This window comes from Paenarthrobacter aurescens (assembly GCF_025421775.1).
GTDB lineage: Bacteria > Actinomycetota > Actinomycetes > Actinomycetales > Micrococcaceae > Arthrobacter > Arthrobacter aurescens_B.
The window spans coordinates 1-57,327 of sequence record NZ_JAOEFX010000003.1 but is presented as its reverse complement, the minus strand read 5'-3'; the positions used below and the strand labels follow the sequence as shown (position 1 = coordinate 57,327).

51 protein-coding genes and 1 tRNA gene (1 of these 52 only partly in view) are annotated in these 57,327 nt (G+C 62.4%); 25 read left to right on the top strand and 27 right to left on the bottom strand.

Features of this window, described 5'->3' with window-relative positions; translation table 11 throughout:
* Both N7568_RS06490 and N7568_RS06485 read left to right on the top strand, forming a co-directional pair.
* Positions 1 to 375: the final stretch of a bifunctional 3'-5' exonuclease/DNA polymerase gene (locus N7568_RS06490; protein ID WP_261609080.1), read on the top strand. The gene continues 1,317 nt to the left of window position 1, outside the view; only the last 375 of its 1,692 coding nucleotides appear in the window; its start codon lies beyond the left edge, outside the window; the stop codon is at positions 373 to 375.
* 171 nt (positions 376 to 546) lie between these two features.
* On the top strand, positions 547 to 747 hold the full coding sequence (locus N7568_RS06485; RefSeq protein ID WP_261609079.1) for a YegP family protein: 201 nt from the start codon (positions 547 to 549) through the stop codon (positions 745 to 747).
* Positions 748 to 909: 162 nt separating this feature from the next.
* Here the strand turns inward: N7568_RS06485 and N7568_RS06480 are convergent, their stop codons facing one another.
* The gene (locus N7568_RS06480; protein WP_306422709.1) at positions 910 to 1,098 is read right to left on the bottom strand and encodes a recombinase family protein; all 189 of its coding nucleotides are present in this window, start codon (positions 1,096 to 1,098) and stop codon (positions 910 to 912) included.
* A gap of 905 nt (positions 1,099 to 2,003) precedes the next feature.
* On the opposite strand from N7568_RS06480, the gene N7568_RS06475 reads away from it, so the two are divergent.
* Positions 2,004 to 2,513: a hypothetical protein gene (locus N7568_RS06475; protein WP_261609078.1), complete on the top strand. Its 510-nt coding sequence runs from the start codon at positions 2,004 to 2,006 to the stop codon at positions 2,511 to 2,513.
* A gap of 345 nt (positions 2,514 to 2,858) precedes the next feature.
* Entirely contained in the window at positions 2,859 to 3,701 is an 843-nt protein-coding gene (locus tag N7568_RS06470) for a hypothetical protein (RefSeq protein ID WP_261609077.1), read from the top strand.
* Positions 3,702 to 3,796: 95 nt separating this feature from the next.
* Here the strand turns inward: N7568_RS06470 and N7568_RS06465 are convergent, their stop codons facing one another.
* The gene (locus tag N7568_RS06465; protein ID WP_253469449.1) at positions 3,797 to 4,402 is read right to left on the bottom strand and encodes a T6SS immunity protein Tdi1 domain-containing protein; all 606 of its coding nucleotides are present in this window, start codon (positions 4,400 to 4,402) and stop codon (positions 3,797 to 3,799) included.
* Between the two features lie 1,105 nt (positions 4,403 to 5,507).
* Here N7568_RS06465 and N7568_RS06460 point away from each other — a divergent pair.
* The 3 genes from N7568_RS06460 (at position 5,508) to N7568_RS06450 (ending at position 7,063) form a co-directional block, all read left to right on the top strand.
* On the top strand, positions 5,508 to 5,771 hold the full coding sequence (locus N7568_RS06460; protein WP_261609076.1) for a hypothetical protein: 264 nt from the start codon (positions 5,508 to 5,510) through the stop codon (positions 5,769 to 5,771).
* A gap of 193 nt (positions 5,772 to 5,964) precedes the next feature.
* Positions 5,965 to 6,519 (top strand): hypothetical protein, encoded by a 555-nt coding sequence (locus N7568_RS06455; RefSeq protein ID WP_261609075.1) that lies wholly within the window; start codon positions 5,965 to 5,967, stop codon positions 6,517 to 6,519.
* 163 nt (positions 6,520 to 6,682) lie between these two features.
* A complete protein-coding gene (locus tag N7568_RS06450) occupies positions 6,683 to 7,063 on the top strand; it encodes a hypothetical protein (protein ID WP_261609074.1) in 381 nt (126 codons plus the stop codon).
* A 930-nt stretch (positions 7,064 to 7,993) separates the two neighbouring features.
* Here the strand turns inward: N7568_RS06450 and N7568_RS06445 are convergent.
* From N7568_RS06445 to N7568_RS06430, 4 genes are all read right to left on the bottom strand, one after another.
* Positions 7,994 to 8,662 (bottom strand): hypothetical protein, encoded by a 669-nt coding sequence (locus N7568_RS06445; protein WP_261609073.1) that lies wholly within the window; start codon positions 8,660 to 8,662, stop codon positions 7,994 to 7,996.
* 227 nt (positions 8,663 to 8,889) lie between these two features.
* A complete protein-coding gene (locus N7568_RS06440) occupies positions 8,890 to 9,567 on the bottom strand; it encodes an NUDIX hydrolase (RefSeq protein ID WP_261609072.1) in 678 nt (225 codons plus the stop codon).
* Entirely contained in the window at positions 9,564 to 10,358 is a 795-nt protein-coding gene (gene nth, locus N7568_RS06435) for an endonuclease III (protein ID WP_261609071.1), read from the bottom strand. The genes N7568_RS06440 and nth overlap by 4 nt, the downstream gene beginning before the upstream one ends.
* 11 nt (positions 10,359 to 10,369) lie before the next feature.
* Positions 10,370 to 11,767: a hypothetical protein gene (locus N7568_RS06430; RefSeq protein WP_261609070.1), complete on the bottom strand. Its 1,398-nt coding sequence runs from the start codon at positions 11,765 to 11,767 to the stop codon at positions 10,370 to 10,372.
* 459 nt (positions 11,768 to 12,226) lie between these two features.
* Here N7568_RS06430 and acs point away from each other — a divergent pair, with 459 nt between their 5' ends.
* Together acs and N7568_RS06420 are read left to right on the top strand one after the other, a co-directional pair.
* Positions 12,227 to 14,272 (top strand): acetate--CoA ligase, encoded by a 2,046-nt coding sequence (acs, locus tag N7568_RS06425; RefSeq protein ID WP_261609503.1) that lies wholly within the window; start codon positions 12,227 to 12,229, stop codon positions 14,270 to 14,272.
* Between the two features lie 167 nt (positions 14,273 to 14,439).
* Entirely contained in the window at positions 14,440 to 15,228 is a 789-nt protein-coding gene (locus N7568_RS06420; protein ID WP_261609069.1) for a DeoR/GlpR family DNA-binding transcription regulator, read from the top strand.
* Positions 15,229 to 15,231: 3 nt separating this feature from the next.
* On the opposite strand, the gene N7568_RS06415 is transcribed toward N7568_RS06420, so the two are convergent.
* Genes N7568_RS06415 through N7568_RS06395 form a run of 5 tightly spaced genes read right to left on the bottom strand, consistent with a single transcriptional unit; the run spans position 15,232 to position 20,567 of the window.
* Complete coding sequence (locus tag N7568_RS06415; protein ID WP_261609068.1) at positions 15,232 to 16,431, bottom strand: glycerate kinase family protein; 1,200 nt, start codon at positions 16,429 to 16,431, stop codon at positions 15,232 to 15,234.
* A gap of 29 nt (positions 16,432 to 16,460) precedes the next feature.
* Complete coding sequence (locus N7568_RS06410; RefSeq protein WP_261609067.1) at positions 16,461 to 17,981, bottom strand: SLC13 family permease; 1,521 nt, start codon at positions 17,979 to 17,981, stop codon at positions 16,461 to 16,463.
* Positions 17,978 to 18,637, bottom strand: coding sequence for a response regulator transcription factor (locus N7568_RS06405; protein WP_261609066.1), 660 nt, complete (start codon positions 18,635 to 18,637; stop codon positions 17,978 to 17,980). The genes N7568_RS06410 and N7568_RS06405 overlap by 4 nt, the downstream gene beginning before the upstream one ends.
* Entirely contained in the window at positions 18,634 to 20,220 is a 1,587-nt protein-coding gene (locus N7568_RS06400; protein WP_261609065.1) for a sensor histidine kinase, read from the bottom strand. Before N7568_RS06400 ends, N7568_RS06405 begins: the two co-directional genes overlap by 4 nt.
* The gene (locus tag N7568_RS06395; protein ID WP_261609064.1) at positions 20,220 to 20,567 is read right to left on the bottom strand and encodes a hypothetical protein; all 348 of its coding nucleotides are present in this window, start codon (positions 20,565 to 20,567) and stop codon (positions 20,220 to 20,222) included. The genes N7568_RS06400 and N7568_RS06395 overlap by 1 nt, the downstream gene beginning before the upstream one ends.
* Positions 20,568 to 20,747: 180 nt before the next feature.
* Between N7568_RS06395 and N7568_RS06390 the strand changes: the two genes are divergently transcribed.
* Together N7568_RS06390 and N7568_RS06385 are read left to right on the top strand one after the other, a co-directional pair.
* Complete coding sequence (locus tag N7568_RS06390) at positions 20,748 to 21,518, top strand: ABC transporter ATP-binding protein (protein ID WP_261609063.1); 771 nt, start codon at positions 20,748 to 20,750, stop codon at positions 21,516 to 21,518.
* A gap of 7 nt (positions 21,519 to 21,525) precedes the next feature.
* Complete coding sequence (locus N7568_RS06385) at positions 21,526 to 22,881, top strand: FtsX-like permease family protein (RefSeq protein ID WP_439898971.1); 1,356 nt, start codon at positions 21,526 to 21,528, stop codon at positions 22,879 to 22,881.
* A 178-nt stretch (positions 22,882 to 23,059) separates the two neighbouring features.
* Here the strand turns inward: N7568_RS06385 and N7568_RS06380 are convergent, their stop codons facing one another.
* On the bottom strand, positions 23,060 to 24,079 hold the full coding sequence (locus N7568_RS06380; RefSeq protein WP_261609061.1) for a LacI family DNA-binding transcriptional regulator: 1,020 nt from the start codon (positions 24,077 to 24,079) through the stop codon (positions 23,060 to 23,062).
* Positions 24,080 to 24,093: 14 nt separating this feature from the next.
* Entirely contained in the window at positions 24,094 to 25,293 is a 1,200-nt protein-coding gene (locus tag N7568_RS06375) for a Gfo/Idh/MocA family protein (RefSeq protein WP_261609060.1), read from the bottom strand.
* A 212-nt stretch (positions 25,294 to 25,505) separates the two neighbouring features.
* Here N7568_RS06375 and N7568_RS06370 point away from each other — a divergent pair, with 212 nt between their 5' ends.
* From N7568_RS06370 to N7568_RS06355, 4 genes are all read left to right on the top strand, one after another.
* Positions 25,506 to 26,468: a carbohydrate ABC transporter permease gene (locus tag N7568_RS06370; protein ID WP_439898964.1), complete on the top strand. Its 963-nt coding sequence runs from the start codon at positions 25,506 to 25,508 to the stop codon at positions 26,466 to 26,468.
* Between the two features lie 26 nt (positions 26,469 to 26,494).
* A complete protein-coding gene (locus tag N7568_RS06365; protein WP_261609059.1) occupies positions 26,495 to 27,397 on the top strand; it encodes a carbohydrate ABC transporter permease in 903 nt (300 codons plus the stop codon).
* A 44-nt stretch (positions 27,398 to 27,441) separates the two neighbouring features.
* Positions 27,442 to 28,788 (top strand): ABC transporter substrate-binding protein, encoded by a 1,347-nt coding sequence (locus N7568_RS06360; RefSeq protein ID WP_261609058.1) that lies wholly within the window; start codon positions 27,442 to 27,444, stop codon positions 28,786 to 28,788.
* Positions 28,789 to 28,907: 119 nt separating this feature from the next.
* Positions 28,908 to 31,112 (top strand): alpha-galactosidase, encoded by a 2,205-nt coding sequence (locus N7568_RS06355; RefSeq protein ID WP_261609057.1) that lies wholly within the window; start codon positions 28,908 to 28,910, stop codon positions 31,110 to 31,112.
* 75 nt (positions 31,113 to 31,187) lie between these two features.
* Here N7568_RS06355 and aroQ read toward each other — a convergent pair whose 3' ends face one another.
* Complete coding sequence (gene aroQ / locus N7568_RS06350; protein WP_261609056.1) at positions 31,188 to 31,664, bottom strand: type II 3-dehydroquinate dehydratase; 477 nt, start codon at positions 31,662 to 31,664, stop codon at positions 31,188 to 31,190.
* A gap of 129 nt (positions 31,665 to 31,793) precedes the next feature.
* Positions 31,794 to 32,978, bottom strand: coding sequence for a MarP family serine protease (locus N7568_RS06345; RefSeq protein ID WP_261609055.1), 1,185 nt, complete (start codon positions 32,976 to 32,978; stop codon positions 31,794 to 31,796).
* Positions 32,979 to 33,212: 234 nt separating this feature from the next.
* Here N7568_RS06345 and N7568_RS06340 point away from each other — a divergent pair, with 234 nt between their 5' ends.
* Entirely contained in the window at positions 33,213 to 33,890 is a 678-nt protein-coding gene (locus N7568_RS06340; protein ID WP_011775987.1) for a Crp/Fnr family transcriptional regulator, read from the top strand.
* Positions 33,891 to 33,956: 66 nt separating this feature from the next.
* Here N7568_RS06340 and N7568_RS06335 read toward each other — a convergent pair whose 3' ends face one another.
* A complete protein-coding gene (locus tag N7568_RS06335) occupies positions 33,957 to 35,111 on the bottom strand; it encodes an epoxide hydrolase family protein (protein ID WP_261609054.1) in 1,155 nt (384 codons plus the stop codon).
* 63 nt (positions 35,112 to 35,174) lie between these two features.
* On the opposite strand from N7568_RS06335, the gene N7568_RS06330 reads away from it, so the two are divergent.
* Entirely contained in the window at positions 35,175 to 36,152 is a 978-nt protein-coding gene (locus N7568_RS06330) for a helix-turn-helix transcriptional regulator (RefSeq protein WP_261609053.1), read from the top strand.
* An 84-nt stretch (positions 36,153 to 36,236) separates the two neighbouring features.
* Here the strand turns inward: N7568_RS06330 and N7568_RS06325 are convergent, their stop codons facing one another.
* Genes N7568_RS06325 through N7568_RS06315 form a run of 3 tightly spaced genes read right to left on the bottom strand, consistent with a single transcriptional unit; the run spans position 36,237 to position 37,860 of the window.
* Positions 36,237 to 37,148, bottom strand: coding sequence for an NUDIX hydrolase (locus tag N7568_RS06325; protein ID WP_261609052.1), 912 nt, complete (start codon positions 37,146 to 37,148; stop codon positions 36,237 to 36,239).
* A 17-nt stretch (positions 37,149 to 37,165) separates the two neighbouring features.
* Positions 37,166 to 37,702 carry a RidA family protein gene (locus tag N7568_RS06320; protein ID WP_261609051.1) on the bottom strand — a complete coding sequence of 179 codons (537 nt, stop codon included), beginning with the start codon at positions 37,700 to 37,702 and terminating at the stop codon, positions 37,166 to 37,168.
* A 2-nt stretch (positions 37,703 to 37,704) separates the two neighbouring features.
* Positions 37,705 to 37,860, bottom strand: coding sequence for a DUF4177 domain-containing protein (locus N7568_RS06315; RefSeq protein ID WP_011775990.1), 156 nt, complete (start codon positions 37,858 to 37,860; stop codon positions 37,705 to 37,707).
* On the opposite strand from N7568_RS06315, the gene N7568_RS06310 reads away from it, so the two are divergent.
* The 5 genes from N7568_RS06310 to N7568_RS06290 all read left to right on the top strand — a co-directional run bounded on the left by N7568_RS06310 (position 37,859) and on the right by N7568_RS06290 (position 45,104).
* Entirely contained in the window at positions 37,859 to 40,198 is a 2,340-nt protein-coding gene (locus tag N7568_RS06310) for a transglycosylase domain-containing protein (RefSeq protein ID WP_261609050.1), read from the top strand. The genes N7568_RS06315 and N7568_RS06310 overlap by 2 nt on opposite strands.
* Positions 40,199 to 40,200: 2 nt before the next feature.
* Positions 40,201 to 41,148: a metallophosphoesterase gene (locus N7568_RS06305; RefSeq protein ID WP_261609049.1), complete on the top strand. Its 948-nt coding sequence runs from the start codon at positions 40,201 to 40,203 to the stop codon at positions 41,146 to 41,148.
* A 152-nt stretch (positions 41,149 to 41,300) separates the two neighbouring features.
* Complete coding sequence (locus N7568_RS06300; RefSeq protein WP_261609048.1) at positions 41,301 to 43,100, top strand: ABC transporter ATP-binding protein; 1,800 nt, start codon at positions 41,301 to 41,303, stop codon at positions 43,098 to 43,100.
* Positions 43,097 to 44,929 (top strand): ABC transporter ATP-binding protein, encoded by a 1,833-nt coding sequence (locus tag N7568_RS06295; protein ID WP_261609047.1) that lies wholly within the window; start codon positions 43,097 to 43,099, stop codon positions 44,927 to 44,929. Before N7568_RS06300 ends, N7568_RS06295 begins: the two co-directional genes overlap by 4 nt.
* Positions 44,930 to 45,027: 98 nt before the next feature.
* Positions 45,028 to 45,104, top strand: a tRNA-Pro gene (locus N7568_RS06290).
* Between the two features lie 212 nt (positions 45,105 to 45,316).
* On the opposite strand, the gene N7568_RS06285 is transcribed toward N7568_RS06290, so the two are convergent.
* Positions 45,317 to 45,553, bottom strand: a complete 237-nt coding sequence (locus N7568_RS06285; protein WP_261609046.1) for a hypothetical protein — start codon at positions 45,551 to 45,553, stop codon at positions 45,317 to 45,319.
* A 126-nt stretch (positions 45,554 to 45,679) separates the two neighbouring features.
* Between N7568_RS06285 and N7568_RS06280 the strand changes: the two genes are divergently transcribed.
* The gene (locus tag N7568_RS06280) at positions 45,680 to 46,945 is read left to right on the top strand and encodes a helix-turn-helix domain-containing protein (RefSeq protein ID WP_261609045.1); all 1,266 of its coding nucleotides are present in this window, start codon (positions 45,680 to 45,682) and stop codon (positions 46,943 to 46,945) included.
* Positions 46,946 to 47,003: 58 nt separating this feature from the next.
* Here the strand turns inward: N7568_RS06280 and N7568_RS06275 are convergent, their stop codons facing one another.
* Entirely contained in the window at positions 47,004 to 47,942 is a 939-nt protein-coding gene (locus tag N7568_RS06275) for a phosphoribosylaminoimidazolesuccinocarboxamide synthase (protein ID WP_261609044.1), read from the bottom strand.
* A gap of 2 nt (positions 47,943 to 47,944) precedes the next feature.
* Positions 47,945 to 49,303 (bottom strand): phosphoribosylamine--glycine ligase, encoded by a 1,359-nt coding sequence (gene purD / locus N7568_RS06270; RefSeq protein WP_261609043.1) that lies wholly within the window; start codon positions 49,301 to 49,303, stop codon positions 47,945 to 47,947.
* A 114-nt stretch (positions 49,304 to 49,417) separates the two neighbouring features.
* Between purD and N7568_RS06265 the strand changes: the two genes are divergently transcribed.
* Together N7568_RS06265 and N7568_RS06260 are read left to right on the top strand one after the other, a co-directional pair.
* On the top strand, positions 49,418 to 50,434 hold the full coding sequence (locus tag N7568_RS06265) for an asparaginase (protein ID WP_231341836.1): 1,017 nt from the start codon (positions 49,418 to 49,420) through the stop codon (positions 50,432 to 50,434).
* Positions 50,435 to 50,455: 21 nt separating this feature from the next.
* A complete protein-coding gene (locus N7568_RS06260; RefSeq protein WP_261609042.1) occupies positions 50,456 to 50,866 on the top strand; it encodes a sterol carrier family protein in 411 nt (136 codons plus the stop codon).
* Between the two features lie 69 nt (positions 50,867 to 50,935).
* Here the strand turns inward: N7568_RS06260 and N7568_RS06255 are convergent, their stop codons facing one another.
* The 5 genes from N7568_RS06255 to N7568_RS06235 form a co-directional block, all read right to left on the bottom strand.
* Positions 50,936 to 52,423, bottom strand: a complete 1,488-nt coding sequence (locus N7568_RS06255; RefSeq protein ID WP_261609041.1) for a cation:dicarboxylate symporter family transporter — start codon at positions 52,421 to 52,423, stop codon at positions 50,936 to 50,938.
* Between the two features lie 180 nt (positions 52,424 to 52,603).
* On the bottom strand, positions 52,604 to 53,563 hold the full coding sequence (locus N7568_RS06250) for a hypothetical protein (RefSeq protein WP_261609040.1): 960 nt from the start codon (positions 53,561 to 53,563) through the stop codon (positions 52,604 to 52,606).
* Between the two features lie 179 nt (positions 53,564 to 53,742).
* Complete coding sequence (locus N7568_RS06245; protein WP_261609039.1) at positions 53,743 to 54,510, bottom strand: SDR family oxidoreductase; 768 nt, start codon at positions 54,508 to 54,510, stop codon at positions 53,743 to 53,745.
* 36 nt (positions 54,511 to 54,546) lie between these two features.
* Positions 54,547 to 55,308: an aspartate/glutamate racemase family protein gene (locus N7568_RS06240; protein ID WP_261609038.1), complete on the bottom strand. Its 762-nt coding sequence runs from the start codon at positions 55,306 to 55,308 to the stop codon at positions 54,547 to 54,549.
* A gap of 94 nt (positions 55,309 to 55,402) precedes the next feature.
* Positions 55,403 to 56,968 carry an NCS1 family nucleobase:cation symporter-1 gene (locus N7568_RS06235; RefSeq protein WP_261609037.1) on the bottom strand — a complete coding sequence of 522 codons (1,566 nt, stop codon included), beginning with the start codon at positions 56,966 to 56,968 and terminating at the stop codon, positions 55,403 to 55,405.
* Between the last annotated feature and the right edge of the window lie 359 nt (positions 56,969 to 57,327).

Here is a 57,327-nt window from a genome sequence, read left to right as displayed (position 1 = left end):
TCGGCCGGCTGGCTGCGGAGCCAGCAATCCACCACCGCCGAGGAACAGCGTCGCGCCGACAACCTGGCCCGGTCCCGTGGCCGCTTTACCCGTAACTTCGTTGTCCAGGGCTCGGCAGCTGAGTGGGCGGCGTGCTGGCTGGCGGAATTACGACGGCGGCTGAGGGCCTTGCGCGCGGCAGGTTCACCGGCCGGGGAACTCGTCTTCTTCCTGCACGACGAAGTCATGGTTCACGCGCCTGATAACGCCGTGGACGTATGCATCCGGGCCATCGAGGAGGCGGCGACCGCAGCGAAAGAGCTGATGTTCGGACCTATCCCGGTCGAATTCCCTGTGAGTGTCGCCGTCGTCGAGTCCTACGACAAGGCGAAGTAGCCGCACAGTACCCACAACCTCGTGGACTATCCAGTCATATCTCGCCATATGAGGCCGAAGGACCGGTACCGCCAAGTAACTTTTGTTCTCCCCCGGTTCTGGCTACTTTCACTATGTGGATACTTTGCTGGTCCACATATGTGTGCAAGGAAGCATCAAGGGGGAGCATCAATGGCTGGCAGGTTTGAAATTCTTAAGGACAACGATGAAACGTACCGGTTCCGCCTGACCGCGGCCGACGGAACCGTCGTGGCCGAATCACCGACGTTCAGACACCTTGAAGGTGTCATTGCAGGCATCAAAGCCGTCCGCGAAAACGCAGCGACCGGATTGGTAGTGGATCGTTCGACGGCGGCACGCAGGGCCGCCTGACAGCGAACCAGCGCTGCTGCCATTTTCAAAAGTCGTCCGCCCTCGATCCCGCGGATTTCCGGCAGCAGTGCAGATGAGTGCGACATGAGAATGTCAGGAGTCCCCTAGCCGTCAGGCACCGGCAATGTCCCTGGCATTAGATAGAGAGCCGGTCGAGCTTGGTCACCACGAGCGTATCTCGGGCCGGCAGACTGCTATTGCTTCGCGGGGGCCCGGGCGCACCCTGTTCGTTCCTGTCAGTCGGTGATCGACGAGGATCTGCTTTTCCTCAACGCCAAGGGTAAGGAGGGCGTTTCGTTGGGCAGTAAGGTCCTGCTCGTTCGTCGAGGCCCGGGCATAGCCGATCTTCATTCGGGTCATATAAAACGTGGTTGCAGTAATCCCCCCGTCACCGTGCATTTCATCGTGCGGGTCTTACGTACATGGCCTTGGCCAGCAAGCGCGCGCAACGTGACGGCGGGATTCCCGGGCACGGTGATCGACCGGCTTACGGGCGGAGTTAGTGCCCGTGCTTTGCACCTCTAGGACCTGGTATCCAAGCGTGCCGCCGTAGTCTTTGCGTTCTCAACTATCTGAAGGAACTCTTCCCTGGAAAGGTACTGCTCGCCAGGGCGGGCGGATAACGTGTCCGAGGTCTGGATCTCGCTGTTCCAATTCCTTGTATTTAAGTCTTTGGGTTGTATAGCCAGCCCGTCGTTCGGCACTTTCCCGCCTTCCAACGCTACCGATGAGAACGATCAACGGCAGCAACAAGGGTTCTCGCGATGCAGCTTCCACCGCAGTGCAGCGGCCAGATAGAGGCGCCTTCGCGCTAGAGCCTCGTTCCAATCCCGAGTCCGACGTATCTTTGCCAGGTCTCAACGACTGTTCTTTGCGGGGGGCCTGTATTACGGTGTGGCCACACGCGGAATGCTGCCGCGCAACCATTGGGAGAAAATGTGAAATATCGAAGTACTTTCACAAGGATCGCCGTCGTGACTCTCGCCTTGACCTCACTTGCTTCGTGTGCGCAGGACCCCGCCGCTGCCCCTTCTAGTAGCTCGGTAGCATCTTCACAAGCGGTTACCCCTAGGCCTTCCACGGCTCCGGACCCAACGCCCACCCTGACTACGAGCTCGGCACCAGTCACATCAAGGGGACCCAGCGGGCAATTCATCGCCCACCTGAAAGATGCCGACGGCTACACGTTTGATCTCAACGCAAATATTGTGACGACTTCCTTGGGTGCAACGGTCGCTGACGACAAACCTGGTTACATGAGTGCCAAATTCGAGCTCAACTTGAGTCTTTTCTTCGTGAACACCACTCCGGGACGGACCATCACTTTCAAGAGCACGGAAGGTTTGGCTCCTGCCATAGCCAGACCGAAGTTCTTCGTAAGTGCTATGTGGAAAGCAGATAGCCCTGTATGTGCCTACGCACAAAAGGGCTACGAAAAGACGGTTAAACCATGCGCGATCATGATGGGCTTCGGTTACGCCGATGTGCCAACGCCTCCAAGCGGTACGACTGAGTTGAAGGCTTATAAGGGCTCTCCTGGCGGCCAATGGACAGCCGGGATGGCTGGGGTTGCTGAGGCGGATTGGCCGGCAATTGAGGAGGCCTTGGCCAACCCGGAGACCTTTCTCGTTGGATATGACGGAGGCGATTACCGACGATTCAAATGTCCACAGCACCCGAATCTCGGGGTGCTCGTCAGCGCTAGTGAGCCAGCGTATGAATGTGGCACCGTAGTGCCCTATATCGTCAAGCAGCCAGCACCCTAATGTAGCGGGAGCGGATGCCGCTATCGCCGCCATTGCCGGGATTTACTGCGGCATACATAGACTCTTCTCTGATGAGTAACCCACACACTTAAGATTTCCGAGAAGGTCAAATGAATAGCTATGGCTACGCCCCGTAGGGCATACCGGTCGTCCAGAATTGTGCGGTTTAGGGCGGTCGTTACCAACCGGAAGAGACGGAACCTGTCTTCCTTGGAATCTGCGGATTCTTCCCCGGAACCCGCGGATCCGGGTCAAGCCGTAGCGACTGAGCCCGATCCGGTGGAACCAGCAGGCGCTACGCCGACAACGGGACCCGGTCGTGTTCGTGATGGAGTCAAGTGGACCTTGGCTGTGCTTTTAGTGATTATCACAGCGTTGTTGTTCCCGGGTCCACCTCCCGTTGCACCTGGTGCGGCTCGAAACCTAAGATCAGTTGACGAAAACAGCGTAGTGGCGTTCTATGTAGCGGCCGAGAACGCTGTTGCCGCTAATCTCTCGTGGTCTTGGAAGATAGAGGGCGGGAAGTCGGAGGCAACACTCTTCGCTAGTGTCGGGTCTATGGCGCGTGGAAGCCTGGTATTTGGTGGACCAATCGCCCAGCTGACCACGGACTGTTTCGTTGTCGAGGAAGCCGTCAACGCCGTGCCCGGACTACCTGATCGGTTGGGCTTTTCCCCGCCCGACTTGAAGCTCTGGTTTGGAAAGCGGCCCTCCGGTTCTCTGGCCCACATTGACTTTCGGGAGGATCAGGCCGAGGACTTCGGAATCACTTCAATCACTTGTAAGATCCGTGATTTTGGATCAGACACTCCTCCAGTGCACCGTCTATATACCCCCGCACTTCTGGCCTATTTCCGGGGAAGTGAGTCGGCGACCTTCGAGCAACAACAGCTGAGCAATGTCTGCGTTGAAGTTTCTGCAAGGTCCCGAACCGATGTGGCACGGGAATGTGCCGAGCGATTCAGAGCCGTTCCGTACCTTTCAGCCAGAGAACAGGTGGTCAGTTTGCCGGAGGAACAGGGGTATCGCGACGGTGTCTTGCTTATTCTCGGGGCAGTCGCGGGTACGGCGGCTGCTTCAGTTCTGGAGATCCTCACTGGCCTCTTCAGTGCGATTTTGAGCGGCTTCTGGCTAACGTTGCGTAGGGTGCTGGCGGCAGCCACTAGCCGGCTAAAAGGGGATAGGTAAGTGGAGCTCGCCCTACGGAGAGTGTCCGGTAAGGGATCCCTTACCGGGCGTGTGTCTGCGGTTGTTGGCGGCTCGTGAAGTCCCGGTCTGAAGCGTCATTCACCGATTTCGATTCCGCTTATCCGCGTCCCCGGAGCGAGATTCGTTGTAGCGAGACGAAGCTGGGCCATCAGTGACCAATAGACTTCCATATCGCTGAGCTCGAGGTTATGGACGTAGTCCTCGCCGCCTAGAAAAAGGGGTACTTTGTAGCCGACACACTGATCGAAAGCCAGGTCTGCAGGGTTCTCGGACTTCCATTCATTGAAGAAGCTCACACAGAGACTTGGTTCCGGATCCCGAACCAGCTCGTCGTCGTGATAGGTCGAGAACTTCCTTGGGATCTCCAACGCTTCACCGGTACCCGGTTCCAGAAGAAGAATCTCGGGATCAACGTCACCGCTTCGCAGGTCAAGGACAAACTGACGGCCCAACCAATCGAACCCAAAAGGAATCAGTGGAAAGCCGAACTCTGGATAAGCCTCGGCGACCATTGCCGACGCCTTGCGGAATGATTCCTTTGAATGCACCCGGTATAGACCGCCATTGAAGGTACACCCGCCATAGCGTCCGAATAAGTAGGCGACGTTATTCCCCACGGTCTCGGGTGATCCAGGGATTCCATCCGTGACGTCGAACCTCGTACCAAAGATCTCAAGCATGGCCACCATCATGCCTCACAAATTCAGCTGGACGGTCAAACACCGGTCCTTCTACGTAGCTCGCCACGGGTCTCACGCGGGCGCACTGGGCGACCTTGTAGGCGTTCTTGTCACGGAATCGCTCGCTACTTCGATGGATCGCCTTTCAAGGATCCGAACGTCCTGGCTTGTGGCGCTGATCCAAGCTATTGAGTCGCTTCCTCTCCAATCGACCGATGCGCGCCGCGATGCAGTCGAGTCCGCCATTGACGTTGCACTTACGCCTCCGGCCGCACCCTTGGACCGGCGCCCGTTAGCCGGTCCTTCACCGAACGTCTCATTGCGATTGATGGTTCTGACCCCGCCGATGCGTTTGTTTTGGTTACGGCGTTTCTCGGTCTGTCGCGTTTGTCTCCTCTAGCCAGGCGGGATATTCACGAAGCAGAACCTCCTGCCCGACACGTTCCCCCTCGGGTGTGGCATCGAGCCATGCTATATCGCCTGTCCTAAGGCTGGCCAGGTCGGGAAAGGAAGCCCATTCAGCGGCAATGCGGGCAACGGCCTCGCTTGGGGAGCACTCCCATGGCCGGTGCTTCGACCCTCCAATATCACCTGGCACGAGCAGGCCGGTGGCTATCATGCGAATGATCAGGCCAAGCGCGAGGTCCCGAACATCGTCCCGGTCTCTCAGGCCTCGACGGATGCAGACTGAGACCACTTCGAAGGGGGTGACCCAATCCTCAACGGCTCGAGCAAGAATGTCCTCGGTCAGAGTACGAACGTCATGCCATTCTTCAAGATTCAATGTGCACCTTCATCGGGACTTTGGGGATATTCAATGTCTATTGTGGACTTCCGTTTCCTTGGCGCATCGCTGTCCGGTGAGCGATCCCTCACCGGGCGTCCGGCATCGGCAAGGACCACCTACGGGCGTGGCACGATGAGAGTTGGAGAGTGCTTGGGCGAAATATGGAGCTGCGACTTGGTAAACACGGGATCCCGTAGTGGTTTGATCAGTGGCAGGACTGCTTTTCAAGTGACACGGTGGCGCCACCGTGCAACGGCCGTTTTAGTGTCAACTGGCTTGGTATGCCTTTTTCTCCAAAAGGCCGGTATCCCTCAGTCTTTGTTTACTGATCTGCTGCTAGGTCTGCTCCTCGTTTCAGGACTTGCTTTGATGGTTTTAATCAATTGGGCGGGCTTCAGGGAAGATGCAGAGAAGAAGGCTGGCTACACAACCATTCGCCTTGGCAACAGGAAGTTGATGCAACGAGATCCCTACATGGGGCGCATGATCCGGCTAGCCGGCGCGGACTATCTCGACCGTCAGCACTTCGCCGAGATATTGGAAAGAACTAAAGCCGAAGCGGAGAAGCAGCAGCCCCTCTAGGACAACGTCCGTAAGGCGATCCCTTACCGGGCACCAGGTTGTCCGGTGAACAACCGGCTTACGGGCGCATTACTGCCGTGGACATTCCGGAAGTCCGTCGCAGTAATTTCTAGATACATGACGGCACTCGAACCACGACTGGCAGCGTGACGTGTTGAACTGGAACGAGTAACCCTACGGCTAGATTTATTGCGTGAGTTCTCTTGTTGAAGAAGCCCTAGAGGTGCTTTATGCGGCCAAGGTTCCTCTGGCTCCGGGCTTATCGCCATGGCAGCTCGAGGATGTTGAAGAGCAGTTCTCGTTCGAGTTCAGTCCTGATCATGCGCGGTTTTTGAGTCTGGCGATGCCTATAGGCCCTGGCTGGGTTGATTGGCTGGGCGACCCCGTCGGAATTCAGAAGAGGCTCGACTGGCCGCGCGATGGCGTGTTGTTTGACGTTCGGGAGAATGCTTTCTGGCCTGAGGAATGGGGCGAGCGGCCAACCGAAGTTGAGGAAGCCCTCCCAGCGGCACGTGAGCGATTGCGCACCGTGCCTGTCCTCGTCCCGATCTATTCGCACCGTTTCATGCCCGCAGCTCCTGCACCCGCCGGTGGCCCGGTTTTTTCCGTGTATCAAACTGACGTGATCTACTACGGCAGCGATCTCGCCTCCTACTTTCAAAGAGAGTTCTTCAACACTGCTGACCGAAAATCATCCCCGCTTCGCATCGAGTTCTGGTCTGATCTGGCAGAGGGCCGGTGGATCTAAAGGCGTCTGCTAAGGGGAGCGTCGGGTAGGCAAAACTTGATCGCGGACTTCATCGAAGCCTGGAAAACATCACACAACGAGGCAGTAGGAAGGTGCACCGTGAAGGATCCTTCACCGGACATTGACCGGTATCTTCATCCTGCCGATGTGACAACATATGTTCGTGTCCTTCGATGTGTACTTCCAGCGCTTCAAAGACGGCGATAAGGCCTCCGGTGGAGGGGAGATAGTGCGCCAGATCCTTCAGCCATTCATCGTGCGTGAGAATCCTGAGCAGAATTTTGCACTCGTGGAGTACGGAGACGGTTCGGTCGACGTCTACCTCGATGGTGACAGTATGTTGGCTAATCACGTCGGAGGTGAGAAGCCTTGGGACCTACTCGTTGAAGGAGCTCGGGCGGCCGACTGGGTCATCCTTCCAGTTGGATACCCAACGTGCATCACGGAAGAGACACAGCGCTTTCACTTGCCAGAAGGTCTCGACCAGTACGTGTCATTTGTTCGCTCGGGAGAAGAGTTGCTTCAAGTCCTGCGATCCCCGTAACCAGGGAGAGGCGCTGCTTCGCCGCACTACCTGCCAAAATTACGCCGAAGGCACGGTAGGTGGCCCTTGTACTGGGTGAAAGCAACGCCCTGTCGAGGATCGGCATACGTACCCGCTGGTAGGTCATAAGCGCTTCCACGTTAGATTCAGGGCTTACTCTCTACCTATGTTGGGGCAGAGAAAGGCAAATGATGCGGACATGGCGGCGGTCGATTATGGGCGCACTGGTCGGACTTGCGAGCGGTTACGTAGTGGCCCTACTGCTCGCTGGATTTGATGCACGGCGAGCCTTCGAAATGTGGGTGTGGTTTCTTCCGGTACTGCTGGGCGTTGTCGTGTACGGAGTGATCGTGGAACGGCGAAAACCAGGCTAAGTATTGACCGCGTAGGTGTCCGTCGAGGGATCCCCTTGCGGACTGCTCCATGCGCCAAATAGCGCTGTGAAAACACCGCCATTTACCGCTGAAAGTCACAGTTCGCGAGCCTGAATCCTCAAGCGGTCCCAGTCCCGCGGTTCTTATCAAAGGATCCATTGATGAGATGAGCGCAGGGAACCGACAGGTTGCTGCTATTCCCCTGTCATCGTGCATTTCACCGTGCAGGTCTTCTGTACAGGCCAGGCGGCATTGCGGCTAGCTGTCCGACAGTTGGCTCCTAGCCAGTGCGGTGGGAAGACAAATCCTGTCCGTAGCACCTGTTGGGCTCTCTGCCGGAACCAACACTGCCTCCCGGATTTTCAGCCCCAGGGGGAACCGCGTCCGCAACAACGGCCCCGAGCTCATCGAACCGGCTGAGTGATCGGCACCGACTCCGGAAAAATTCTCAATTTCCCCGTCACGATCACCAGCAAGCCAACACCTATAAAGGGGCAGTGCGTCCATCGGCCGTCAGGCGAGGCCCAATATCAGCTGACGTCGTACAACTCCGCAGCTACCACCAAATCTTGCTGCGCCAGCTCTTGATGACGGCGCCTATCGTCGCTGCCGCTCCGGCGAACCACACCACCCATCCCCAGGGTCCCCAGCTTGCCAGCGCCTCTGGAACTCCGGTCAAGATAAGGCCGGCAACTATCGGTAGCAATCCCGTAGCGTCAATCATCACCGAGTCACGCTGGATTTTCTCGATCTTCTCTTGCAAGCCTTCCAACTCTCCGTAGACCCGAGTGGTCAATAAAGCCACGTCCTGGTTTGTCAGTTGGTCGATTTCTTCGAGCCTCTTTGCTCTGGCCCGCCAAATATCGTTCAGGTGTTCCAACTGGCTTTTTAGCCACTGAATCTTTTGTTCGATAGCCGCATCCTCGTCCCAAGGGAGAGTCTGCGTCACCGAGGGTCTACCGACTTCGGGCTCGTTGAAAATGGTTACCGTGGCGGTTACTTGGGTCAGCTCACGGCCACGTATGCGATTCAGAAGACTCTGGGTAGCCTGGGCGAGCCGGGTCAATGGCTGTCCCACCAACCATTTCCCGAAATTCTTGCTGGCTTGAGGGGCGATGAGTATGGCGCCCACGATACCCATCGCCACCCCTCCCCATTTGTTGAATTCCTCATGATCCTGGGTGTTCATCCAGACGAAATCCAGCACCCATAGCCCTGTGGTCATAGCTGAATCCTCCCGCCTTCCGAACGTCTTAGCGACCCCCTGGCGAGGTGGCTACCTGAATAGTGCCAAGGTGTTCGCTCCTAGCTGGCTTGGTTGCTAGTCCGCACGGAGGACGATCCCCTATCGTGCACAAATTCGAAGTGCAAACCACTTCTGACATTCCGCGCAGTCAGCTTCTGAAAATGGCAGCTACTCAGACCCATGGCGCTGCGGAAAGACACCGGCTGTCAGAGATCGACGTCGCGGAGTTTGTCCGTGTCCCAAGGGACGGTCCAGCCGAGTTCATCAAAGAGCCCGCTCAGGACCATCCCTGTAAAGCCCCAGACCAGCACGCCGTTCACAGTGAAGCCGGGGCTGGTGTAGGTGCGTCCGAAGCGGGAAATGGTGGCCGTGACACGGTTGACGGGGTCCAGGAGGTCGCGTACCGGCACCCTGAACACCTGTGCGGATTCGGCGTAATCCACTACGCGGACAGGCGAGGGCGCATCCCACCAGCCCAGCACGGGTGTGACACGGAAATTGCTGCGGATCAGTCCAAGCTCGGGGATGACGCCGAGAACGCGGACACCGCCGGCGTCCAGCCCGGTTTCTTCCACGGCTTCCCGCAATGCCGCAGCCACCACCGATTCGTCGTCCGGGTCCACCATGCCGCCGGGGAACGCAACCTGCCCTGGATGGTCGTCAAGGGTGTGTGCCCGCTCCAGCAACAGGACGTCGAGGTCGGCCGGGGCTATGGGGCGCCCGGACTCAGCCGGCACGTCATCCAACACGCCAAAAAGCATGAGAACAGCAGCGGGCCGGTTGGTTTCCGGGAGGACGGGGAGCCGCTCCCACAGGGCAGAGTGCTGCTGTTCACCAGCCTCGAAGCGGGTCACCAGCGCCGACAATTCCTCAAGCGCGGTCACCCGGGCCTCCTTTGCGATTCCATGCGGATTTCCGCGGCGCGGTGGGTCTCGGCCAAAAGCTGCTCCAGCAGTGCCTCATTGCCCGGGGCGAGCTCGTACTTCAAAAGCTTGGCTGCCTTGACCGGATCAGTCTCGCCGTCGCCGTAACTGGGACAGAGACTCGCCACCGGACAGGCACCGCACGCAGGCTTCCTGGCATGGCACACCCTGCGGCCGTGGAAGACCACCCGATGCGACAACATGGTCCAATCCTTGGGTTCGAACAGTTCGGCGACGTCGAACTCGATTTTCACGGGATCATCGGAGGCCGTCCACCCGAACCGGCGGGCAAGCCGGCCGAAGTGGGTGTCCACGGTGATTCCGGGGACGCCGAAGGCATTGCCAAGAACCACGTTTGCGGTCTTGCGGCCAACGCCTGGGAGGGTCACCAGGTCTTCCAGCCTGCCCGGGACCTCGCCGTCGTATTCATCCACCAGCCGGGTGCTGAGCGCCAGGACGTTCCGTGCTTTTGCCCTGAAGAAACCCGTTGGCTGCAGGATGGCCTCCAACTCCACAGGGTCTGCCTCGGCCAATGCCCGCGCATCCGGGTACCGGGCAAACAGGATCTTGGTGACCTGGTTGACCAGCACATCGGTGGTCTGGGCTGACAGGACCGTGGCCACCACCAGCTCAAACGGGTTGCGGAAATCCAGCTCCGCATGCGCGTACGGATACTTTTCCGCCAAGACCCGGTTGATCTTGCGGGCCCGTCGTTTGAGTGCGAGCAGCGAACCAGCTTCAGCGATGGCCACGGGATCCCTGCTTAGCCGCGTTCGATGTTGCTGAGCTCCCGAAGAACCCCAACCTTGCCGTCGGTGTCCTGCACCAGGAATTCATGGCCGCGGTCCTCCAGTGCGAGCACCCAGCCACCGGGTTCGATGGTGAATGCAGGAACGCCTGAGTGTTCGTCGTACGCAGTCCGGGGCTGGGCAACGGCGAACCAGAACGCTTCATACTGCGGGGAATCGGATTCGTCGGGACGGCTGGCCGGGTCCACTGTAGCGCCGATGGAGTCGCTGACTTTACGGGTGTCTCCGGAGACTACCGGGGTGGCCATGGTGGCAGCCCACGGCTGCTGGGCTGCGGGCTGCTGCAGCGGCTGCTGCGCGTGCTGGGTAGTGGCGGGCTCCGGCGATGATGCCGGGGTCTTCCCGGCCTCGTTCGTTGGCTCAGCACCCTTCACGGAACCTTCCGGCTCAGGCGCAGTCGCCGCTGCAGGTGCATTGGCGGCGATTGGCGCCTGAGGGGCAGCGGGACCCGCCGTTGAGGGAACCGTACCTTCTGCAGGCTTGCTGTCGGCTGAATGCACGACGGCGGGAGCCTCGGTTGACTGCGACGGCGCGGTTCCATAGGAGGCTGGCGGAGCGAAGGGGCTGGAAATCGCGGCGGCAGCGGCGGGGGCACCCGCACCGGGGGCACCGGTCGACGCAGCAGCGGCCGCAGTCCCGGCTGCCTGTGAGCCCGGAGCCTGGTACCCGGGCGTCGCACCAGGCGTGGAAGTTCCTCCTGCCGGCTTCGGCGCTTTGGGTTCCTTGGGTGCTTTAGGTGCAGCGGGCTTGCGGCTGGGCACCGCGGCTTCGCGGGCAACAACGTGGGCCGGAGTTTCAGCACGACCCTTGAAGTCAGCGGAGAGCCACGGAAGATGCGGGGCCAGGACGGTTGCAGCCAGCAAGCCGACAGAGCCCACCAGTCCCAGCAGGACGCCGCCGTTGAACGAGTTGGCGATTGTCAGGAAGAAGAGCGGGAAAGCGAATGAAGCCGTAACGGATGCGAACTGGTCAACGGACAGTGAACCTACCCGGACAACGGTTCCCGGCTTCAGTCTCCGGGCGACGAAGAGTGCCACAACGACCAACGGCAGGATGATGCCCAGCAGGAGGAAGAACAGGTTTCCGAGGTTCCAGAGGTTGTAGCGCTCTCCGAACATCGGCAGCAAGGAAGCGACAAACATGAACAGTGTGGAGCCGAAGACGGTGAGGTCCCGAATGGTGAACGGCCCCACTACGGCGTCGTATTTGGCAGCGTCGTTCTTGGCTGCAGCTCCGGACGTACCCGTCGCAGGATTCCCAGCAGCGTTGCCACCTGTTGCGGTGGCCGTTCCAGCCGTGGTGTCCGGTCCCGTCGGGTGTGAGTCGTGCGGGCCTGGGCTCAGCTGGTTCATCTATTTCTCCTTCGTACGGCGGCGTCTTGGACAGTCCGGACAGGTGATCCCCGCAGGATTCCGCGAAAAACCAGTCACGCCTGAGATGCGTCCCAAGACTTCTTCAGCCTATGCCACCCCACTGACAGGGTTCTAGCTGAAAACGGCCATCCAGCTTCGCCCACAGCAAACTCCAAGGTGCCTTACAGAAAGTGACTGCCAAGAGCAGCGACAATTGGTGCCGCCGTCGTCGTCATGTAAACGGTTCCCCACCGCCTACGGCGCCATTCGTCGCTAAATCCGCACCGCTCACTGGCACGTTTGTGACGACGCACACGTAGGACGTTTCAAAGCGATAGTGTTGATGGCGGACAGCACTCTGCGGACCTTCGGGGAACGCGCTCGACGCCGACGACGGCCCGGGCGGGGACCCCGCGGCAGGTTCCGTGCAGCAAAGATCGATGAATGATGAGGTTCACCATGTCCCAGGACACCACCGGATCCACGGCCACCGCTGCAGCTTCAACAGCTCACAACGGTCAGGCCCCACACGTCGAGGCGCTTGAAAACCTCCTCCACGAGAACCGCAAGTTCGCCCCGTCGGCGGACTTCGCCGCGAACGCAGTGACAAGCGCTGACGCCTATGCAGAGGCAGAGGCAGACCGTCCCGCCTTTTGGGCCAAGCAGGCCCGTGAGCTGCTGACCTGGGACAAGGACTTCACCGAGGCATTGGACTGGTCCAACCCGCCGTTTGCCAAGTGGTTCGTAGGCGGCCAGGTGAATGCTGCGTACAACGCGCTGGACCGCCACGTCGAAAACGGCCTGGGTGACCGCGTCGCCATCTACTTCGAAGGTGAACCCGGCGATACCCGCACCTACACGTACGCGCAGCTGACCGAAGAGGTGAAGAAAGCCGCCAACGCTTTCGAGTCCCTCGGCGTGGCCAAGGGCGATCGCGTGGCCGTCTACCTGCCTATGATCCCCGAAGCCGTCATCACACTCCTTGCCTGCGCCAGGATCGGGGCCGTGCACTCCGTGGTGTTCGGTGGCTTCTCCGCAGATGCCCTGCGTTCCCGCATCGAGGACGCCGAAGCCAAGCTCGTAGTCACGGCCGATGGAACCTACCGCCGAGGCAAGCCCAGCGCCCTGAAGCCGGCCGTGGACGAAGCCCTCTCCAAGGAAGGTCATACGGTCCAGAACGTTGTGGTGGTCAAGCGCAACGGCGAAGACGTCAACTGGGTGGAGGGCCGCGACCTCTGGTGGAGCGACACGGTAGATAAGGCAGATACCGAACACACCGCCGTCGGCCACGACTCCGAGCACCCGCTGTTCATCCTCTACACCTCAGGTACCACCGGCAAGCCCAAGGGCATCCTGCACACCACCGGCGGCTACCTCACCCAAGGCGCGTACACGCACAAGGCCGTGTTTGATCTCCACCCGGAAACCGATGTGTACTGGTGCACCGCCGACGTCGGATGGGTCACCGGCCACTCCTACGTCACCTACGCACCGCTCATCAACGGCGCCACCCAGGTCATGTACGAAGGCACACCGGATTCCCCGCACCAGGGCCGTTGGTGGGAAATCGTGGAGAAGTACAAGGTCTCCATCCTCTACACAGCCCCCACCGCCATCCGTACGTTCATGAAGTGGGGCCGGGACATCCCGGACAAGTACGATCTCTCCTCCATCCGCGTCCTCGGCTCCGTGGGCGAATCCATCAACCCCGAAGCGTGGATGTGGTACCGGGACGTCATCGGCGCCAACGCCGGTAAGAACGGCGAAAAGAAGGAACACCCCGCCCCGATCGTGGACACTTGGTGGCAAACGGAAACCGGCGCGCAGATGATCGCCCCGCTTCCCGGCGTCACAGCTACCAAGCCCGGTTCCGCGCAGGTTCCACTGCCCGGCATCGCCGTGGACGTCGTGGACGAAGCCGGTCAGCCAGTGGCCAACGGCGAAGGCGGCTACCTGGTGGTCCGCGAACCGTGGCCCTCCATGCTGCGAGGCATCTGGGGCGACCCCGAGCGCTTCAAGGACACCTACTGGTCCCGCTTCGAGGCCATGTACTTCGCCGGCGATGGCGCCAAGAAGGATGAGGACGGCGACGTCTGGCTCCTGGGCCGCGTTGACGACGTCATGAACGTCTCCGGCCACCGCCTCTCCACCACCGAAATCGAGTCCGCGCTGGTTTCCCACCCGTCCGTCGCTGAAGCGGCCGTCGTTGGAGCCGCTGACGAGACAACGGGGCAGGCCGTCGTCGCATTCGTCATCCTCCGCGGTGACGCCGTGAACAACGGCGACGAAACCGTCCTGGAACTGCGTAACCACGTGGGCAAGGAAATCGGACCGATCGCCAAACCCAAGCAGCTGCTGATCGTCCCGGAACTGCCCAAGACGCGCTCCGGCAAGATCGTCCGCCGCCTCCTGAAGGACATCGCAGAAGGCCGCGACACGGGTGACGCCACCACCTTGGCAGACCCCGGCATCATGACCCAGATCGCCGATTCCCTCCGCAAGTAGCGAGCTCACGACGGCGCCGCCCGCCTCTTGAGGTGAGCGGCGCCGTCGTGCGTTACGTCAGTTGCGTGACGGCGCCGCGACTGGATTTGCCGCCGGGCGGCTTCACCGCGTCCTAGACTGGAGCCAGACTCAGCCTCACGTCTACGAGGCTCTCCAGAAAGGCCCTGATGCTTCAGGCAGCACGCCACTCCGCCATCATCGATGCGGTCCAGCGCGAACGCGTGGTCCGGGTCTCCGATCTTGCCCAGCTGCTGGGGGTCTCCCCCATGACCGTCCGGCGCGACATCGAAGCACTGGAGGAAACCGGCCGCGTGGAACGCATCCACGGCGGCGCTAAGCTGCCCGGCGATGCAAGCACCCATGAGCCGGGCTTCGAACTGAAGTCCACACAGCTCACGGCGGAAAAGCACGCGATTGCTGTCGAAGCCGCCTCACTGGTTCAGGAGGGCATGGCGATCGGCCTCAGCGCCGGAACCACCACGTGGGCGCTGGCCCAGGAACTGGTTCACGGTCCACGCATCACCGTAGTCACCAACTCCGTACGGATCGCCGATCTCTTTCATCACGGCGCATCATCAGGCCCCGCCCGGTTCGGCTCAACTGTGATCCTGATAGGCGGCGAGCGCACGCCGTCGGATGCACTGGTGGGACCGATTGCCACGGCCTCCCTGAAGCAGCTCCACTTGGACATCCTGTTCCTGGGTGTCCACGGCATGGATGCCCAGGCAGGCTTCACTACCCCCAACCTGCTCGAAGCGGAGACGGACCGAGCCTTCATGACGTCTGCCCGGAGCACGGTGGTGCTGGCCGATCACAGCAAGTGGGGCGTGGTGGGCATTGCCTCGATCGCCCAACTGGAAGAAGCCGATGAACTGATCACGGACTCGTTGCTGGGAGACGACGCCCGACGGGTGCTGGCCGAGAACGTGGCCAAGCTGCGGATCGCAGGAGCCTGACCGCTAAGCCGCCGCACCCACCCGGGACGAGATGGCCGAGCCCAACAGCAGCACCCGGAAGGTGCGCTCAGTAGCTTCCCGCAACAGCGTGGCTCCTTCTGCAACTGCCCGGTCCAGGTCCATCGGAATCGGGATGATGCCGGCGATCGCGTCAATGCCGGCGGCGTGGACGTCGGCTGCGTCCTTGCCAATGGAACCTGCGAAAGCCAGCACGGGTACTCCTGCCCGTTGTGCGCGGCGTGCAACTTCTGCCGGGACTTTTCCCCGGGGTGTTTGGAAATCGATGGCGCCCTCCGCCGTGACCACCAGGTCAGCGTTGGCGATGTGGGCGTCGAGGTCGATCCCGGCCAGTCCTGAATCCAGCAAGAGTTCGAATCGCGGCACCAGCCGGGCGCCCACCGCAGCGAGTCCAGCCCCGAGTCCACCGGAGGCTCCTGTTCCTGCACCGCTCCTGAGGAATTCCTCCGGCGTCCCGGTGGCTTCGGCCAGCAGGGCGGCCCAGTGGTCCAGACCTTGGGAGAGTTGTTCCACCTGATCCGGCGTGGCACCCTTCTGCGGCCCGAATACCCGGGCCACACCCTGCGGACCGCAGAGGACATTGAACGGATTGAGTGCCAGCTCCAACCGGCATCCGGCCAGGCGCGGATCAAGGCCGGAGAAGTCCACGCTCCCGGCTTCTGCCAGAGCAGCGCCGCCCTCCGGGAGGTCGTTGCCGTGAACGTCAAGGATTCTTACGCCCATGGCGCGCAAGGCGCCCGCGCCGCCGTCGGACGTTCCTGAATCCCCGCAGCCCACCACGATGCGTTCGGCACCCTGGTCCAGGGCCGCCAGGATCAACTCCCCCACACCACGGGTGGTGGTCAGCCCGGGGTTTCGCATGGTTCCGGGGACCAGGCGCAGGCCCGCGGCAGCAGCCATCTCGACCACGGCTGTGGGTCGGTCCACTGCGCCGAGGACAGCAAAGTGGGAATCCACGGGCAGGCCTACCGGACCGGTGACCCGCGTACGGATGATCTTGCCTCCCGTCGCGCTGGCGAGCGCTGCGGCGGTGCCCTCGCCACCGTCTGCCATGGGGACGGAATTGATGCTGACGCCCGGGATAACCCGGCGGATTCCGGCCGAAATGGCGGCGGCGACTTCCACGGCGTCGAGACTTTCCTTGAAACCGGACGGTGCAACCAGAATGCGTTGCGGAATGGACATGACCATGAGGGCACCTTTTTTCTTGTGGTTTATGGCGAAGTGATGAGCGGCAGGCCCAGCAGGGGCCAGACCAGGAAGGAAAACAGCAGGACGACGACGGCGCTTAGGGGCGCCAGCCAGGCTGAGAGCCGGAGGAGATCCGCCGGCTGGTAATGGGGTTGACCGTCCGTATCGGCAAAGATGGCCACCGGTTTCGCGGAACTGGTGAGCGTATGGCAGAAGCCTGCTGCGGCGGTGGAAGCAAACGCAGCTGCCATCGGTTCCACGCCCATGGGCGCCGCCGAAGCTACCACGATGGGGATGAGGACAGCGGAACGGGCTGATCGGGACTGGATCACCAAGTGCGCTGCAGTGGATACCACCACCACAACCACCACAAATAGGTAGGGTTTGGCCGCACCGAACACGGCGACAGGTCCCATCAGGGAATTCGCAAGCCAGGCAGCCGCGCCCGTGGTCACCAGGCTCGATCCCAGGGCCAGGGTGGCGGCCATGAAGATCAACATGGACCAAGGCACCTTCTTCAGCGCGGATCCCAAGGTGACGGATCCGTAGCATGGCAGGGAAACAACCAGTGCTCCCATGAGGGCCACCAAGGCGGGGTCGAGTCCGTGGATCGGCTCGGTACACCACAGGGTCACTACGGCGGCGAGCAACAACAGGGAGCGTTGCTCGTCCAGGTCCAGTGGTCCGCTGATGCGTTGGGTGCTGTCCTTCTGCAGTTCGGCCAGGTCGATTGCCAGGGGTTTGGTCCTGTCACCGGCCGCCGTGAACAGCCTGACTACCAGTTCAGCCGCCATGAAGGACGAGACCAAAGCCAACGGCAGGCCCAGCAACAGCCACGAAGCAAAGTCAAAGCCCTCGAACCCCGCGGACTGAAGGATCTGGCTGGTGATCAGGTGAGCTCCAGCGCCCAGGAACGAGCTGACCGCGGACAGGAGAATCACCGTGGGAAACAGCACTGCGAGCATCTTCACCACTGCAGGCCGGTCCTGGAGCGCTTTGCGCAACGTGAGGAAGATGGGCAGGACCAGCGCTGCCCTGCCGGACGTCGCCGGAATCGCGAAGGCGGTCACCACCAGGCCCAGGCAGGACAGATACGCCAACTGCCGGACCGAGCGTGCACCGGAAATGATGAAGGCAGCGCCCCTCGCCGCCAGACCGGTGGAGGCGACGGCGCTGGCAATCACGAACGCGGCCATCAACAACCAGATGGTGTCCTCGCCCAGTGCAGCAAAGAGGCTCTGAGTGGGAAGAGTCCCGCTGATCACCAGCGCGACGGCGGCCCCCAAGGCTACGTAGGTGTCCTCAACGGGGGAGAAAATCCAGAACCACATCGCAGCCACAAAGATGCAGAGAGTCACCGCCGCATGGCCGTCCAGACCCCACCCGTTGACCGAGTTCACGGCAAACGCCACCATGATGGCCAGCGCCGCAACCATGGCGATGGCTGCTGCCGGGCGGAGGACGCCAAAGATCTTCCTGTCCGTAGCAACCTCTGCCTGCTGCGCCGGTGTGGAGGGGGCTGAGCTGTAATAGACCTGCCTCATGTCAGCCGGTACCCCGCACCGCGGACGGTCTCCAGCCGTTCCGCTCCGATTTTGGCACGGAGCGCGCGGACGTACACATCCACCACATTCGACGCCGGATCGAAGTCCATGTTCCAGGCGTGCGAAATCAACTGCTCCCTGGTGAGTACCTGGCCGGGATGGCGCAGGAAGACCTCCAGGAGTGAGAACTCGCGGGCGGTGAGGTCGGCTCCGCCATCACCAACGCGGACCCGACGGCTTCGAAGATCCAGGACCATGTCACCATGTATGAGGTTCAAGACCGGCGAGCTGTCAGCGTCATCGTTCAACCGCAACCGGATACGGGCCAGCAACTCCGCGAACTGGAACGGCTTTGTCATGTAATCGTTGGCGCCGCTTTCCAGCCCGTACACGGTGTCAGCCACGGAGTCGCTGGCCGTCAAGACGATCACCGGTGTCTTGGAACCTTCGCTGCGCAGGCGTTCAAGGACTTCGAATCCGTTCAGCATGGGAAGGCCAATGTCCAGGACGATCATGCCGAACTCGCCCGAACGTGCCAGCAGCAAGGCACTGGCGCCATCGTCCACCACCAGGCACGTGTAGCCCGCGGCCCTCAAGCCCTTTTCAATGAAGTCGGCAATCCGACGATCATCCTCTGCGATCAGGATCCTGCTCACTGTTGGTGCTCCTTCACTTCATCCAGGCGTTCGGTGACGTTCCCGCCCGAGCCGGCATCGCCGTCGTCGTCGTATATCGGGGACGGCACCGTGATGCCGAACGTTGCTCCGCTTCCCTGGGTGCTTCGGACCCAGGCAGAACCATGGTGGGCTTCCGCGATGCTGCGGACGATAGCCAGTCCCAAGCCGGCACCCGGCCGGGCACGTTCGGTATCCTGCGTCGCCTGGCCCCGGTGGAAACGGCCGAAGATGCGGGCCGCTTCTTCCTCCTCCACGCCTCGTCCTTGATCCGAAACCCAGATGGTGAACTGACGGGCGCCACCTTCGCCTTCAAACCGTGACCCCAGGCTGACGGTGCTCTCCTCCGGGGAGTACTGGCACGCATTGGTGGCCAGCTGAAGGACCGCCTGGGTCATCCGCTGGGTATCAACGCTGATGCTGCCCTCGGCAATCTCCAGGATGGGCCATCCCCTGGGACCCAAAACCTGCGCTTTCGCCTCAATATCGAGCAGGAGCGTTGCGGCGTCGGTGCGCCGGGGCTGCGCGAATCCCGGACGGTCCACCTTGGCCAGGAGCAGCAAGTCAGACACAATCCGCCCCATCCTTGCCAGCTCATCGTCCACCAGCGCAAGGGTGCGGGCCCTGTCAGCCTCGTTGTCTTCCATGAGTTCAAGATGTCCCCGGATCACGGTGATGGGCGTGCGCAATTCATGCGACGCGTCGTCGACGAACGCCCGCTGGGTCCGGTACGCCGATTCAATGCGATCCAGCATGGTGTTGAACGTGACGGCGAGCGCCGAAATGTCATCACTGCCCCGGACCGGCACACGCGAGGTCAGGTCGCTTTCGGAAATGTCCTCCGCCACGCGGCGGACTTCACGGACCGGCGACAGGATCTGGCCGGCCACCAACCACGCAATGCCCGCCGTCACAGCCAGACCGCCCAACGAAACGAAGAAGATGGTGAGGACTGTTCCCGCCACCTGTGCCTCACGCGGGGCCATGTAAATTCCCACGATCAGGTGACCCGTCTCGTTGCCGGAAACCACGGGCAGGCGGACCCAGTGCATCTCTCCCTCACTGGTATGGGCGATCCCCGATGAAGCATCGCCGGTGCGGATCGAGTCCATCAACGCTTGATCCCGCGGGAGGTCGTGGCCGTTGGCCTGCGAGCTGAGCGCGCCTGTGGGCGTGTAGAGAATGCGTTGGCCCACCGTTCCCACTATCACCTCGCCTTGCGCCGCCGACTGCCGGCTGAGGAAGAACTCCAGCATCTTCTCAATCGAGGTAAAAGGCTTGGCTGTGGTGGGGTCCACACCCTCCGCGGCGAAAGCACGGAATTCCTGGAGCTCCTGGGTGATGTCCTGATGAGCCTGGGTTTGCGTACCGTTCAGCAGCAGGGAGCGCATGGTCAACATGACTGCCAGCAAGGTCAGGGCCGTGGTCAGCAGGATCCACCCCGCGATCCGCCAACGGGCGGGAACTTTCGAGCCGGACCGGGGGCCGGGGTTGCCAGTGCGGGGATGCCTTTCCGGGACGGCGGGCAGTGTCGCAGTGTTTGCGGTGGTGGCCGTCATCGTCATCAGTCGTCCACCTCTCCAGCATCGTCATCGTCATCAATCACCACGGGCGGGACCACCGGCTGTGGCACGACAGGCGGGGCGGGAGCCGGGGCCACCGGCGGAGGCGTTGGCGCCGGCGTTGTGGGTGCAGGGGCCGGCGTCGTCGGTGCGGTGCCCGGCGTCGTCGGTGCGGGCGTGGGCTCGAGGCCCGGCGCCGGCCGGCCGTCTGGCCCGGGCCCCAACTCAATCGGATTCGCATCCACAGCCGGCGGTCCTGAAGGAGCGGCAAGCAGGGTGCCGGCCACCGCAAGAAGCACCGGAACCACCAGCAGCGCCCCCAGCAGGAGAACTCGTCGCATTGTTTGCATGCGTTTATCGTTGCAGGCCACTATGAGGGCCTGATGAAACGGGAATGAAGAAGTCTTCATGTGGGGTGTTGCCCGCACCTCCGGCTGTCTGCCCGTCTCATACCCCGGGTGGAGGCCAGCCGGCAGAGTTCAGCCAGCGGACTGACGCCCTGGGATGGGACCGTTGGGGATGCTGGATATATGAACGCCATCCTCCACGCCCAGCAGCTCACCAAGCACTACCCCGGCAGCATCGCACTGGACCACGTCGACTTCACAGCGAACGCCGGCGAGTCCATCGCGATCATCGGGCCGTCCGGTTCCGGTAAGACAACCCTGCTGCACTGCCTCGCCGGGATTTTGAGGCCCGACGCCGGTGCCATCACCTTGAACACTCCGTCGGCACCGTTACGGCTGGACACCCTGGGTGACGCTGCGTTGTCCCGCCTGCGGCGCGAGGAGTTCGGCTTCGTCTTCCAGCAAGGCATGCTCCTGCCGGAACTGACAGCCGTGGAGAACGTAGCCTTGGCACTCATGCTGAACGGCACCGACCGGGGGACGTCGGAGTCCCGGGCCGCCGAGTGGCTTGGGGCTCTGGGCCTGGCGGGCATGGAGCAACGACGCTTGGGCGAACTGTCCGGCGGGCAGGTCCAGCGCGTGGCCATCGCCCGTGCCCAGGTCACGGGCGCACGGGTGGTCTTCGCCGATGAGCCCACGGGCGCCTTGGACTCCGCAACGTCAAACGAAGTTTTGGACGTGCTGCTCCGCAGTGTCGCCGCAAATTCCAGGACGTTGTTGGTGGTCACCCACGATCCCAACGTGGCAGCACGCTGCCAGCGCGTTGTGGAGCTGCGCGACGGCAGGATCGTGTCGGACAGCGGCAGCTCCTCCCCCGCTTCTGGCCAGGCGGACCGCCTCGCACAAGCCGCTCCTGCAGCCCCCACCAGCTTCAAGGGTGCGTTCAATGTCTAGCCTCAGCATGGCGTTGCGCCTCACCCCTTATCTCGCGCGAAGCAGCGGCAGCAGCCTCAGGGAAACGGGCCTCCGTGACGCCGGGCTGCCCGTACTGGCCTTCGGTACGGTCACAGCCCTTCTGCTCACTGTGGCCGGCGGCTCGCAGGTCTTCTGGTCCTGGTCGGACGACATCGCAGGCACTTACCAAGCGCTCGCCGTCGTCGCCATGGTCCTGCTCATCATCCCGCTCCTGACGCTCGGCGCCTCGGCCGCCCGGCTTGCCGCGCGCCGTCGTGATGACCGTTTGGCGTCCCTTCGCCTGTTGGGCGCCAACAGCGCAACGGTCGTCTGGATGACCGTCATTGAATCCACCGTCCTGGCGGCTGTGGGCGCGGTGGCGGGCGCGGGTCTGTATGCCTGCATGGCTCCGTTCCTGGGTTTGATCCAGTTCCGTGGCCAGGCGATCGGCAGCCACGCGTGGCTGTCCGTGCCATCCATCCTCGGCTGCATCCTCGCCGTCTGCGTCCTGGCCGCGGCGAGCGCCGCCCTGGGGCTGCGGAAGGTTGTGGTGACGCCGTTGGGTGTCCGGACAAGGCAAACGGCCGACGGCGCCCATTGGGTTCGCGGACTCATCGCGGCCGTGGTGGTGGTCATCGGCGTGGTGGCGATGGGTATGCTCAGCAGCTTCGGTGCGTTCATCGTGATCATCGCCGTCATGGGCGGCTGCTTCGGGCTGGCACTGCTGGCGCTGAATCTCATGGGACCTTGGATCCTGCGTTTGAGGGCATCCTCGCAGCTCAAGCGGGCCAAACGCCCCGAGCAACTGCTGGCTGCCCGGACCGTGCTGGAGAGCCCCAAGGAATCGTGGCGGCAAGTTGGGGGCGTTGCGATGACCAGCTTCGTGGGGGTGTTCGTGGGCGTCGGCATGGCTGTGGCCGACACCATGGGTCCCGGCGCCACGGATGAGACTGCGCTCTTGGTCCGCGACATCAATACTGGCGTGATGATCACCCTGCTGGGTTCGTTCCTGATGGTGGCATGTTCAGCGGGCGTGAACCAGGCCGCGGCAGTGCTTGACCGGGCGTCGACGCTGGTGGCGCTTGATCGCGTTGGGATGCCGCTGAAACTCATGGTGGCGGCGAGGGTCAAGGCCGTGATGTCACCGTTGTTCCTGGTGGCTGGCATTTCGGCCGCTGCAGCTGCCGTGCTGGTCCTGCCGCTGACGGGCACCGTGTTGCTGACCCAGCCCGTGGTGTTCCTGACCATCGGCGGAGTGTTCGCGGCCGGGTTCCTGTTGGTCCGGTTGGCCGTGGCTGCCGGGACGGCGCAGATCGGCCAGGTGCTGGCCCGTCCTGAGCGCTACGCGAGCATGGACTCCTAGCCCCTCCTGGCCAACGCTCTATCACCGTTGGCCCCCACCCGGCCGACCCTCTATCACCGTTGGCCCCCACCCGCCCGACCCTCCAGGAGGGGCCGTGAAAGGTGAGAGAGCATCCGGCCGAACAGGCGAATCGGTGAGAGAGCATCCGGCCGAACAGGCGAATCGGTGGGAGAGGGTGCTATTTGCAGCCGCAGGACTGCCGGACGATCAGCTCGGTTGGCAGGATCTGGTGCTGCGGTTCCCCTGTCCGGCCCTTGCCCACGAGGGCCCGGACGGCGGCTTCGGCCATGGCTTGGACCGGTTGCGCCACCGTGGTCAGTGCAGGCCAACTGTATTCGGAGTCCAAGGACCCGTCGAAGGACACGAGGGCCACATCCTCAGGCACCCGGACTTCGGCCTCGTGGAGTGCCCGGAGGATACCTATAGCCTGCATGTCATTGCTGGCAAAGATCGCGGTGGGACGGTTGGCCATGGACAGGAAGCGTTTGCCTACCTCATACCCGCCGGGGCGGGTAAACGGGCTGTGCAGCATGGGGCCGTCGGGCAGGCCCGCCTCCCGCAGGGTTGCCAACCACCCCACTTCACGGCCATCGAGCTGGTTGCCTGTGTTCGTTCCGATCGCAAGCCCGATGTTCGTATGTCCGTGTCCTATCAAGTGCTCCACCGCGGCACGGGCACCGGCTTCGAGGTCCACACCCACGCTGCTGAATCCTGGCGGTGAACCTGCGTTGTTCAACAGGACGGACGGGATTTCCGAAGCTTCCAACTCCGTGACATCGGGGTCGAACACGCAACTGGCCAGGAAGACGCCGTCCACTTGCCGCGCAGCCAAGGTACGGATGTTCTTGCGCTCACGGGTCAGGCTTCCGTCGGAGTTGGTGAGCACCATGCCGAATCCCAGCTCCGACGCAGCATCCTCCACAGCATGGGCCAGATGGGTAAAGAAGGGATTGGTATTGTCCGGCACAACAACACCAATGGTCTCGCTGGAACCCAGCTTGAGGGCACGCGCCGCAGCGTTGGGCCGGTACCCCAGGACACGGATAGCGTCGCGGACCTTGGCTTCCGTCGCCGGGGCAACGTTCTTGGGCCCGCCGTTCACCACATAACTCACGACGGCGGTACTCACCCCGGCGTACCGGGCCACGTCTTTGCGTGTAACCGGGCCGCGCGGGGTTTGTACTGCTGTTGTTGTCATGAGGTAAATGCTAGCTACTCCACGGGAGCATCACCGAAGTCGCGGATCGTAAGCCGTTCCCCAGCGCGAAGTGCTGATTCGTGGGCAACGATCCCCGGGAGGGTGAAGCGGGCCGCCACCCAGGCGTTGACCGGCGGAAGCGTCCGGTTGTTCACGGCCGTCACAAAGTCGTCCACCAGGAATTGGTGGCTGCCTTCATGACCGTTGGGTGCACCGAGGAACTCCTCCGGGAGGCGTGTCTGATCGTGCACCGGTGCCAGCCCTGAGATGAAGGCGTCCCGCAGCTCGGGCGCCACGTCTGCCAAGGAGGGATCATCGGCGGACATGGTCGGTTTGGTTTCCACCTGCTCGGACACGTCCTGCACGGAAGACTTGTCCTGCCACACCGTAGTGGTGGCAAGTTGTTCGAAGCTGGCGTCGGTCCCAAAGAAGCGGAAGCGTGATTCCCGGATGTGTGAGGGATAGCCGACGCGGCGCATCTCGTTGGTGCGCATCGCGCCGCCGTCGTTCATTTCGAACAGCGCTGTGGCGTTGGAGAAGTCGTTGGCGAACATGCTGACGTCCTTGTCGAAGACGCCGTCGCCGCGATGGTCCTTCACGCCGATGCAGCTGACACTGACAGCGTGTCCGGGGATGGCGCCGAGGACTCCGCCAATGGCATGCGTGGGGTAGAGCATGGGCGGGTAGCTCGCGGTTTCCTTCCAGCGCTCTCCGCCGCTGTACTGGTAGGCCTCGTAGAAACCCAGGTCCATGTCGTGGACGTAGTCGCCCTCGGTGTAGAAGATCCGACCGAATTTGCCGGCTGCGTGCTGTTGGCGGGCGAAGACGGTGGCGGGGTTGTAGTAGCTGGTCTCACCCATCGCGTAGACCAGCTTGGTCTCGCGAACGGCCTCAATAATGCGCTCAATCTCGTCCTCGGAGATCGCCATCGGCACCGCTGAATAGACGTGCTTTCCGGCGCGCAGCGCACGCTCTACCAAAGGACCGTGGGTCCATCGCTGGGTGAAGATGGCGACAGCGTCGACGTCGGACTCCAGCAACTCCTCAAAGCTACCCAGCACGCCGTCCAAGCCCCACCGCTCCTGCGCGGCAGCGGCGCGCTCGGGGAGCTCATCCACCGCGTAGACCGCGCTGACACCGGGGTGGAGTTTGAACAAGTGCGCGAACTGGCTGCCGAACTGTCCGACACCCAGAACACCGATCGAAAACGTCATTGTTTGCCTTTCCTGGAGCTGCTGCCGCAGCTTTCGAAGCGTCCCTTGTGGGTTCACGGATGAGTCTTCCACCGCAATCTACACGAGTCAACAGAAGGAACACTTTCGAACATTTCACACCAAAAATTTGCGGCAGCTCTTGCGTTAGCCAAATCTACTCGTGTAGATTCTCATCCAGTTGTTACCGACATCACAGTCAGGAAAGGTCGACGATGACCACGCTAACCAAGCAACCGGGCAGGGCCTCCGGCCGGTCCGGGAGTCACCACGGACGCAAGCCCCAGCCAGCCAAACGCAGCATGACCAGCCGTCTCGGCGACCTCAAAATCGCTCTCTTCTTCATCTTCCCGGCCGTCATCGGCTTCGTGGCGTTCTTTCTCATCCCCACCATCCGCGGCATCTACCTCAGTTTCACCGAGTACAGCATCCTGGGCGAGCCCACCTGGATCGGGATCGACAATTACACCGCGATCTTCGCCGACGAACTGTTCTGGAACGCCATGGGCGTCACGCTCCAATACGTGGCCCTCAATATCGGCTTCCAAACAGTCATCGCCCTCGGACTCGCACTGCTGATGCACCGGGTGGCCAAGTCAACCTTCATCCGCGGGGCACTCTTGCTGCCGTTCCTGGTGGCCAACGTCATCGTCGCCCTGCTCTGGTTCTGGATGTTGGACTACCAACTGGGAATCGTCAACGAGATCATGAGCTGGGTGGGCCTCCCCCGCGTCGCTTTCTTCGGCAGCGAACAGTGGGCCATTCCCACCATCGCGTTCGTGAACGTCTGGCGGCACATGGGCTACACAGCACTCCTGATTTTCGCTGGACTGCAGTCCATCCCGAACCACCTTTACGAGGTAGCAAACCTCGACGGCGCCTCCCCCACCCGGACGTTCTGGAGCGTCACCATGCCGCTGCTCCGCCCTGTGTTGGTGTTGGTGCTGGTGGTTACGGTGATCGGTTCCTTCCAGGTCTTCGACACCGTAGCCGTCACCACCAACGGTGGCCCCGTCAACGCCTCCCGCGTGATCCAGATGTACATCTACCAAAAAGCCTTCGGCGAGTCCGACTTCGGCTATGCCTCCGCACTGTCCGTGATCTTGTTCGTCATCCTCGCGCTGGTGGCCTTCGTGCAAATGAAGTTCCTCAAGGGCAATGAATCGGACCTGGACTAAGCCGGATGTGGACTAAGGAAACCGCCATGACAACCTCAACCATTACCCGCAAGAAGCCCCTCAACTGGCGCCGGATCGGCGCCTGGGTGCTGGTCGCCGTCGCCGTTGCCGTGACCATTGCCCCGTTCCTGTGGATGCTGCGGACCGCGCTGTCCAGCAACAGCGCGCTGGCTTCGAACGCTGGAAACCTCCTGCCCGCGGACTTCAGCTGGGGCGCCTTCAAACGCGTTCTCGGGCTGCAGTCCACCGAAGAAGCAATAGCCGACGGCGGTTCCGGGGCCGCCATCAACTTCTGGCTTTACCTCCGCAACTCCGTCATCTTCGCCACCATCACCACAGCCGGCCAGGTCTTCTTCAGCGCAATGGCCGCCTACGCCTTTGCACGACTCCGTTGGCCGGGCCGCAACAAGGTGTTCGCCGTGTTCCTGACCACCATGATGGTTCCCCCCATCTTCACGGCCCTGCCCAACTTCCTCATGATCAAGAACCTCGGACTGCTCAACACCATGGCCGGGATGTCCCTGCCGTTCCTGTTCATGACCCCGTTCGCCATCTTCTTCCTGCGGCAGTTCTTCTTGAGCATGTCCCGCGAAGTTGAGGAAGCGGCAATGCTCGACGGCGCCAAGCACCTCCGCATCTTCTTCCAGATTGTGCTTCCCAACGCCGCAGCCCCCATCGCCACACTGGCGCTGCTGACCTTCATCGGTCAGTGGAACGAATACTTCTGGCCGCTCCTGGTGGGCCAGGACGAAAACGTCCGGGTCCTCACTGTGGGCCTCAGCGTTTTCAAATCGCAGTCTCCGCAGGGCGCCCTGGACTGGTCCGGACTCATGGCCGGAACCCTCGTTGCTGCCCTGCCGATCTTCCTGCTGTTCATCGCCTTCGGCAAGAAGGTAGTCAACTCCATCGGATTCTCCGGAATCAAGTAACCGCACGCTGAAACCCCTCTGTAAAACCCCCTGAAAGGTTCGCTATGAAGAAAACCCTCGGCGTCGCCGCTGCTGCCGCCGCCATCGCCATCGCCTTGACCCTGTCCGCCTGTGGCGGCTCCTCGCCTGCCTCCTCCGAGGCCAAAGGCGAAATCAACTACTGGCTCTGGGACGCCAACCAGCTCCCGGCCTACCAGCAATGCGCTGATGATTTCACCAAAGCCAACCCGGACATCAAGGTCAAGATCACCCAGCGTGGCTGGGACGACTACTGGACCACACTGACCAACGGTTTCGTGGCCGGAACAGCTCCGGACGTCTTCACCAACCACCTCTCCAAATACCCCGAGTACGCCGCAAAGAAGCAGTTGCTCTCCCTGGATGAGGCGGTGGAGAAGGACGGCATCAAGCTGGACGCGTACACCAAGGGACTCCCGGAGCTTTGGGTCGGCCAGGACGGCAAACGCTATGGCCTCCCCAAGGACTGGGACACCGTGGGCCTGTTCTACAACAAGGCCATGACCGATGCTGCCGGGATCACGGCTGAGCAAATGGCCAACCTGGACTGGAACCCGAAGGACGGTGGCAGCTACGAGAAGACCATTGCGCGCCTGACCGTGGACAAGAACGGCAAGCGCGGCGACGAAGCTGGGTTCGACAAGAACAACGTAGCCACTTACGGACTCGGCCTGACGGGCAGCGGTTCGGGGCAGGGCCAGACCGAGTGGAGCTTCCTCACAGCGACCACGGGCTGGACAGCAACCGACAAGAACCCGTGGGGCAGCAAGTTCAACTACGACGACCCCCGGTTCCAGGAAACCATCGCCTGGTGGGCCGGCTTGGTGGACAAGGGCTACATGCCCAAGCTGGAGACCACCGTCGGCGCCAGCATGCCGGACAGTTTCGGTGCCGGTAAGTCTGCCATCAACAGCAATGGTGACTGGCTGATCGGGCAATACAAGACCTACAAGGGCATCGAGACCGCCATTGCGCCCACTCCCAAGGGCACGGACGGTAAGCGTGCGTCCATGTTCAACGGTTTGGCCGACTCCATCTGGGCCGGCACCAAGAACCCCGGAGCCAGCGTCAAGTGGGTTGAGTACCTCGGCTCCACTGCTTGCCAGGATGTCGTGGCCAGCAAGGCCGTCGTGTTCCCGGCCATCGCCAGCTCCTCCGAGATCGCAGCCAAGGCCTTCGCTGACAAGGGCACCGACGTTTCAGCCTTCACCACCCATGTGAAGGACGGCACCACGTTCCTCTTCCCGATCGCGGACAAGGCTGCCAAGGTTGATGGCATCATGAAGCCCGCCATGGATGCAGTCCTCTCCGGCAAGAAGCCCGCCTCCTCGCTGACCGAAGCCAACGACCAGGTCAACAACCTCTTCAAGTAACCCCCACCCGTTCCAACCCACCTGTTGTGAGGCCTGCTCTGCGCGATATTTCCTTCGCGAAGCGCGCAGAGCGGGCCCCACAACACCCCGTACGATCCGATTTGAAAGCGACTTCACACATGCACCCGCTCCATCTCCGTTCCGCAGGTACCAGCCTGGTGATCAGCACCCACCGCGGCGAGGCTGAGATAAGCCACTGGGGAGCCGACCTGGGCGACACCCTGCCGGACCTGGCCATCCTCAACGAGCCCATCCCGCCGTCCTCGATCGACGCCAACGTCCCTGCCGGGCTCCTCCCCCAGGCCTCGTCAGCTTGGCAGGGCAGGCCCGGGCTCCGCGGCCACCGCATCACCGACGGCGTTCCCGGCTTCGACTTCTCAGTCCGCCTCCGCGTGGTGAGCGCGACGACGGACGGCGGCCCTGCGGGCGGGTCCACTGCCGTGATTGTCCAGGCAGATCCCGACGCCGGCATCACAGTGACCAGCAACCTCACCCTGCACCCGGGCGGGCTACTCGAACTGCGGCACACGGCCAGGAACGACGGCTCGTCACCTTTCCAAGTGGATGAACTGGCGACGATGCTCCCGGTGGCGCCGGACGCCGTCGAACTTTTGGATTTGACCGGACGCTGGTGCCGCGAACGTCACCCGCAGCGCCGGGCCATCCAGCAGGGAACGTGGGTCCGCACCGGGCGGCACGGCCGTACCGGGCACGACTCTTCGCTCCTGCTCGCCGCGGGAACGGCCGGCTTCGGAAACAGGCACGGCAAGGTCTGGGCTACGCACCTGGCCTGGAGCGGCAACCATGAGGAGTTCGCGGACAGCATTGCGGACGGGCGAACGATGATAGGCGGATCTGAACTGTTGGGGCCGGCTGAAGTAGTCCTGGAACCCGGTGAAAGCTACACCACTCCTGCGCTCTTTGCCGCTTATTCGGACCAGGGGCTGGACGGGATCTCTGCAGCCTTCTACAGCTGGTTCCGCTCGCGCCCCCACCACGTGGGTGCGCTCTCCGGCAAGCCCCGTCCGGTGGTCCTCAACACCTGGGAGGCGGTCTACTTCGACCACGACCTGGACACGCTTATCGAGCTCGCTGAGTCTGCTGCGGACCTTGGCGTTGAGCGTTTCGTGCTCGACGACGGCTGGTTCCGCGGGCGCCGTGACGACCACGCCGGGCTGGGCGACTGGTACGTCGATGAGACCGTCTGGCCCGGCGGACTGACGCCGCTCATCGACGCCGTGACGTCCCGAAGCATGGAATTCGGGCTCTGGGTGGAGCCCGAAATGATCAACCTTGACTCCGACGCAGCCCGGGCACACCCCGAGTGGATTGTCGGCCCCTCCGCTGCTTCATACAAGGACGGTGGCAGGCTGCCCCTCGAGTGGCGGCAGCAGCACGTCATCGATCTCGTGAACCCGGATGCGTGGCAGTACATCTTCGATCGCATCGACACCTTGCTGCGTGAGAACAACATCAGCTATCTCAAGTGGGATCAGAACCGGGACCTGCTGGAGCATGGGCATGCCGGTCGGGCGTCAGTCCACGAACAAACCCTGGCGGCGTACCGGCTCTTTGACGCGCTCCGTGCGGCCCACCCAGGCGTCGAGATCGAAAGCTGCTCCTCCGGAGGCGCGCGCGTTGACCTGGGGATCCTTGAGCGTACCGACCGTATCTGGGCATCTGACTGCAACGACGCCTTGGAACGGCAGACCATCCAGCGCTGGACCGGAATGGTGGTCCCGCCTGAGCTGGTGGGCGGACACATCGGACCGACCACGTCACACACCACTGGGCGAACGCACGACCTCTCGTTCCGCGCCATCACTGCGCTCTTTGGACACTTCGGCATGGAGTGGGACGTCCGCTCCGTCACGGGTGCGGAGCGCGAGGAACTCAAGCGCTTCATCGGCCTGTACAAGGAACACCGCGGCCTGATCCACAGCGGACGAATGGTGCGCGCTGATGCGCCGGACGAGTCGCTGATGGTGCACGGCGTTGTTGCTGACACGTTAGGGTCCGACGGCGGCATCGCGGCAGGAGCCACGGCCGCGGTTTTCGCTGTGGTGAAGACCCGCACAGGCTTCGCCGAGCAGGTGGGCCGGGTAGCGATCCCGGGGCTCGATCCGTTGCGTTCATACCGGGTGGAGGCAATCTTCCCCTCACCAAGCGACACCGACTACGGGCACACGTTCATAGAAGCGAAGCCGGCGCCTTGGTTGGCATCCGGGGCGGAAGCCACTGGCCGGTTCCTGGGCGAAGCAGGCCTTCCGATGCCTGTCCTGAACCCGGAGCACGCCATCCTGCTGCGGCTCACGGCCCTCTGACGCTCTCTCACCTATCGCAGCATTCCCGGGGATCCTCTCTCACCTACGAAGGGGTTCCCGGGAACGCACGCTCACCTACCGCGCGCTTTGGACCGCATCTGCCAGGTAGTCGATGGCCAGCTTGTAGCCCAACACTCCAGCGCCGACTATGATCGCGGTGCACACGCCCGACAGGTACGAGTGGTGGCGGAATTCTTCGCGCTGGTGGACGTTGGTGATGTGGACCTCGACGGCGGGAAGCTGCACCGCCGCGAGGGCGTCGCGAAGTGCCACGGACGTGTGCGTGTAGGCCCCCGCGTTGATGACAATCCCGACCGCTGTGCCACGCGCGGCATGGATGGCGTCCAGGAGATCGCCCTCGTGGTTCGACTGCACACAGTCAACGGTGAAGCCATGGGCTGCAGCCGCTGTCATGGCGAGTTGCTCGACGTCGGCCAAAGTTGACGTGCCGTACTTCTCCGGCTCGCGTGTGCCGAGCAGGTTCAAGTTGGGGCCGTTGATCACAAGGATGGTGCCGCGACCGGTTTCGGTGGCGGGAGTGGCTTCAGTCATGGCTCCCAATCTATAGCGGCAGGAGGGCGCCTGGGAATCGTGCCCAAGAGATGAGAGAGCGTGGGCTCAAAACGCTCACGATGTGAGAGAGGGCCCGCCGAAACGCGCCAGAAGGTGAGAGCGCGTCCGCTACTTACGGGTGCACTGGCCGGGCGAGACCGGGTTGCTGAGGCCGGGAGCCTGCGCCGCCACGGGCTCCAGATCTGCCATGGTGAGCGCGAAGCCAAGGGCGGCATCGGTGGTGGTCTTGGCGAAGATCAGCCCGGCAACCTCGCCCTGCATGGTCAACAGCGGGCCCCCGGAGTTACCAGGCTGCACGTCACCGGCCAGCTTATAGACGAGCTCAGGAGAAGGGTTGTCGCCATAAATATCCGGGACCAGGATGGTCGAAATTCCTTGCACGGTGGCCGGCTTTGACTGGAAAGGACCGCCGTGTGGGTACCCGGCGAAAGCTGCCGGACTGCCTTCGGGGAGGTCGGCGCTCATCCGCAGCGGGTTGGACTGCAGTCCGTCCACGGCCAGGACTGCGATATCTCGCTGCGGGTCGAAGTAGACCACCTGACCCGGCAACGCACCGCCGTCGGGAACTTCAACCACCGGCTGCGACACGCCCGCAACGACGTGCGCATTGGTCACGACTCGCCCGGGAGAAACGACGAATCCGGACCCGGTCTGGTTCTGGCCACATTCGAAGGCGGTACCCGCGATTTTGAGGACCGATTCGGCGGCCTGGTTCAGTGCCGGGGTGTCAGTGGATGCGTTGGGAACCGGCACTGGGGTGGCTGGCCCGATGCCCTCGATGAGCTTGGGAATGCCGTCGCCGATCACTGTGGACCGCAGCTGCGCCATGGTGGTCTTCACCGGCGTGGGCGTCACAGTGTCGATGTAGCGGATGACCCTGGACTCGGCCAGCTGTTGTGAGACGAAAGGCACACCCAGCGAACTGACGCTGAACGCCAACATGGACATCACCAACGCAGCAACCACTATGCTCACTGCCCCGCCAATCAACCGGTCCACTGCATGCAGCGGCTTGATTCGTACGGCGTGGCGGACTTTGCGCCCAATCATGGTGCCGAGCCCGTGGCCCAATGCGATAAGTACGACGGCGGCGCCCACTGTGGCAGTCAGCCTCCAGCCGCTGTCGGTCACCCAGCCGCTGACGAGCGGCACGGCCATGAAAGCCGCAATGGCTCCGACGACGAATCCTGCGATTCCGCCCAGTGTGACCATAAAGCCGTTGCGGAGGCCATAGATCAGGTAGGAAAGCAGCATCAAGATCAACGCCAAATCCAATATCGTCAAGCCAAACACCAATGCTCCTCGTAGCCGGGTAGCGTCAATTCTAGATGTCCACCCTGACAGCAAACCGTTAGTCCGGTCACGATACGGGGGCTGTAATGCCCCTTCGAAGGGCTACAACGGGGGCTGGATACCCCAAAACCCGCGTAGTTTCAGCGTTTCACGTGCCAAGTACGTCACAGAAGCTGAAAAATTCTGAAACAATGGCCTGAGCGCCACGACCGAAACTTATATTCAGGAGATTTCATGGACATCGAGGTATTGCGCCGCGCACCCCTCTTCGCCACCCTTGACGACGACGCATTCCGCTTGCTGACGGACGAACTCACCGAGGTGGACCTTTCACGTGGGGCTTCGGTGTTCCGCGAAGGTGACCAGGGTGACCAGCTCTACTTCATCGTTTCCGGCAAGGTAAAGCTCGGCCGCACGTCCCCCGACGGTCGCGAGTCCCTGCTGGCCATACTCGGCCCGGGTGAGCTCTTCGGCGAAATGGCGTTGTTCGACCCCAGCCCGCGTACCGCTACGGCTACGGCTGTTTCGGAAACCCGTCTGGCCGGTCTCAAGAACGAGAGCCTCAACGCGCTGCTCCGCACCCGCCCCGAGGTTTCCGCGCAGCTGCTGCAGGCTCTGGCCCGCCGCCTCCGTCGCACCAACGACTCCCTGTCCGACCTCGTCTTCTCGGACGTTCCGGGCCGTGTTGCCAAGGCTCTCCTGGACCTGGCCGACCGCTTCGGCCGTCCGGCCACCGACGGCGTCCTGGTTGCCCACGAGCTCACGCAGGAAGAACTGGCCCAGCTGGTTGGAGCTTCCCGCGAAACCGTGAACAAGGCACTGGCCGAGTTCGTCCAGCGCGGATGGCTCCGCCTCGAAGCCCGCGCTGTGGTTATCCTCGACATGCAGCGCCTCCGCCAGCGCTCCCGCTAAACAGCCGCGAAAAAGCCGCCCCGGTTCTCACCGGGGCGGCTTTTTCGTGCCAGTCGGATTTCTGAGTCACTGCCCGGCGCGAACCGTCGCGAAGAATGCGCGAATGTCGCCGGCAACCAGCGATGGCACTTCCACGGCGGCGAAGTGCCCACCCTCCTCGAACCGACTCCAATGCACGATGTTGGAGTTATCCCGCTCGGCAAAAACACGGATCGTTTGGAAATCGTCCTTGAAGACCGCGACGCCGGTGGGCGCAGTGTTCACCTGTGGCCCGGCCTGGCTACGTGCGTTGTCCAGATAGCTTCGGCTCATGCCTGCCGCAGCGTTTGCGAACCAGTTCACAGTGACCTCGGTGAGGATCTTCTCGAGCGGGACGAGCGACGTGCCGTTGCCGAACGAGTTGAACAGCTCGCTGTAGGCCAAGAGTCCCACCGGCGAGTCGCTCAGTCCCACCGCCACCGTCTGCGGCCGGCTGGCGTTCATGGTGTTGTAGCCCCCGACCGACTGGAACCACTCTATGTGCTCAAGACCTGCGTAGTCTTGCGGTTCGAGCTTCTCGAACTCGGCCGGGTCACCGGATGGGAACGAGAAAAGCTGCAACACGTGGAGGCCAAGGAATCCGTCCGGGTTCAAGAGACCGAGCTCCCGGGCCACCATCGCGCCGTTGTCAGAACCGTGAATACCGTAGTGGGTGTAGCCAAGCCCGCGCATGAGAGCGTCATAGGCTCGGGCCACGCGTGCAGTGTTCCATCCTGTCTCAACCACGGGATTGGAAAATCCATAGCCAGGGGCATCCGGGATCACGACGTCGAAGGCGTCCTCAGCCCGGCCGCCGTGCGCCATGGGATCGGTAAGTTCATCGATCATGTCGAGGTAGTCGACGGATGAACCGGGGTAGGTGTGTGCCAGGAGCAGCGGCGTAGCTCCCGCATGTGGTGAACGTACATGGATGAAGTGGAAGTGCTGTCCGTCGATCTCGGTGGTGAAGTGCGGAACGGCGTTGATGCGCGCTTCCTGGGTCCGCCAGTCAAAGCTGGTGGTCCACGCGTCCACGGCATCGCGAAGATAGGAGTTCGGGGTACCGGCGTCCCAGTCGTCAACTGGTGCTGCTTGGGGCAGGCGGGTCCTTGCGAGTCGCTCCAGCAGGTCGTCGAGCTCGGCCTGGGAAACGTCCAGGTGAAAGTCGCGGATATCAATTCTCGTGTCTGTGTTGTTCTCCATGTTTTCGACGATACGGTGGATATAGGAACGTTTTCTTCCTAAAGGAAGCAGGAATCTCACCCGATGTCTTCTACTGCTGAACGCCTCCTGGCCCTCCTTTCCCTCTTGCAGTCGCGGCCCGATTGGACCGGCACGGACCTCGCCGCGCGCCTGGGCATTTCCACGCGCACCGTTCGCAAGGACATCGACAGATTGCGGGAACTGGGCTACCCCGTGGACGCTACCCGCGGGACAGCAGGCGGCTATCGCCTCGGGGCCGGCGGCAAGCTCCCTCCACTCCTCCTCGACGACGAGGAAGCCGTCGCCGTCGCTATTGGCCTACGCTCGGCAACGGGTATCGCCGGCATCGCCGAATCCAGCGCCCGCGCCCTCGCAAAACTCGAGCAGGTGCTGCCATCAAGACTGCGGCCAACTGTTGCGGCGCTATCAACAGTGGACCGCGCGCCAGAGAACAACGGAACGGATGCGCCCGACCCTGAGGTCAACCCTTCCGTTCTCGCCGCAATTGCAGCAGCGATCCGCGACGTCGAGTGGTTCAGGTTCGATGACCGAGGTACGTCCAGGCTTGTGGAACCTTACCGTCTGCTGAGTTGGCAACGGCGCTGGTACCTCGTGGGGCGTGACCCTGCCTCTGATGAATGGGGCGTCTTCCGCGCAGACTGGATTGAACCGCGGATGCGTACCCGCCGTCGGTTCTCCCCGTTACCCCTGCCGGGCGGTGACTACACCGCGTTCGCGATGCAATCGATCGCCGCCAGCGGTTGGAAAGTGCATGCCCGCCTTCGCGTAGCTGCTCCTGCAGAAGCGGTCCTGGCTCGAATCAACCACGCTGTGGGGGTGGTGGAATCGATCTCCGATACCGAGTCCGTCTTGGTCACTGGCGCCGACAGCCTCGAAACCATCGCCGCCTACATCGGCATGCTGGGCATGGATTTCACAGTCGAGTCGCCAGCTGCCCTGGTACCCCACTTAAGGCATCTCGCAGACGTCTACCTTCGAGCGATAAACGACGTACCGGCTACGGCTACCGACAGAAAGTGAGCGAGCGTTCGCCCAAACACAACGGGAGGTGAGAGAGCGACCCACTCAAAAAGGCGATCGGTGAGAGAGCGTCGGAATGGGGCTTTAGCGTTCCCGTTGGGGCTCCCCCGCGACGGTCCTTGCTGCTTCGACCTCGAGCATCAGGACTCCGCCCTCGTCCACCAACTTCGCCTGGTACACATGCGCTTTGCGCTTGTAGCTCAGGTAGGCGATGCAGCCATTGGAGGCAGCCATTTTCTCGAGCATGATTTCTGAACCGGGAACCAACAGTTGGCCGAGGGTGAGGCCGACTGTGTTCTGCTGGCCTACTTCGTCTCCGAGCGCCGGGGTCTCCCTGAGGGCGATCGCTTCGGCCGCGGTAACCCAGCGCCCCCATACGCCCTTGCTCCCGAGGATGCTGGGCTGCTGGTTCACGGGGACAGTCGCCGCGAAATAGCGCGTGTTGAAGCGGGTGTGCGCAAAATCCGGGCTGAGCCAGTTCACCAGGGGCTTCAACAAGTCAGTGCGGAGGGAGAGGCCACGTTTGGAGAGCATCTCCGTGAAGGACTTCTCCTGTGCTGCCACGGCTTCGCGGGCGCGCATCCAGTCAACTGTCGAGTTCGCTTCAACCGTGGACGAAGCGTCAGGTCCGGCGAGCAGGACGCCGGTTTCCTCGAAAAGTTCACGGATGGCGCCCACCACGTGACGGCGGGCGAGTCCGACGTCGTCCGTTCCCAAGTGCTCTGCCCACTGCTGGGGTGAGGGGCCCAACCAACCCACGGGGTCGTCGTCGGACGGGTCCAGGGATCCGCCCGGGAACGCGACAACGCCCAACGGTGAGGACCCCGGCCTGTAACCAAGCCAGGTTTCCAAACCGGTGGGCGAGTCGCGCAAAAGCACAACGGATGATGCGTAGCGGGCGGCCCTGGGGGTCCGCTCGCCGAGCTCAAGCCAGTTTCGTGCTGCCCCTTCGAGTTCGGGGGGCAGTACAAACAGGCGGCGGGCAAGCTGCGGCAATTGGGTGAACCGGTTCCTTAGCTGAATTCAGCAATGAGCTCGACTTCAACAGGAGAGTCGAGCGGCAGGACAGAGACGCCGACGGCGGAGCGTGCGTGCTTGCCGGCGTCGCCAAGGACCTGGCCGAGGAGTTCGGACGCACCGTTGATGACGCCGGGCTGGCCGGTGAAGGTGGGGTCGGAGGAAACAAACCCGACGACCTTGACGATGCGGGTGATGCGGTCGAGGTCGCCGATGACGCTCTTGACTGCTGCGAGGGCATTGATGGCGCAGACGGCGGCGTAGCGTTTGGCGTCTTCGGGATCAACAGTGGGTTCGTCGGAAGTGCCCAACTCACCGAGCGAGACCTTGCCCGTAGCTTCGAGTTTGCCGTTAATAAAAGGCAACTGTCCAGAGGTGTAAACGTAGCTGCCGGAGACGATGGCCGGGACGTAGTCCGCGACGGGCGCTGCGACCTCTGGGAGGGTCAGTCCGAGCTCGGCCAGACGCTGCTCAACAGCAGACGTGGGAGCGCCGGATTCCGCGGGAGACGTGGTTTCTGCGGGGGTGGTCATGGTTACTGCTTCTCCCTCTTCAGGTATGCAACAAGGCCTTTGCCATCGGGGCCACCGACGACCTGGACAAGCTCCCAGCCGTCTTCGCCCCACTGGTCCAGGATCTGCTTCGTGGCGTGAATAATGAGCGGAATCGTGGCGTACTCCCATTTGGTCATGACAGAAAGCCTAGCCCTTGCCGGTAAAGTGGAAAACATGGTGACTCGCAAGAACCCACTATTCGACACTGCCACCACCCTCGGAAAGATTCTAGGTTTCCTCGGTGTGAGCGCGATTTGTGGCGTCCTGGTGGCGGGCCTTTTGGTCCCCGCAGCCGCCGTTTCGGGCAGTGCCGCAAGTGGTTCAATCCAGTTCTTTGACACTCTGCCGGCGGAACTCCAGGTGGACCCGCCCAGCCAGAACACCACGATCCTGGCGAAGGACGGTACGCCGATCGCCTCGATCTATGCGGAGAACCGGACCAAGGTTCCGCTGGATTCGATGAGCCCGTTCATCAAGGACGCTGTCATCGCGATCGAGGACAGCCGTTTCTATGAGCACGGCGGCATCGACACCACCGGCATCATGCGAGCCATCGTGAGCACCGCCCGTGGTAACAAGCAGGGCGCGTCCACCATCACGCAGCAGTACGTGAACAACGTCATCAACGAGTCCCTGGTGGCGTCCGACCGCGAAGAAGACGTCAAGCTCAACGGTGGCGACAAAGGCGTGGGCGACAAGCTCCGTGAAATGAAGCTCGCCATCGCGCTGGAGAAGAAGTTCTCCAAGGAGCAGATCCTTGAGGGCTACCTCAACATCGTGTTCTTCAACCGTGACGCTTACGGAATCGAAGCTGCCTCCAAATTCTTCTTCAGCACCACTGCCAAGGACTTGACGCTTCCGCAGGCCGCCCTCCTGGCCGGCCTCGTGAACAGCCCGTCGGCATTCGATCCCATCGCCAACCCGGATAACGCGAAGAAACGCCGCGACCTTGTCCTCGCCGCCATGGTCAACCAGGGGAAGATCACGCAGGCTGAGTACGACGAAGCTGTTGCCACCCCGGTCACCACTAAAGTCACGCCCGCCCGTCAGGGTTGCGCCTACGCCACCATGGCGCCGTACTTCTGTGACTACGTCCTTCACCTGCTCTTCAACAACCCGGCTTACGGCGACACTCAGGAAGAGCGCATCAAGCGCGTCCAGCGCGGCGGCCTGACCATCCAGACCACCCTCGATCCGACCGCACAGACCGTTGCCCAGCAGCAGGTTGATGCCACGGCGGGCGCCAACCCTGACAAGTGGGGTGCGTCCATCACGTCGGTCCAGCCGGGCACGGGCCAAATCGTGAGCATGGCCCAGAACACTGTCTGGCTGCCTCAAGAGGGCAAGTTCGATCAGACCCAAAACTTCAACGTCGACGTCCTCGATGCCAATGGCAATGACCTTAACGGCATTGGCGGCTTCCAGCCTGGGTCGACGATGAAGCCGTTTACGTTCGCCCAGTGGCTGAACGAGGGCAAGTCGATGAACCAGAACGTCAATGCGGCGGTTAGGAAGTATCCACAGAACTTCCCGTGGAGAAACACCTGTCCGACACCCACTGACGGCTTCTACGACTCGAACGTGCCAGGTAGCTTCGACCTTCAGAACGCTGAGCCGAAGTACTACCAAAATATGACGGTCCTCTGGGGCCTCAAAAACTCCATCAACACAGCCACATTCGCTTCGGCAGCCCAAGTTGATCTGTGCGGCATCCAAGGCATCGTGGATGCCACAGGAATTCACGGCGGTCTTCCCACACGCGACAACAACGGCAAAGTCACGGATCCGAACCCCCAGGTGCCGATGACGAGGTTGTCCAACCTTATTGGTGCAACACAGACTGCACCGCTCACCATGGCGGCCGCTTTTGCGACATTCGCTGCTGACGGCAAGTACTGCGAACCGATCGCCATCACGTCAGTGAAGGACCAGTCGGGCGCTGAACTGCCTGCCCAGTCCTCAAACTGCAAGGACGCCGTGAAGCCCGAGGTTGCCCGAGGCGTTGCGTATGCCATGGGTAAAGTACTGGACGAAGGTTCTGGTTCCCTGATCCGCCCAGCCCTCAACTCCAAGAACTTCCCGGTGGCAGCCAAGACCGGCACCAACGACTCGAATGGCTCCACCTGGGTAGTCGGTTACACCAGCGGGCTTGCAACGGCATCATGGTTCGGCGACCCCTTGGGAGACCAGTTACGTCCGGGCCGAAACCTGACAGTCAACGGTCAGTTTTACCAAGCCATCGACGGTTACATGATTGCCGGTCCGCAGTTCACCAACTACATGTTGTCGGTTGCCCCGGCCTACGGAACCAATCCGTTCCAGCAGCCGCCGTCCAACCTGCTGGGCACGGCAGCCCCCCAGCGCAACAACACGCCGGCACCCACCACACCGAACCCCGCACCGTCCTCCGGTAACGGAAACGGCGGCAACGGGAACAATGGCAATAACGGCAACGGCAACAACGATAAGGACTAAGTGTGTCCTTCCGTGATTCACTGGCAAACCGCGTCCGCACCGTCGGGCGCGGTTTCGCCGTCACTACAGCCCTCGGTGCAACAGCCGGCGCAGCAGCGGCTGCCTATGGCTGGTGGGAGAAGGACCAGTTCGAGGTCCGCCAGGAAACCCTGCCGATCCTCCCTGAGGGATCGGCGCCGTTTCGCGTTCTGCACCTGAGCGACATCCACTTCATCCCTGGCCAGGACAAGAAGGCCCAGTGGCTTCAGTCCTTGGCTGAGCTGAAGCCCGATCTTGTGGTCAACACTGGCGATAACCTCAGCCACGCGAAGGCCGTCGACCCCCTAATCCAGGCGCTGCGTCCCTTGTTGGAGTTCCCTGGCGTCTTCGTGCCAGGGTCCAATGACTACTACGCGCCAAGAATCAAAAACCCCGCGGGCTACTTCCGCGGGCCCTCAAAGCTCAAGACCGAACCCATCAAGCTCGACTGGCCCAGGCTCCGGTCAGCCTTCGGCATGGGCGGTTGGATCGATCTCACCAACCGCGCCCAGTCGGTGGTCCTTAATGGACTCCGCTTCGATTTCTCCGGAGTCGACGACCCCCACCTCAAGCGCGAGCGGTACGCCGGTTGGCCCCGCGGCACCGTGAACCAGGACGCCCGCCCGCACCTCAAAGTCGGTGTCATCCACGCTCCGTACCAGCGCGTGCTGGACCACTTCACCGAAGCCGGAGCTGACGTGATCTTTGCCGGGCACACCCACGGCGGCCAGATCTGCATCCCCGGCTATGGCGCCCTCGTCTCCAACTGTGACCTCCCTACGTGGCGCGCCAAAGGCCTCCACAACTGGGAAAGCGATAGCTTCACGACGCCGGTGAACGTCTCGGGCGGCATCGGTACCTCGCGGTTCGCACCGGTCCGGATCGCCTGCCGCCCGGAAGCCGTGCTGCTGACCCTCACGGCACGCAGCTAGAGTCCGACGGATCATTACGATCCTCAATAACTGGGTCAAACATTTCACCTACGTTGCGTAGTCCTGTGAAACGAATCACGCCATGGCATAGGGTAGTTGCTACGGGAAACTACCTCCGCACCATCTGAAGATCCAGCTGTTGAGAAGCGGGCATGTCCAAGCAAACGTCTTTTTTCACCTCCGTCGGCCGCCTGTACCCTCACGTGCGGCCCATCCTCCCCCGCCTGTTCATGGGCCTGATATGCGCCCTGCTGGCAAGCATCGTGGCGCTGACGATTCCGCAGGTACTGCGGGTCCTCGTCAACAACTCCTTGCAACCCGGCGGTTCCACTGACGCAGTCTGGATCGCCGCCGTCGTGATCCTTGCGTTGGGTATTGCTGAAGCGGGGCTGGTGGCGTTGCGTCGGCAGTTCGTCATCAACCCCGCCACCACCGTTGAGACGCGGATGCGCGTGACCCTGTACGGCCACCTGCAGCAGCTCACAGTGGCGTTCCACGACCGCTGGGGTTCGGGCCAGCTGCTGTCCCGCGCCATGACGGACCTGAGCTTCCTGCGCCGCTGGATGGCGTTCGGCGCGATCATGCTGGTGGTCACCACGCTGACGGTGATCATCGGCGTCGGCGTGATGTTCTCCATGAGCTGGCAGCTGGCGCTGATCTTCCTGGGCGCGGCGGTTCCGATCATGATCAATTCCTTCCGCTTCCGCCGCCGCTTCAGCCTGGTTACCCGCCTCAGTCAGGACCAGGCCGGCGATCTAGCCACCACCGTGGAGGAATCCGTCCACGGCATCCGCGTCCTGAAGGCCTTCGGCCGGAGCCGCGAAGCACTGGAGAACTTCAACGGCCAGGCTGAAGAACTTCGCCAGACCGAGATCGCGAAAGCCAAGCAGCAAGCCGGCTTCACCTTGGTGGTCACGCTGCTTCCGGAATTGGCGTTGGGCGTCGGTTTGGTAGTGGGGATCATGCTCGCGGCCAGCGGGGAGCTGAGCATCGGCGCGCTGGTGGCCTTCTTCGCAACCGCCGCCGTGGTGGCCACTCCGGTGGAATTCTCGGGCATGCTGCTGGCGATGGCCCTGACCGCGAAGACCGCGCTGGACCGCCACTTCGAGGTCATGGACACCGAGAACACCATCACCTCGCCGGATCAGGCAACGGTTCCGGAAACCGTGAAGGGTGCCTTGCGCTTTGAGCATGCGGGTTTCGGGTTCGACGACGGTGGCTCGCTCCTGCACGATCTCACCCTGGATATCCGCCCCGGCGAGACGATGGCCCTGGTGGGTATCACCGGCAGCGGCAAGAGTGCCATGCTCCAACTGGTCCCCCGCCTGTACGACGTGACCGAGGGTGCCGTGACCATCGACGGCGTGGATGTTCGCGACTACGACATTGACGAGCTTCGCAGGATCGTCGCCGTGGCTTTCGAGGACACCACGTTGTTCTCCAGCTCAGTACGCGACAACGTCCTCCTGGGCGCTCCGGATCCCAGTGATGCCGCCCTGGACGAGGCATTGGACGTGGCGCAGGCCCAGTTCGCCTACTCCTTGCCGGACGGCGTGGACACGCTCATCGGCGAGGAGGGGCTGAGCCTGTCCGGCGGCCAACGCCAGCGCATCGCCCTTGCCCGCGCCATCGCGGCCAAGCCGAAGGTCCTTGTCCTGGACGATCCCCTGTCCGCCCTGGACGTGAACACCGAGGAACGTGTTGAGGCGCGTTTGCGCGAGGTCCTGCGCGAGACCACCACCCTGATCGTCGCGCACCGCCCTTCCACTGTGGCTTTGGCGGACCGGGTGGCGTTGCTCGAAAACGGCACCATCACCGCCGTCGGGACCCATACGGAACTGTTGGCAGAAAACGACCATTACCGCTACGTCATCGCCAGCCTGGATGCCGGTCCGAAGGACCTGGACACCGAACTGGACGAGCTCGAAGAAGCTGAGGAGGCCCGCCGGTGAGTGCCGCAACGTTTGGAACCGCCAACGAGGACAACACACTCCTCACCAAAGCAGACAGCAAAGCAGTACGACGCCGGTCGCTCACCTTGCTTGCCTCGCTCATCCGCCCGGTGCGGTTGCGTTTCTGGTTGACGATCGTGATGGTGGTGGTCTCTCAGCTCACCCGGGTTGCCGGGCCGGCGCTGATCGCCTTCGGGATCGACAACGCCCTTCCCGCGCTGCAGGCAGGCGACAACGGCCCTCTGGTGCTGGCGGGTGCCCTGTATCTGGCGGCTGCCATCGCCACGGCGGGAATGACAGCACTGTATGTGACGTCCACGGCCCGCCTGAGCCAGGCCATGCTCCTGGATCTCCGGCTGCGCGTTTTCCGGCACACCCAGCGGCTGAGCCTGGAATTCCATGAGAAGTACACCTCCGGGCGGATCATTGCCCGGCAGACCTCGGACCTTGAAGCGCTCCGCGAACTCCTGGATTCCGGCGTCAGCTCCTTGGCGTCCGGCATGCTGTTCATGCTCTTCACGGCCGTCACGGTGTTCGCGCTGGATTGGCGCAGCGGCCTGATCATGCTGGCTGCCGGTGTCCCCATGTTCTTCCTGGCCCGTTGGTACCAGAAACACTCGCAGATCGCGTTCCGGGAATCCCGCGTGGTTTCAGCCCGGTTGATCGTGCACTTCGTAGAAACCATGACCGGTATCCGCGCGGTGAAGGCTTTCCGTAAGGAACCCGAGAACGCTGACCGTTACGGCGAGCTGGCCGAGGACTACCGCAAGAACACCGTCCGCTCCATCAACCTGAACGGCATCTTCCAGCCGGGCCTGGTGCTGATCGGGAATGTCTGCGTAGCCGTGGTCCTGCTGTTTGGTGGCTTCCGTGTGCTCAGCGGCGACCTAGCCGTCGGCGTCCTGCTGGCCCTGATCCTGTCGACCAAGCGCTTCTTCCAGCCAGTGGACCAGATGGCGATGTTCTACAACTCGTTCCAAAGCGCGCAGGCAGCATTGGAAAAGGTGTCGGGCCTCCTTGAGGAAGTTCCCACGGTCCGCCCGCCGAAGACCCCGGTGCCACTGAAGAGCTCGCGGGGCGAGATCGACTTCCAGTCTGTGGAGTTCGGTTACGGCGACGGCCAGGTAGTGGTTCCCACGATGGACCTGCATATCCCGGCCGGGCAGACCGTTGCCCTGGTGGGCCAAACCGGCGCCGGCAAATCGACGCTGGCCAAGCTCGTGGCACGCTTCTATGACGTCACGTCCGGGGCGATCACTTTGGACGGCATCGACCTCAGGGACTTGTCCACCACAGACCTGCGCCGCGCTGTGGTGATGGTGACCCAGGAAGCATTCCTCTTTAGTGGCTCTGTGGCGGACAACATCGCGTTGGGCCGGCCTGAGGCGTCGCGGGCGGAAATCGAGGCTGCTGCGGCCGCTGTGGGAGCACACGAGTTCATCACCAGCCTGCCCGAGGGTTACGACACGGACGTCAACAAGCGCGGCGGGCGCGTGTCCTCGGGTCAGCGCCAGCTCATCGGCTTCGCCCGGGCCTTCCTGGCCGCGCCGGCTGTGCTGATCCTGGACGAAGCAACGTCCTCTTTGGACATTCCTTCCGAGCGCATGGTTCAGCAGGGACTGTCCAACTTGCTGGAGGGAGTTGCCGGTGGCAGAGGGGCCCGGACGGCAATCATCATCGCCCACCGCCTCTCCACGGTGGAGACAGCGGATAGGGTTCTGGTGGTCCACGATGGACGCATCGTGGAAGACGGGACGCCGGCCGAATTGATCAGCGGAGGCGGACGGTTCGCCCAGTTGCACGGGGCCTGGCGGGACTCGCTGGTGTAGCTTTCGCTGCCTTGCGGCTGTGACGAGGCACACCGGCTCCTCGATTTCGCATCACGGGACGTTTCGGCTATTCTTGAACAGTTGCTTTCGCAGCGGATCGGGATGTAGCGCAGCTTGGTAGCGCGCTTCGTTCGGGACGAAGAGGTCGCAGGTTCAAATCCTGTCATCCCGACCAAAAACGGAAATGGCGTCGAGAAATCGGCGCCATTTTTGTTGTCTCATTCATCCGCGACACGCATCCCCACGAACGACACGCGCATCCGGGTGTCACTGCTCCGTTTCTGAGTCCCGGGCGAATTGAGCGTCGCCCGCGCACCTCCAAAAGGGCAAAGAAAACCCCGGAGCATCGCTCGTCACGCTCCGGGGCTTCGATTTACTTCTGTTGATTTACATAGGATCCGGCCAGTTGCCGATGGACATCGTGGTGAACGTCGGCTCGGACGTCGTCGGCGTTGAGGCCGTGGACTTCGTCGGCGCAGCGATGCGCATAGGATCGGGCCAGTTGCCAATGGCACTCACGGTGCTTGAGTCTGCAGCAGGAGCTGCAGACACGACTGCGGGAGCCGCAACCGCCAGCGTCAGTGCGCCCGCCACGGCCACTGAAGCGATGATTTTCTTGAACATGGTATTTCCCCAATGCGAGTCGGATTCGTTATGGAAATTGCGTGGTCCCTGTTGACATACATTGTAAAATGTTTTCCACAGAGACTGTCAAGGTTTTGGTCAAAAGACACCTGTAGGAGGGGACCCGTGGGAAACGGATTCGGCGAGAAGCTACGTGCCGAACGGCTCGAACGTGGGTTAACGCAGGCAGAGCTGGGCAAGAACCTGTACTCTCCCAGCTACATCTCGCTGCTTGAGACCGGCCGGCGTGAGCCTACGGCCGAGGTCATCGAAGAGCTGGCCCGCCGGCTTGAACTCGCACCGAAAGCCTTGGAAGCGTGGAGCCAGCCCGTCTCCGTGAGCGACGCCGAATACGTCCTCGCCGGCCTGTACGCCCGGCAAGCATGGGATCTTCGCGACTACCAACTGGCCGCCAGCCACGCAGCCACTGCAGCCCAGATTGCTCTTGAGGCCAAGAACAACAGCGCCTGGTGGAACATGACGTACATGCAGGCCGAGTGCATGATGAAGCAAGGCCAGCTGAAGGAATGCCAGCAAATTGTTGAGCACCTCCTGGAACACCCCATGGCCACGGAATCCGCCGGGCTGGGAGTGCGCGCCTGGCAGATGCTTGCCGCCGTGTGTCACGGGCAAGGCCAGCTGGCCACCGCCGTCGAACATGCCACTAAGGCAGTGAAGCTGAGCGAGCAGCTACCCAAGGGTTCCACGTTGATCATTGGCGCCCACCGCGCGCTGATCGGTGCCCTTGCCGAAAGCGGCAAACTGGACGAAGCATGGCAGTATTGCCTGGCCATGATCGAGCACATGGACGAGCACTCCATGTCGCAACTGGCTGGAGAAGTCGCCTGGGTAGTTGGCAACGTTGCCTTCATGCGCCACGACTACGTGGAGGGCATCAAGCACCACGAGCGCGCAGCCAAGCTCCTCTCCCCCGCCAACGACATCGAACTGTGGGCCCGGTTCAACAAAGCCTCGGCAGCGGTCCGGCTGTCCTCGGGCATCGTGGAGCCCGAAACACTGTCCGCCATAGAGCGCGCAGAACTGGCGCTGTCCATCGTGGGCGGAAACAAAACGGACCAGTTGGAAGTCGCCTTCATTCGCGCCCGCTGGCTGTACCTGACTGGTGACATTCCGGCCGCCGTCGAGAAGCTCCGCGAAATCCATGCAGACCGCAAGGTCCTGGCCCGGCACACAGCCGGTGAAGTTTCGCTGTTGCTGGGCAAGTCGCTGAAAGCAGCTGGGGAAGCCGCTGAGGCGCTCCAGTTCCTGGAAGAGGCCCAGCACGACTTCAGCGCAGCGGGAGCGTCGGACAGGGTTCAGCAGGCCATGGATGCTGTGTTGGAGATCCGGCTGGCCGAACGCCGTGCCGCGAAGGAACACTCCGGGGCATAACGAGCCTAATGCGAAAACTGCCCCGTACCAGATGGTCCAGGGCAGTTTGCGTTAACGCTTAGGCGAACGTGCGGCCCGTGAGTTTCTCGTACGCTTCGACGTAGCGCGCACGGGTGCGCTCTACGACCTCGGCGGGAAGAGCCGGCGGTGGCGTGTCCGAGGACTTGTCCCAGCCAGACTCTGCGGAGGTCAGCCAGTCACGGACGTACTGCTTGTCATACGAAGGCTGCGACTTCCCCGGCGCGTACGTGGACGCGTCCCAGAAACGTGAAGAGTCCGGAGTGAGGACTTCGTCACCCAACGTGATCACGCCAGTGGCAGCGTCAATGCCGAACTCCACCTTGGTGTCGGCCAGGATGATGCCGCGTTCACGGGCGATCTCCTCGGCGCGGGTGTAGATCTTCAAGGTCAGCTCGCTGAGGCGGGCTGCGATGTCGTCACCCACCATGGCTACGACGTCGTCATAGGTGATGTTGACGTCGTGCTCGCCCACTTCTGCCTTGGCAGAGGGCGTGAAGAGTGCCTTCTCCAAGCGCGAGCCATCAACCAGGCCCTCCGGCAGCGGGATGTCGCACACCGTGCGGGATTCCTTGTATTCGGCCAGGCCGGAACCGGTGAGGTAACCGCGCGCGATGCACTCCACCGGGAACATGTCCAGCTTCTTGCAGATCATGGCCCGACCCTCGACGGCGGCAGGAACGCCACCCTCAACAGTGGAGGCCAGCACGTGGTGCTCAACGTCCAACTGGTCGAACCACCAGAGGCTCAACTGTGTGAGGACGCGGCCCTTGTCCGGGATTTCGCTGCTGAGGACGTGATCGTAGGCGCTGATGCGGTCGCTGGCGACCACCAGAACGCATTCCTGGCCGATCTTCTCCGTGATGGCCTCATCGGCCGGGACGTAGAGGTCGCGGACTTTGCCGGAGTAGACGTGTGTCCAGCCCGGGAGATCCAACGTTTCGGTTTCGAAGCCGCCAGTGGGGATCCCGTCAGTCATGCTCAGGCCTGCACTTTCGGGATGGTTCCGGTTGCGGTGTACGGCACGCGGATTTCGCCTCGGGCCGCTTTGCCACCGATGTCTGTACGGAACTGTGAGCCTTCAAGCTGAACCAGCTCAACGCCGTCGTACGCCTTTTCGCGGGCCTCCACCAGATCGGAACCGAGCGCGACCACCGCGAGGACGCGGCCACCAGCGGAGACCACCTTGCCTTCGTCGTCCAGCTTGGTGCCGGCGTGGACCACGTGAACACCGTCCAGCTCGTCAACCTTCTTGAGGCCGCGGATGCGATCACCGGTGCGGGGTGCGTCCGGGTAGTTCTCGGCGGCAACGACGACGGCGACGGCCGTGTCCTTGGACCAGCGCAGCTCTTCCGCCGTGTCCAGTTCGCCCTTGGCGGCTGCCAGCAGCAGCGCACCGAGTGGGGTCTTGAGGCGGGCCAGGACAGCCTGCGTCTCGGGGTCGCCGAAGCGGACGTTGAACTCAATGACGCGGGTGCCGCGCGAGGTCAGGGCCAAGCCACAGTAGAGCACGCCGACGAAGGGCGTGCCGCGGCGGGCCATCTCGTCCACGGTGGGCTGGGCCACGCGGTCGATGACTTCCTGGACCAGACCCTCGGGAGCCCACTCGAGCGGGGTGTACGCACCCATGCCACCGGTGTTGGGGCCTTCGTCATTGTCGAAGATGCGTTTGAAGTCCTGCGCCGGGGACAGCGGGACGGTGGTGCGGCCGTCGCACAGGACGAACAGGGAAACCTCGGGGCCATCGAGGAATTCCTCGATCACAACAGTTCCACCGGCGTCGAAGCACGCCTGAGCGTGTGCCAGGGCCTCGGCACGGTCCTTGGTGACCACGACGCCCTTGCCGGCGGCCAAGCCGTCGTCCTTAACCACATGGGGCGCGCCGAAAGTGTCCAGCGCATCGGCTGCTTCCTCGGCGTTGGTGGCAACGCGGGCCATGGCTGTGGGTACGTTTGCCTCGGCCATGATCTGCTTGGCGAATGCCTTGGAAGCCTCCAGCTGGGCTGCTTCCTTGCTGGGACCGAACACCGGAATACCGGCTTCACGGACGGCGTCGGACACACCGGCAGCCAGGGGCGCCTCGGGTCCGACCACAACCAGGTCCACGCCCAGCTTGGTGGCGAGGGCGGACACGGCTTCCGGGTTGTTCCCGTCGATCGCGTGGGTGGGAACGAGTTTGCTGATGCCCGCGTTGCCCGGGGCCGCGTGGACCTCGGAAACGTTGGGATCTTCAAGCAGAGAGCGGACAATGGCGTGTTCGCGGCCGCCTGGGCCAATGACGAGTACCTTCACAGTCTTCAAGGGTACTTTGTGAAGGGCGCGGGGCCTAAGCTGTGTCATTCCCCGGACCGGCTGCTCTGACCCGGCTCCCCTGCAACGCGCGGGTGCGCGGTTGAGAGCGCGCGGGTGCGCGGTTGAGCCGGGAACCGCCCCACCGCGCCCTAGACTTGCTACATGCCCATGAGTTCGCATGAAACGTTCAACGTTGAGTCTGCGGTGGAACTGGCAGTGATCGAACGAAGTGGCTTTATTGAGTCCCGGCACATCGGCGCGGCCGTGGTTCTTGCCGGCGACGGCTCGGTGGTCACCCGTCTAGGTGACATCGATGCCCCCATCCTCGCCCGCTCCACCCTCAAGCCCTTCCAAGCACTGGCCTCCATGCAATCAGGAGTGCCCCTGCGCGGGGCGCAAGTTGCTGTCGCCTGCGGGAGCCACACCGGGTCCTTGGACCACATGGATGTGGTGGAGGGAATGCTCAAGGCAGCCGGAGTCAAGGAAGAAAACCTGCAGTGCCCCACTGCCTGGCCCCAGGACGAAACGGCCCGCAACTGGCTGGTCCGGTCCGAACGCGGACAGTCCAAGCTCGCCTTCAACTGCTCCGGCAAGCATGCCGCCTTCCTGTGGGCCTGCACTGAAAACGGCTGGGACCTCCGCAGCTACCTCGAGCCGAACCACCCGCTCCAGCAGCGGGTCCGGTCCGTGATCGAGGAGTACAGCGGCGAAACGATTTCACATCTGGGCATCGACGGGTGCGGAGCCCCTGTGGCAGCCATCTCGCTAACGGGCCTTGCCCGCGCCTACTCCCGGCTGGCCAAGTCGCCCGGTGATTCGTCGTCCAATGCCCGGGCCGCGACCATCGCGACCTCGATGCTGGACTACCCCTGGGCCGTGCAAGGCAAGGGCGAGTCCAACACTGTGGTCATGGAAGAACTCGAAGTCCTGGCGAAGATTGGCGCCGAGGGCATCCTGGTCCTGGCCACGCCTACCGGCGCAACAGTGGCCGTAAAAATGCTGGACGGCAACCTCCGCGCCACATCCTTGGTGGGACTGACCCTCCTGGCTGTCAGCGGCGCCGTGGACATCCCGGCCGTTTCCAGCGTCCTGGAACGAGTGGTTGAGCCCGTCCTCGGCGGTGGTCGCCCCGTGGGTAAGATCCGGTTGGGCCACGCCGTCTCGGCCCTGCTCGACTAGCACTTCTGAGGAGAGACACCCATGGCTGTTGCACGACGCCGCGTCAATATTGAGGAAGGCCGGGCCGCGCTGGCAGCCTGGCAGGCCGCCGTCGAACCTTCCGGCAGCGAAACCGCCGGTGAGCCGGGCAGCGACGCCGGGCACCCGCCGTCGCGCTCTCTCATTGCGACGGCGGTCCGCTACTCCCTCGAGGAAGTCACCGCACGCGCACCCGGCAACTCGGTGGAGGTCCGGGTGCCGCCGTTCGGCGTCACCCAATGCGTAGAAGGGCCCCGCCACACGCGCGGCACTCCCCCGAACGTGATCGAGTGCGACGCCGCCACCTGGCTGTCGTTGGTGACCGGCAGCCTGTCGTGGGCGGACGCGGTTTCGACCCACCGGGTGACCGCATCCGGCCTGCGTGCCGATCTTTCAGAGTTGCTCCCCCTCTAAGGAGTTTTTGTACAGCTAATGCCCCTAAGACGGCGTCTTAAGGGCATCAGCTGTACAAAAACTATCCGGTCAGTCCGGGCAAACCGGGGTTGTTGATTGCCCCTTCTTGCTCATCTCGAACTGCGGGATGTCGTCGGCTGCGGGTCCACCGCGGAACTTCGGGGAAGGGTTCTGGCCGCTGCTGATGCGCTCCAGTTCCTGCTGGGCATAGACGTCTTCCTTGCCGAGCATGATGGCAGTGTCCTCGTTGGTGATCTCACCGTTGAAGGCGCGGACCATGACGCTGCGGTCGAACTGGCCTTCCCACTTGGCGACGACGAACGTCGCCACGCAGTTGCCCAGCAGGTTGACCACGACGCGCATGGAGTCCATGAGGCGGTCGGCTCCGAGAAGAAGCGCGACGCCGGCAACCGGGAAGATGCCGAGGGCGGCAGCGGTAGCGGAGAGTGCCAGGAAGGACGAACCCGGTACGCCTGCCATGCCCTTGGAGGTCAGGAGCAACACACCCAGGGCTGCGAGCTGCTGTCCGAGATCAAGGTTGTGGCCGAAGGCCTGGGCCAGGAACAGCAACGAAATGGAAAGGTAGATCGCGGCGCCGTCGAGGTTGAAGGAGTAGCCGGTGGGAACTACCAGGCCCGTGGTTGCCCGGGAGCAGCCGGCGTTGGTCAGCTTGGTCATGATGCGTGGCATCACGGCTTCGGTGGAGGCCGTTCCGAGCGCCAGCAGGAATTCTTCGCGGGTGTACTTGAGGAAGGACCATAGCGGAACGCGGGCGAAGCCCCAAGCCACTACGAACAGCAAGCCGATGAAGATGATAGCCGCTCCATAGCAGGCCGCTATGAGGAGGGCGTAGGTACTCAGCGTGCCGATGCCGTACTGGCCGATGATGAATGCCATGGCACCGAAGGCACCGATGGGGGCCACTTTCATGATCCAGGACATGATCTTGAAGATCAGCTCCAGGACGGTTTCCATGAGGCTGATGACCGGCAGGCAACGCTCCCGGCCGATGACCACAATGGCGGCACCGAAGAAGACCGAGAAGAAAAGCACCTGAAGCAGGCTGTTGTTGGCAAACGCACCGATCACGCTGACTGGGATGACATCCAGGATGAACGCCGCGGCGTCCTTGGGCGGAGCGTTGCCGGTCTTGGCGTTAAGGGCATCCTGGGACAGCGTGGAGGGATCGATGTTCAGGCCGGCACCTGGCTGAACGATGTTTCCCACGATGAGTCCGAAGACCAGGGCAAAGAGGGTGGCGCCGGTGAAGTACAGGAGCGCTTTGACCCCGACCCTTCCGACCGCCTTGACGTCGCCCACTGCCGAGATGCCCGTGACGATCACGAGGAAAATCAGCGGGGCGATGATCATCTTGATGAGTTGAATGAATCCATCACCCAGTGGCCGGAGGGCGGACCCAATGGTCGGCCAAAAATGACCGATGAGCACACCTGCGACGACGGCGATCAGGATTTGAAAAAAGAGCGACTGGTACAGCCGCTTTTTCTTCTGCGGGGCCGAACTCGCCTTCAGCGCCGCGGGGTCTGGGATCTTCATTGATCTGAACCAATCAGTTTGGGAACAGCCCCACATTTTGGGGGGATATTTTCAATGTAATCCTGCTCACATCATTCCGCAAGGGGGAAATGGATTTCCATATTGTGGAAGTCACATTTGGTTTTTTGTACAGTTACTGCCCTGATGGGTGGCTCATAAGGGCAGTACCTGTACAAAAACTCAGGACCTCCACCCCTGTTTGCGGAGCCCCTGGGATACCCGGGCCACTACCCACTTCCTCCCGTGCTGCATGTCGATCTTGTTGATCTTGACCTGACGCCAGCCGGCCTCTGAGACGCGCTGATCCCGGTAAGCATCCAGCGCCTGCTGCTCCGGAGAGAGGTGATGGAGACCCTCGTATTCAAGGCAGATCCGATACTCCGGGCACCCCAAGTCAGTCCACACCGGCTTGCCAAGCGCATCGTCTACCCGGCAGTTTGGAACGAATGCAGGAAGCCCGGCCTCTTCAAGCAAGAGCCGGAGCTTGGTTTCCGGCGGAGAATCAACACCCACGCGAATCGCATCCAACGCGACGCGGGCCTTGCGGACACCATGGATACCGTTGGCCTTTTCAACGAAGAGTTGCAACTTCGGCAAAGAAACCAGGGGAACCCGCGGTGGCCCGAACGAGCGTTCGTGTTCGCTGACAATGGCATCTCCCACGACCACCAGATCTTCCATGGGCAACATCGAGGCCAGATCCACCCACGTCCGCGCAACAGACGTGAGGACAGCGCCCTCCAGGTCTGTGAGATCACCGTCCCTCAAAGTCAGGCGATGGCCGGCCACTCCCCTACGCCGAGGCAGCGATCCGTTCCTTGGCCGGGATAGATGGATGAATCGCCCCGGCTCCCGAAAATGAGGGCCGCTCTTTGGTCCCCAGGGAATAGGTTCGACGACGGCGGTCACCGGGCCGCCGTCGTCGGGCTTGAATTGCGCCCAAGCAGGGAGCGGCAGGCCCAGCACCTCCGCGGCACTGATATGGCTAAGGAAGTCACACTGGTGGAGGTCAAGATGTGGCCGGGCAACTTCCAGCAACGTCTGCACTCGCCGTGGCAGGCGGATTCCCCTGCTGGGCACCAGTAGGTCCGACGCCCGCAGCCTCTTCGGGGCAACGCCGAATTCATCAGCCGCAGCCACAGTAAAGGCTTGGTCAGAGAGCGCGGGAGGAAGTGAAGACAACGGACGCATGCCCCATTCAGTCACAACGACCGAGGCGACCGAGAGTTATCCACAGATCATTCGCGTCAGACCTGAGTTTTTGTACAGCTAATGCCCGGAAAGGGCGGTTTTAGGGGCGTTATGTGTACAAAAACTCGCTAGCCGCGGCCTACGAACGGCATGCCGGCGGCGGTAACCACCAGGGACCCAACACTGGCCGACGACGGCATGTTGGCCATCATCAGCACGGCCCGGGCGGCGTCGTCCACGGGAAACATCGGCTCCACCTTGCGGCTGCCGTCAGCCTGCAGGGCACCGGAGCCCACCCCGATGGTGTCCATGATTTCCGTGCGGGTATTACCGATGTCGATCTGACCGCAGGTGATCCCGAACTCCCGGCCATCGAGCTCGATGCTCTTGGTCAGGCCGGTCATCGCGTGCTTGGTGACGGTGTAGGCCACGGATCTGGGCCTCGGCGAGTGCGCCGAGATGGAGCCGTTGTTGATGATGCGGCCACCTTGCGGTTCCTGGGCTTTCATGGCCCTCACGGCCTCGGCAGCGCACAACATTGAGCCCGTGACATTGACGCGCAGGGTTGCCTCCCACTCATCCAGGCTGATTTCCCCTACGTCCCCGGCCGGACCGAAGATGCCGGCGTTGTTGAACAGCACATCAACCCGGCCCCAACGCTGGCGTACCTCCGCGAAAAGTCGGGCGACGTCGTCGGGCGCTGTGACATCGCACGGGACCGCAAGCGCGTCCGGATGGTCGCCGGCCGTCTCCAGCAGCTGCGCCTCGCGGCGCCCGGCCAGTGCCACCCGGTAGCCATCGGCGAGCATCAGCCGGGCAACCGCCCGCCCAATGCCCGAACCAGCCCCGGTCACGACGGCGACCCTCGGGTCTGCGGGCAGGCTTGAGTCAGTCATGTGGTTGCCTTTCGGGTGGCGCGTTCAGCGCATGGATCAGTGTGCGGCTTCGGCCGGCTGGTGTGCGGCGGGCTGGGCTGCAGTTATCGGCCAGCCTATGACAGTCTTCGGACGCGGCGTGGCGTAGGTTCGCACCTTGGACGTGGACAGACCCAGCCGGACAAGGGATTCGGCAATAGTGACAGCCGCTGCCACACCATCGACCACCGGAACACCCGTTCGCTGACGGATCTGATCGTCGAGCCCCGCCATGCCGCCGCAGCCAAGGACGATGACCTCGGCTTTGTCTGCGTTCACTGCTTCCTCAGCCTGGCCCACGATCGCCTCGACCGCACGCTCCGGGTATTCCTCGAGCTCCAGGACTGCCATGCCGCTGGCCCGTACCGAAGCGCAGCGCGCATCCAGCCCCGCCAGCTTGAGGCGGTCCTCGATCAAAGGAACTGCACGGTCAAGAGTGGTGACCACCGAGTATTTGTGACCCAGGAACATCGCAGTGCTGGCAGCTGCCTCGGTGATGTCCACAACGGGCACATCCAGGAGCTCCTGGAGACCCTCTCGGCCGTGCTCGCCATAGCCGGCCTGGATGACGGCGTCGAACGGCTCTGGATAGTTGACCACGGCGTCCATGACGGCGATCGCGGCGAGGTAGCTTTCGAAGTTGCCCTCGCAGGAATCGGCTCCGAACCGCGGAGTGATGCCGATGATCTCCGTGCCGGGAGCAGCTGCCGCGCGGGCCTGGGCGGCGATGGAGTCGGTCATGGACTGGGTGGTGTTCACGTTTGCGACAAGGATGCGCATGGGTTTCCTCTCAACGGCAATGCCCGTCCTCCGCTGGATCCGGTTGCTGGGATCTGCTTGGCTGGAGGACGGGCGGCGCCTTGATATTGGTGTGTCAGTGGGTGCTGGCGACCGCGATCGGCTCGCCGGAGACGTCCTCATGGAGCTGCTTCTTGTCAGCCACCGCGAAGAACGTGAGCGCAGCAACGCCTGCTCCGATAAACCATGCGAACGGTGCTGCCGCCGCGAGGGCCGGAATGAAAGCGATGGCGATTGCGATGGCTGCCGCCGGGATCATTGCGATGATCGCCCTTGGGTTCACGCCCCGCTTGTAGAAGTACGCACCCTTGGGATCCTCGGTGTAGAGCTCGGGCACGTTGACCTTGCCCCGACGGACCAGCCAGTAGTCGGCCATGATGACGCCGAACAGGGGTCCAAGCAACGCACCGAGCCCGCCCAGGAAGTACACAATCACGATCGGGTTGTTGTAGAGGTTCCACGGCAGGATCACCAGGCCAATGGTTCCGCTGACCCAGGCTGCCTTGCGGAAGTTCAGGTGCCGGGGGAAGAGGTTGGTCAGTGCATAAACCGGAGCGACGAAATTGGCCATCAGGTTCACGGCCACTGTCAGGATCAGCAGGGCGAGGCACGCCAGGACCAGCAGCAGGGTGTTCGGGATGCTCTGGACAATGTCCGACGGGCTCTCGATGACAGTGCCGTTGATCTTGTACTGTCCGCCGGCCATGACGACGACGATGGCGCCAAAGACCAGCATGTTGATGGGGATGCCCCAGAAGTTGCCCTTGACGATGGACTTCTTGGACGTGGAGGACCGTGTGAAGTCACAGAAGTTCAGCACGAAGGTTCCGTAGATGGACACCCACAGCGCACCTCCGGCGAAGATGGTGAGCCACATTTCCCCACCTTCAAGGCCCTTGATGCCGGACCACTGGATGGCGCCACCGGCTTCGATGAACACCCATACTGCAATCGCTGCCATGGTCACCAGGATGACCGGGCCTGCGAAAGCCTCGTACTTACGGATCATTTCCATGCCGAAGCTGACGATGACCAACTGCACGATCCAGAGAGCCACGAAGGAGAACCAGCCCAAGGTGGAAAGACCAAGGATGGAGTTGCTGTCCAGATCCTTCAGGCCAGGTGCCATGGCAACCAGCATCACTCGGAGGACCACCGAGGCCAGGTATGTCTGGATTCCGAACCATGCCACGGCAACGGCGCCGCGGACGAGGCTGGCGATCTGCGCACCCCTGATACCAAAGCTGATGCGGCTCATGACCGGGAACGGGACGCCGGTCTTCTCACCCATGAACCCCGAGAAGTTCAGGAGGGCGAAAAGGAGGATGGCACCGATTCCGAGGGCCACCAGAATCTGCCAGCCGCCCAAACCAAGGGAGAACAGGCCGATGGCGAAGGCATAGTTACCCAGGCTGTGGACGTCGTTGGCCCAGAGGGTAAAGATGCTGTAGCTGGTCCACTTGCGACCCTTGGCCTTGGTGGGAGCGAGGTCGATGTTGTAAAGACTGGGGCTGATGGTACGGCCTGATGCTTCGGAAGCAATGGCGCAGAGGTCAGTGTTGCCTACGACCGGGTGGTTGGGGCCACCTGCGTCCTTGTCTCCCGGAGTCTCAGTGACGCCGACTGATGAAGTCGTCTGCATCGTGGATCTCCACTTCGTACTGATTCCACATTGCGGAATCAAGTTATTGAATAGTGAAAACACTTTATGACGTAGGTCACTCACCGTCAAGGTGTCACGAATGTAGGCAGGGTCACATTTGGTTGCTTGACCGACGGATTCCCAGTTGACTGTTTCGGTTACGCAATCCGTGTTGACGCTGCCGATCCGCAGACGTAATCTCGAATTGCAGAATTTTATTCTCACAATACGAAATTCCTTGAGCGCCCCCACAGAGCAAGCGCCCAGACATTCAATGAAGAGAGGTTGGACGTGGCTGCAGGAGAAGAGACCTCACACATCCTCAGCGGGTTGACTGCCCAGCTGCCTGATCGTGATCC

Bases quoted from the DNA above. Each gene is read 5' to 3' on its own strand.
- N7568_RS06330 (WP_261609053.1), top strand. From the start codon at position 35,175: ATGTCTTCTACTGCTGAACGCCTCCTGGCCCTCCTTTCCCTCTTGCAG.
- N7568_RS06260 (WP_261609042.1), top strand. From the start codon at position 50,456: ATGGCTGTTGCACGACGCCGCGTCAATATTGAGGAAGGCCGGGCCGCG.
- N7568_RS06390 (WP_261609063.1), top strand. From the start codon at position 20,748: ATGAACGCCATCCTCCACGCCCAGCAGCTCACCAAGCACTACCCCGGC.
- N7568_RS06235 (WP_261609037.1), bottom strand. From the start codon at position 56,968: ATGCAGACGACTTCATCAGTCGGCGTCACTGAGACTCCGGGAGACAAG.
- N7568_RS06315 (WP_011775990.1), bottom strand. From the start codon at position 37,860: ATGACCAAATGGGAGTACGCCACGATTCCGCTCATTATTCACGCCACG.
- N7568_RS06240 (WP_261609038.1), bottom strand. From the start codon at position 55,308: ATGCGCATCCTTGTCGCAAACGTGAACACCACCCAGTCCATGACCGAC.
- purD (WP_261609043.1), bottom strand. From the start codon at position 49,303: ATGACACAGCTTAGGCCCCGCGCCCTTCACAAAGTACCCTTGAAGACT.
- N7568_RS06395 (WP_261609064.1), bottom strand. From the start codon at position 20,567: ATGCAAACAATGCGACGAGTTCTCCTGCTGGGGGCGCTGCTGGTGGTT.
- N7568_RS06380 (WP_261609061.1), bottom strand. From the start codon at position 24,079: ATGACAACAACAGCAGTACAAACCCCGCGCGGCCCGGTTACACGCAAA.
- N7568_RS06300 (WP_261609048.1), top strand. From the start codon at position 41,301: ATGTCCAAGCAAACGTCTTTTTTCACCTCCGTCGGCCGCCTGTACCCT.
- N7568_RS06430 (WP_261609070.1), bottom strand. From the start codon at position 11,767: ATGAACCAGCTGAGCCCAGGCCCGCACGACTCACACCCGACGGGACCG.
- N7568_RS06480 (WP_306422709.1), bottom strand. From the start codon at position 1,098: ATGAAGATCGGCTATGCCCGGGCCTCGACGAACGAGCAGGACCTTACT.
- N7568_RS06375 (WP_261609060.1), bottom strand. From the start codon at position 25,293: ATGACGTTTTCGATCGGTGTTCTGGGTGTCGGACAGTTCGGCAGCCAG.
- N7568_RS06265 (WP_231341836.1), top strand. From the start codon at position 49,418: ATGCCCATGAGTTCGCATGAAACGTTCAACGTTGAGTCTGCGGTGGAA.
- N7568_RS06465 (WP_253469449.1), bottom strand. From the start codon at position 4,402: ATGCTTGAGATCTTTGGTACGAGGTTCGACGTCACGGATGGAATCCCT.
- N7568_RS06340 (WP_011775987.1), top strand. From the start codon at position 33,213: ATGGACATCGAGGTATTGCGCCGCGCACCCCTCTTCGCCACCCTTGAC.
- acs (WP_261609503.1), top strand. From the start codon at position 12,227: ATGTCCCAGGACACCACCGGATCCACGGCCACCGCTGCAGCTTCAACA.
- N7568_RS06420 (WP_261609069.1), top strand. From the start codon at position 14,440: ATGCTTCAGGCAGCACGCCACTCCGCCATCATCGATGCGGTCCAGCGC.
- N7568_RS06370 (WP_439898964.1), top strand. From the start codon at position 25,506: ATGACCACGCTAACCAAGCAACCGGGCAGGGCCTCCGGCCGGTCCGGG.
- N7568_RS06255 (WP_261609041.1), bottom strand. From the start codon at position 52,423: ATGAAGATCCCAGACCCCGCGGCGCTGAAGGCGAGTTCGGCCCCGCAG.
- N7568_RS06360 (WP_261609058.1), top strand. From the start codon at position 27,442: ATGAAGAAAACCCTCGGCGTCGCCGCTGCTGCCGCCGCCATCGCCATC.
- N7568_RS06335 (WP_261609054.1), bottom strand. From the start codon at position 35,111: ATGGAGAACAACACAGACACGAGAATTGATATCCGCGACTTTCACCTG.
- N7568_RS06275 (WP_261609044.1), bottom strand. From the start codon at position 47,942: ATGACTGACGGGATCCCCACTGGCGGCTTCGAAACCGAAACGTTGGAT.
- N7568_RS06475 (WP_261609078.1), top strand. From the start codon at position 2,004: ATGAGTGCCAAATTCGAGCTCAACTTGAGTCTTTTCTTCGTGAACACC.
- N7568_RS06445 (WP_261609073.1), bottom strand. From the start codon at position 8,662: ATGACCACAGGGCTATGGGTGCTGGATTTCGTCTGGATGAACACCCAG.
- N7568_RS06410 (WP_261609067.1), bottom strand. From the start codon at position 17,981: ATGAGGCAGGTCTATTACAGCTCAGCCCCCTCCACACCGGCGCAGCAG.
- N7568_RS06415 (WP_261609068.1), bottom strand. From the start codon at position 16,431: ATGTCCATTCCGCAACGCATTCTGGTTGCACCGTCCGGTTTCAAGGAA.
- N7568_RS06310 (WP_261609050.1), top strand. From the start codon at position 37,859: ATGACAGAAAGCCTAGCCCTTGCCGGTAAAGTGGAAAACATGGTGACT.
- N7568_RS06285 (WP_261609046.1), bottom strand. From the start codon at position 45,553: ATGTTCAAGAAAATCATCGCTTCAGTGGCCGTGGCGGGCGCACTGACG.
- N7568_RS06355 (WP_261609057.1), top strand. From the start codon at position 28,908: ATGCACCCGCTCCATCTCCGTTCCGCAGGTACCAGCCTGGTGATCAGC.
- N7568_RS06245 (WP_261609039.1), bottom strand. From the start codon at position 54,510: ATGACTGACTCAAGCCTGCCCGCAGACCCGAGGGTCGCCGTCGTGACC.
- N7568_RS06365 (WP_261609059.1), top strand. From the start codon at position 26,495: ATGACAACCTCAACCATTACCCGCAAGAAGCCCCTCAACTGGCGCCGG.
- N7568_RS06320 (WP_261609051.1), bottom strand. From the start codon at position 37,702: ATGACCACCCCCGCAGAAACCACGTCTCCCGCGGAATCCGGCGCTCCC.
- aroQ (WP_261609056.1), bottom strand. From the start codon at position 31,664: ATGACTGAAGCCACTCCCGCCACCGAAACCGGTCGCGGCACCATCCTT.
- N7568_RS06400 (WP_261609065.1), bottom strand. From the start codon at position 20,220: ATGACGATGACGGCCACCACCGCAAACACTGCGACACTGCCCGCCGTC.
- N7568_RS06385 (WP_439898971.1), top strand. From the start codon at position 21,526: ATGGCGTTGCGCCTCACCCCTTATCTCGCGCGAAGCAGCGGCAGCAGC.
- N7568_RS06485 (WP_261609079.1), top strand. From the start codon at position 547: ATGGCTGGCAGGTTTGAAATTCTTAAGGACAACGATGAAACGTACCGG.